The sequence below is a fragment of the Pseudomonas sp. RIT409 genome (assembly GCF_003052515.2).
GTDB lineage: Bacteria > Pseudomonadota > Gammaproteobacteria > Pseudomonadales > Pseudomonadaceae > Aquipseudomonas.
This window is the reverse complement of record NZ_QARE02000007.1, coordinates 57672-114977: the sequence shown is the minus strand read 5'-3', so window position 1 is coordinate 114977 and position 57306 is coordinate 57672. Positions and strand designations below refer to the sequence as shown.

At 60.0% G+C, this 57306-nt stretch carries 50 protein-coding genes and 1 pseudogene (2 of these 51 running past the window's edge); 30 read left to right on the top strand and 21 right to left on the bottom strand.

Going from position 1 to position 57306, the window contains the following annotated elements; translation table 11 throughout:
• The 3 genes from coaD to ggt all read left to right on the top strand — a co-directional run.
• Window positions 1-166, top strand: the 3' portion of a protein-coding gene (gene coaD, locus DBP26_RS11195; protein ID WP_108237646.1) for a pantetheine-phosphate adenylyltransferase. The gene continues 314 nt to the left of window position 1, outside the view; 166 of the gene's 480 nt are visible here — the last part of the coding sequence; its start codon lies beyond the left edge, outside the window; the stop codon is at window positions 164-166.
• Between the two features lie 99 nt (window positions 167-265).
• Window positions 266-517 (top strand): YfhL family 4Fe-4S dicluster ferredoxin, encoded by a 252-nt coding sequence (locus tag DBP26_RS11190; RefSeq protein ID WP_108237645.1) that lies wholly within the window; start codon window positions 266-268, stop codon window positions 515-517.
• Window positions 518-596: 79 nt separating this feature from the next.
• Window positions 597-2339 (top strand): gamma-glutamyltransferase, encoded by a 1743-nt coding sequence (gene ggt, locus DBP26_RS11185; protein WP_108237644.1) that lies wholly within the window; start codon window positions 597-599, stop codon window positions 2337-2339.
• Here the strand turns inward: ggt and DBP26_RS11180 are convergent.
• The 3 genes from DBP26_RS11180 to DBP26_RS11170 form a co-directional block, all read right to left on the bottom strand.
• The gene (locus DBP26_RS11180) at window positions 2321-2659 is read right to left on the bottom strand and encodes a multidrug transporter (RefSeq protein ID WP_108237643.1); all 339 of its coding nucleotides are present in this window, start codon (window positions 2657-2659) and stop codon (window positions 2321-2323) included. The genes ggt and DBP26_RS11180 overlap by 19 nt on opposite strands.
• Before the next feature lie 195 nt (window positions 2660-2854).
• On the bottom strand, window positions 2855-3667 hold the full coding sequence (gene mutM, locus DBP26_RS11175; protein WP_108237642.1) for a bifunctional DNA-formamidopyrimidine glycosylase/DNA-(apurinic or apyrimidinic site) lyase: 813 nt from the start codon (window positions 3665-3667) through the stop codon (window positions 2855-2857).
• Between the two features lie 33 nt (window positions 3668-3700).
• Window positions 3701-4567: an HDOD domain-containing protein gene (locus DBP26_RS11170; RefSeq protein ID WP_108237641.1), complete on the bottom strand. Its 867-nt coding sequence runs from the start codon at window positions 4565-4567 to the stop codon at window positions 3701-3703.
• A 168-nt stretch (window positions 4568-4735) separates the two neighbouring features.
• Between DBP26_RS11170 and DBP26_RS11165 the strand changes: the two genes are divergently transcribed.
• Window positions 4736-5932, top strand: a complete 1197-nt coding sequence (locus DBP26_RS11165; protein WP_108237640.1) for a class I SAM-dependent rRNA methyltransferase — start codon at window positions 4736-4738, stop codon at window positions 5930-5932.
• A 291-nt stretch (window positions 5933-6223) separates the two neighbouring features.
• Window positions 6224-8071: a dihydroxy-acid dehydratase gene (gene ilvD / locus DBP26_RS11160; protein WP_108237639.1), complete on the top strand. Its 1848-nt coding sequence runs from the start codon at window positions 6224-6226 to the stop codon at window positions 8069-8071.
• Window positions 8072-8171: 100 nt separating this feature from the next.
• Here the strand turns inward: ilvD and DBP26_RS11155 are convergent, their stop codons facing one another.
• Both DBP26_RS11155 and DBP26_RS11150 read right to left on the bottom strand, forming a co-directional pair.
• On the bottom strand, window positions 8172-9227 hold the full coding sequence (locus DBP26_RS11155; RefSeq protein WP_108237638.1) for a phosphorylcholine phosphatase: 1056 nt from the start codon (window positions 9225-9227) through the stop codon (window positions 8172-8174).
• Window positions 9228-9477: 250 nt separating this feature from the next.
• On the bottom strand, window positions 9478-9990 hold the full coding sequence (locus tag DBP26_RS11150; RefSeq protein ID WP_108237637.1) for a dihydrofolate reductase: 513 nt from the start codon (window positions 9988-9990) through the stop codon (window positions 9478-9480).
• A 111-nt stretch (window positions 9991-10101) separates the two neighbouring features.
• Between DBP26_RS11150 and DBP26_RS11145 the strand changes: the two genes are divergently transcribed.
• From DBP26_RS11145 to DBP26_RS11135, 3 genes are all read left to right on the top strand, one after another.
• Window positions 10102-11481 (top strand): DUF2868 domain-containing protein, encoded by a 1380-nt coding sequence (locus DBP26_RS11145; protein WP_108237636.1) that lies wholly within the window; start codon window positions 10102-10104, stop codon window positions 11479-11481.
• Complete coding sequence (locus DBP26_RS11140) at window positions 11474-12859, top strand: GTPase/DUF3482 domain-containing protein (protein WP_108237635.1); 1386 nt, start codon at window positions 11474-11476, stop codon at window positions 12857-12859. The genes DBP26_RS11145 and DBP26_RS11140 overlap by 8 nt, the downstream gene beginning before the upstream one ends.
• Window positions 12860-12951: 92 nt before the next feature.
• Window positions 12952-13407 (top strand): YkgJ family cysteine cluster protein, encoded by a 456-nt coding sequence (locus DBP26_RS11135; RefSeq protein WP_108237801.1) that lies wholly within the window; start codon window positions 12952-12954, stop codon window positions 13405-13407.
• 177 nt (window positions 13408-13584) lie between these two features.
• On the opposite strand, the gene typA is transcribed toward DBP26_RS11135, so the two are convergent.
• Both typA and thiI read right to left on the bottom strand, forming a co-directional pair.
• Window positions 13585-15405, bottom strand: a complete 1821-nt coding sequence (gene typA, locus DBP26_RS11130; protein ID WP_108237634.1) for a translational GTPase TypA — start codon at window positions 15403-15405, stop codon at window positions 13585-13587.
• 140 nt (window positions 15406-15545) lie between these two features.
• Complete coding sequence (gene thiI, locus DBP26_RS11125) at window positions 15546-17000, bottom strand: tRNA uracil 4-sulfurtransferase ThiI (protein WP_108237633.1); 1455 nt, start codon at window positions 16998-17000, stop codon at window positions 15546-15548.
• Window positions 17001-17330: 330 nt separating this feature from the next.
• Here thiI and glnA point away from each other — a divergent pair, with 330 nt between their 5' ends.
• The 6 genes from glnA to ntrC all read left to right on the top strand — a co-directional run bounded on the left by glnA (window position 17331) and on the right by ntrC (window position 23592).
• Window positions 17331-18737, top strand: coding sequence for a glutamate--ammonia ligase (gene glnA / locus DBP26_RS11115; RefSeq protein WP_108237632.1), 1407 nt, complete (start codon window positions 17331-17333; stop codon window positions 18735-18737).
• 186 nt (window positions 18738-18923) lie between these two features.
• Window positions 18924-19505 carry a chorismate mutase gene (locus tag DBP26_RS11110; protein ID WP_108237631.1) on the top strand — a complete coding sequence of 194 codons (582 nt, stop codon included), beginning with the start codon at window positions 18924-18926 and terminating at the stop codon, window positions 19503-19505.
• A gap of 127 nt (window positions 19506-19632) precedes the next feature.
• Window positions 19633-20154, top strand: a complete 522-nt coding sequence (locus DBP26_RS11105; protein WP_108237630.1) for a DUF4124 domain-containing protein — start codon at window positions 19633-19635, stop codon at window positions 20152-20154.
• Entirely contained in the window at window positions 20138-20782 is a 645-nt protein-coding gene (locus DBP26_RS11100; RefSeq protein ID WP_108237629.1) for a DUF4124 domain-containing protein, read from the top strand. Before DBP26_RS11105 ends, DBP26_RS11100 begins: the two co-directional genes overlap by 17 nt.
• Window positions 20783-21073: 291 nt before the next feature.
• Window positions 21074-22159, top strand: a complete 1086-nt coding sequence (gene glnL / locus DBP26_RS11095; protein WP_108237628.1) for a nitrogen regulation protein NR(II) — start codon at window positions 21074-21076, stop codon at window positions 22157-22159.
• Window positions 22156-23592, top strand: coding sequence for a nitrogen regulation protein NR(I) (gene ntrC, locus DBP26_RS11090; RefSeq protein ID WP_108237627.1), 1437 nt, complete (start codon window positions 22156-22158; stop codon window positions 23590-23592). Before glnL ends, ntrC begins: the two co-directional genes overlap by 4 nt.
• A gap of 124 nt (window positions 23593-23716) precedes the next feature.
• On the opposite strand, the gene mgrA is transcribed toward ntrC, so the two are convergent.
• On the bottom strand, window positions 23717-24754 hold the full coding sequence (gene mgrA, locus DBP26_RS11085) for an L-glyceraldehyde 3-phosphate reductase (protein WP_108237626.1): 1038 nt from the start codon (window positions 24752-24754) through the stop codon (window positions 23717-23719).
• Window positions 24755-24887: 133 nt separating this feature from the next.
• Between mgrA and DBP26_RS11080 the strand changes: the two genes are divergently transcribed.
• Window positions 24888-25805, top strand: coding sequence for a LysR family transcriptional regulator (locus DBP26_RS11080; RefSeq protein ID WP_108237625.1), 918 nt, complete (start codon window positions 24888-24890; stop codon window positions 25803-25805).
• 31 nt (window positions 25806-25836) lie between these two features.
• Here DBP26_RS11080 and betT read toward each other — a convergent pair whose 3' ends face one another.
• Together betT and epsC are read right to left on the bottom strand one after the other, a co-directional pair.
• Complete coding sequence (betT, locus tag DBP26_RS11075; protein WP_108237624.1) at window positions 25837-27831, bottom strand: choline transporter BetT; 1995 nt, start codon at window positions 27829-27831, stop codon at window positions 25837-25839.
• A gap of 486 nt (window positions 27832-28317) precedes the next feature.
• Window positions 28318-29262, bottom strand: coding sequence for a serine O-acetyltransferase EpsC (gene epsC / locus DBP26_RS11070; protein WP_108237800.1), 945 nt, complete (start codon window positions 29260-29262; stop codon window positions 28318-28320).
• Window positions 29263-29478: 216 nt separating this feature from the next.
• On the opposite strand from epsC, the gene DBP26_RS11065 reads away from it, so the two are divergent.
• The 12 genes from DBP26_RS11065 to DBP26_RS11010 all read left to right on the top strand — a co-directional run bounded on the left by DBP26_RS11065 (window position 29479) and on the right by DBP26_RS11010 (window position 42107).
• Window positions 29479-30480: a D-cysteine desulfhydrase gene (locus DBP26_RS11065; RefSeq protein ID WP_108237623.1), complete on the top strand. Its 1002-nt coding sequence runs from the start codon at window positions 29479-29481 to the stop codon at window positions 30478-30480.
• Window positions 30481-30714: 234 nt separating this feature from the next.
• Window positions 30715-31512, top strand: coding sequence for a cystine ABC transporter substrate-binding protein (tcyJ, locus tag DBP26_RS11060; protein WP_108237622.1), 798 nt, complete (start codon window positions 30715-30717; stop codon window positions 31510-31512).
• Window positions 31509-32177: a cystine ABC transporter permease gene (gene tcyL / locus DBP26_RS11055; protein WP_108237621.1), complete on the top strand. Its 669-nt coding sequence runs from the start codon at window positions 31509-31511 to the stop codon at window positions 32175-32177. The genes tcyJ and tcyL overlap by 4 nt, the downstream gene beginning before the upstream one ends.
• Window positions 32178-32180: 3 nt before the next feature.
• Window positions 32181-32924, top strand: a complete 744-nt coding sequence (gene tcyN / locus DBP26_RS11050) for an L-cystine ABC transporter ATP-binding protein TcyN (protein WP_108237620.1) — start codon at window positions 32181-32183, stop codon at window positions 32922-32924.
• A gap of 546 nt (window positions 32925-33470) precedes the next feature.
• Entirely contained in the window at window positions 33471-34205 is a 735-nt protein-coding gene (locus DBP26_RS11045) for a hypothetical protein (RefSeq protein ID WP_108237619.1), read from the top strand.
• Window positions 34206-34684: 479 nt separating this feature from the next.
• The gene (locus tag DBP26_RS11040) at window positions 34685-35926 is read left to right on the top strand and encodes an SfnB family sulfur acquisition oxidoreductase (RefSeq protein ID WP_108237618.1); all 1242 of its coding nucleotides are present in this window, start codon (window positions 34685-34687) and stop codon (window positions 35924-35926) included.
• A 23-nt stretch (window positions 35927-35949) separates the two neighbouring features.
• Window positions 35950-37164, top strand: coding sequence for an SfnB family sulfur acquisition oxidoreductase (locus tag DBP26_RS11035; protein WP_177411043.1), 1215 nt, complete (start codon window positions 35950-35952; stop codon window positions 37162-37164).
• Window positions 37164-38546 (top strand): LLM class flavin-dependent oxidoreductase, encoded by a 1383-nt coding sequence (locus tag DBP26_RS11030; protein ID WP_108237617.1) that lies wholly within the window; start codon window positions 37164-37166, stop codon window positions 38544-38546. Before DBP26_RS11035 ends, DBP26_RS11030 begins: the two co-directional genes overlap by 1 nt.
• Window positions 38547-38681: 135 nt before the next feature.
• Entirely contained in the window at window positions 38682-39476 is a 795-nt protein-coding gene (locus DBP26_RS11025) for a MetQ/NlpA family ABC transporter substrate-binding protein (protein WP_108237616.1), read from the top strand.
• Between the two features lie 2 nt (window positions 39477-39478).
• The gene (locus DBP26_RS11020) at window positions 39479-40606 is read left to right on the top strand and encodes an ATP-binding cassette domain-containing protein (RefSeq protein ID WP_108237615.1); all 1128 of its coding nucleotides are present in this window, start codon (window positions 39479-39481) and stop codon (window positions 40604-40606) included.
• Window positions 40596-41240 (top strand): methionine ABC transporter permease, encoded by a 645-nt coding sequence (locus DBP26_RS11015; protein WP_108237614.1) that lies wholly within the window; start codon window positions 40596-40598, stop codon window positions 41238-41240. Before DBP26_RS11020 ends, DBP26_RS11015 begins: the two co-directional genes overlap by 11 nt.
• Before the next feature lie 240 nt (window positions 41241-41480).
• The gene (locus DBP26_RS11010; RefSeq protein WP_108237613.1) at window positions 41481-42107 is read left to right on the top strand and encodes a class I SAM-dependent methyltransferase; all 627 of its coding nucleotides are present in this window, start codon (window positions 41481-41483) and stop codon (window positions 42105-42107) included.
• A 79-nt stretch (window positions 42108-42186) separates the two neighbouring features.
• Here the strand turns inward: DBP26_RS11010 and DBP26_RS11005 are convergent, their stop codons facing one another.
• From DBP26_RS11005 to DBP26_RS10995, 3 genes are read right to left on the bottom strand one after another with little or no spacing between them, the layout of a single operon-like run.
• Window positions 42187-45327, bottom strand: coding sequence for an efflux RND transporter permease subunit (locus DBP26_RS11005; RefSeq protein WP_108237612.1), 3141 nt, complete (start codon window positions 45325-45327; stop codon window positions 42187-42189).
• Window positions 45324-46394: an efflux RND transporter periplasmic adaptor subunit gene (locus DBP26_RS11000; protein WP_108237611.1), complete on the bottom strand. Its 1071-nt coding sequence runs from the start codon at window positions 46392-46394 to the stop codon at window positions 45324-45326. The genes DBP26_RS11005 and DBP26_RS11000 overlap by 4 nt, the downstream gene beginning before the upstream one ends.
• Window positions 46391-47518, bottom strand: coding sequence for an efflux RND transporter periplasmic adaptor subunit (locus DBP26_RS10995; protein WP_108237610.1), 1128 nt, complete (start codon window positions 47516-47518; stop codon window positions 46391-46393). The genes DBP26_RS11000 and DBP26_RS10995 overlap by 4 nt, the downstream gene beginning before the upstream one ends.
• Window positions 47519-47674: 156 nt before the next feature.
• Here DBP26_RS10995 and DBP26_RS10990 point away from each other — a divergent pair, with 156 nt between their 5' ends.
• A complete protein-coding gene (locus DBP26_RS10990; protein WP_108237609.1) occupies window positions 47675-48841 on the top strand; it encodes an AAA family ATPase in 1167 nt (388 codons plus the stop codon).
• Between the two features lie 77 nt (window positions 48842-48918).
• On the opposite strand, the gene DBP26_RS10985 is transcribed toward DBP26_RS10990, so the two are convergent.
• From DBP26_RS10985 to DBP26_RS10970, 4 genes are all read right to left on the bottom strand, one after another.
• Window positions 48919-49938, bottom strand: a complete 1020-nt coding sequence (locus tag DBP26_RS10985; protein ID WP_108237798.1) for an ABC transporter substrate-binding protein — start codon at window positions 49936-49938, stop codon at window positions 48919-48921.
• Between the two features lie 86 nt (window positions 49939-50024).
• On the bottom strand, window positions 50025-50891 hold the full coding sequence (locus DBP26_RS10980; RefSeq protein WP_108237608.1) for an ABC transporter permease: 867 nt from the start codon (window positions 50889-50891) through the stop codon (window positions 50025-50027).
• Window positions 50892-51021: 130 nt separating this feature from the next.
• A complete protein-coding gene (locus DBP26_RS10975; RefSeq protein WP_108237607.1) occupies window positions 51022-51903 on the bottom strand; it encodes an ABC transporter ATP-binding protein in 882 nt (293 codons plus the stop codon).
• A 27-nt stretch (window positions 51904-51930) separates the two neighbouring features.
• The gene (locus DBP26_RS10970; RefSeq protein WP_108237606.1) at window positions 51931-52827 is read right to left on the bottom strand and encodes a TauD/TfdA family dioxygenase; all 897 of its coding nucleotides are present in this window, start codon (window positions 52825-52827) and stop codon (window positions 51931-51933) included.
• A 257-nt stretch (window positions 52828-53084) separates the two neighbouring features.
• Here DBP26_RS10970 and DBP26_RS26945 point away from each other — a divergent pair, with 257 nt between their 5' ends.
• A complete protein-coding gene (locus tag DBP26_RS26945; protein ID WP_158541423.1) occupies window positions 53085-53237 on the top strand; it encodes a hypothetical protein in 153 nt (50 codons plus the stop codon).
• A 113-nt stretch (window positions 53238-53350) separates the two neighbouring features.
• Here DBP26_RS26945 and DBP26_RS10965 read toward each other — a convergent pair whose 3' ends face one another.
• The 4 genes and pseudogenes from DBP26_RS10965 to DBP26_RS10950 all read right to left on the bottom strand — a co-directional run bounded on the left by DBP26_RS10965 (window position 53351) and on the right by DBP26_RS10950 (window position 57092).
• Entirely contained in the window at window positions 53351-54139 is a 789-nt protein-coding gene (locus DBP26_RS10965) for a MetQ/NlpA family ABC transporter substrate-binding protein (RefSeq protein WP_108237605.1), read from the bottom strand.
• Window positions 54140-54462: 323 nt separating this feature from the next.
• A pseudogene (locus DBP26_RS10960) lies at window positions 54463-55278 on the bottom strand (sigma 54-interacting transcriptional regulator); the annotation flags it as partial.
• A gap of 116 nt (window positions 55279-55394) precedes the next feature.
• Entirely contained in the window at window positions 55395-55976 is a 582-nt protein-coding gene (locus tag DBP26_RS10955) for an alpha/beta hydrolase (protein WP_108237797.1), read from the bottom strand.
• A gap of 405 nt (window positions 55977-56381) precedes the next feature.
• Window positions 56382-57092 (bottom strand): Crp/Fnr family transcriptional regulator, encoded by a 711-nt coding sequence (locus DBP26_RS10950; RefSeq protein ID WP_108237603.1) that lies wholly within the window; start codon window positions 57090-57092, stop codon window positions 56382-56384.
• A 104-nt stretch (window positions 57093-57196) separates the two neighbouring features.
• Here DBP26_RS10950 and DBP26_RS10945 point away from each other — a divergent pair, with 104 nt between their 5' ends.
• On the top strand, window positions 57197-57306 hold the beginning of the coding sequence (locus DBP26_RS10945) for an Mpo1-like protein (RefSeq protein ID WP_108237602.1). Its footprint extends 427 nt past the window's final position; 110 of the gene's 537 nt are visible here — the first part of the coding sequence; the start codon lies at window positions 57197-57199; its stop codon lies off the right edge, out of view.

Genomic DNA, 57306 nt, shown 5'->3' with positions numbered 1-57306 from the left:
CAAGCAGCTCGCCCCGGACGTCGAAAGCCTTTTTCTCACGCCGTCCGAACGCTATTCATTTATTTCATCTACGCTGGTCAGAGAAATCGCGGCGTTAGGCGGAGACATCACGAAATTTGTACATCCGGCGGTCGCCCAAGCGCTCAAGGAAAGATTCAAAGCCTAGTTCCGGCGCTATGTTGAGGTGCATACCGAGCGTTAATGCGGCACAATTCGCCGCATTAGATCTTGATATGCCCCGGTGTCGACCGCGGCAGGAGTGTCCATGTCCCTGATCATCACCGACGATTGCATCAACTGCGACGTCTGCGAACCCGAGTGCCCGAACGAAGCGATTTCCCAAGGGGAAGAGATCTACGTGATCAATCCGAACCTGTGCACCGAATGCGTAGGTCACTACGATGAACCCCAGTGCCAGCAGGTCTGCCCGGTCGACTGCATCCCGTTGGATGAAAACAACGTCGAAACGAAAGACCAACTGATGGCCAAGTACCACCTTATTACCAGCAAGGCTTAAACGAAGGCATATCCTGTCGGCATCCGCGCTTTCGCCGAAGACATGGGCTGTATTGCCTGTAGAACTGAGCGAGATACGCATGACCTCAAAGCTTACGCGGATACCCTCCTCGTTTGGCGCAGTGCTTGTTCTGTGCGCCCTCTCGGCTCAAGGCAGTCCTGGCCATCCCGATCAGGCCGCCATTGCAAGCCCCCACCCCGTTGCGACAGCCGCCGGTCGGGAAATTCTGGTCGATGGCGGGAATGCGTTCGACGCCGCGGTTGCCATCAGCGCCACCCTTGCCGTAGTTGAACCTTACGGTTCCGGGCTGGGTGGCGGCGGTTTTTTCCTGTTGCGCCAGGCGGGAGAGCCGGTGCAGTACCCCTTTCTCGATGCCCGCGAGAAAGCGCCCCTTAAAGCCAAGCCGCGAATGTTCCATCGCAATGGTGTCGCGCAACCCGATTTATCTCTGAACGGCCCCCTGGCCGCAGCCATCCCCGGCCTGCCCGCCGCATTGGTCGAATTGGCCGACCGCTATGGACGCCTCCCGCTGAGCATCTCCCTGGCCCCTGCCATTCGCGTGGCTTACCGCGGGTTCAAGGTCGACGAGGTGTACCGCGAGCGTGCCAGCTGGCGACTGTTCGCTTTGCGCGCCAATAAGGAAAGCGCCCGGCTGTTCCTGCGCAATAACGATGTGCCTGACCTGGGGGCGATCATTCAACAGCCAGAGCTTGCACAAACCCTGGAGCGTCTCGCCGACAAAGGTCGCGCTGGCTTCTACAGCGGGTTGACGGCACAGTCGATGGTCAGCGGCGTACGCGCAGGAGGCGGCATCTGGAACTACCACGATCTCGAAGAATACGACGTGGTCACCCGAACGCCGTTACGCTTTCAATTGGCCGACCAGCGCGAACTCATCAGCGCGCCACCTCCTTCGGCAGGGGGAGTCGCTCTGGCGCAGAGCCTGTTCATGCTGCAGCAGTTGCCTTGGCGGGAATCGGAAAAGGCCCAGCGAGCGCACTACGTGGCAGAGGTGCTGAGACGTGCCTATCGAGACCGGATGTTTTTCGGGGATCCGGATTTCGTGCCTAATCCGATTGCGCAGGTCTTGGCGCCGGATTATTTATTGCAACTGTCGACCAGCATCGACCCTCACCGCGCCACGCCCAATAATGCGCTCCCTCCTGCGCCGCGCTGGAGGGAGGGGGACAACACCAGCCATTTCTCCGTCCTCGACGAGGATGGCAACGCCGTTGCAGCGACCCTGTCGCTCAACCTGCCATTTGGTTCGGCCTTTACCGTTCCCGGCACGGGCGTGATCCTCAACGACGAGATGGACGATTTCGCGGTCGACCCCAAAGGCAGTAATACCTACGGGTTGCCCGGCAGCCCCGCAAACGTCATCGAACCGGGCAAACGTCCGCTGTCGAGCATGAGCCCAAGTTTCATCGAAAGCCCCGACGCGTTTACGGCGTTCGGCTCATCCGGCGGCAGCCGCATTCCGAGTGTGGTGCTGCTGGCGATGTTGGCGTATCTCGATGATCAGCCTATCGCCCGCTGGACCTCTGCGTCGCGCTATCACCATCAGTACTTGCCCGATCAACTGGAATACGAGCCAGGCGCGTTTACTGAGCAAGAGTTGGCCGATTTGAGTGAGCGAGGGTATCGCCTAAAAGAAACACGACGCGACTTCGGCAATCAGCAGGTGTTGATGTGGCACAAGAACAGCGCACGGGTCGAAGCCGCGAGCGACCCTCGCGGGGTGGGCGTTTCAACGACATTCCGCCCGAATGCGCAGTTGGACCGGGTGCGAGTCTGCGCGGATCAGTCCTGCCTGCCGTAACCGCTGGTGGTGCAACCCAGGCAGCGGACAAACGCGGCCTTGCCAGGCTCGACCACCAGCGCGTTGCCGGTTGCACGCAAATTGCCACCGGCTGCCGCGAACGGAGACGCAATCACGAAAAGGCCTGCGCCGATCACCGTTGCCACGATCAGAAGCGGACGAGCCACCAGCAAGTCACCCATCATCGCGTAGGCAGGCGGGTTTTGAATCTCGTACATCGGATCGCCGCTGCCCGACGCTTCAACTTGCGCCATGGCAGGCGTCATCTGCAGGCCGAAGAACAGGGCCAGGGTGGCAGCGAGAATACGAAACGGGCTCATGGCATGATCCTTCAGGCACTGCTGGAAAAGGGGTGCTGCTCACTATAAACAGCGATGGGGGTTACGCAAGTCTCGCCCTGCATCCGGGAGAATCCGCTCAGAAGAAGCGCCCTTCGGATTCCCGTTCCATGACCACCGCCCGACCGTGACGGAGCGCAAACGCACTCGATGAGGCCCCCCCCACGCAGGCGGTCGCTACTTCTGGCATTTAGGGCAATAAACACTCGCACGCTGCCCCAGCTTGACCTCACGCATGAGCGTGCCGCAGACCTTGCAGGGTTCAGCGCCCCGACCATAGGCAAACAGCTCCTGCTGAAAGTAACCAGGCTGGCCGTCGCCGCCGATGAAATCGCGCAGCGTAGTGCCGCCCCGCTCGATGGCGGCCGCCAGCACCCGCTTGATCTCTGCGGCCAGCTTTATATAGCGCGCCTTGGAAATGGTCTTCGCCTCACGCCGAGGATCGATACCCGCAGCGAACAGCGCTTCGGTCGCATAAATGTTGCCAACACCCACCACCACGGCGTTGTCCATGATGAACGGCTTCACCGCCATCGACCGTCCACGAGACAGTTCATACAGACGCAGACCATCGAACACATCCGTCAACGGCTCAGGCCCAAGCCGGATCAGAAGCTCGTGGTTATGGGGGTCGTGGCTCCACAGCATCGCGCCAAAACGGCGAGGGTCGGTGTATCTCAAGGCCAGGCCGGACTCCAGCTCGATGTCCACATGCTCATGCTTGAGCGCCGGCAGCCCGGCCTCGACCAGCCGCAAATTGCCCGACATGCCCAAATGACTGATCAAGGTCCCGATTTCGGCCTGAATCAACAGGTATTTGGCTCGCCGCTCCACCCCCGTGATCTTCTGGCCTGAGAGCCGCACGTCCAGATCTTCCGGGATGGGCCAGCGCAGGCGGCGGTCGCGCACGATGACTCGGCTGACTCGCTGACCTTCCAGATGGGGCGCGATACCCCGACGGGTGGTTTCGACTTCAGGCAATTCAGGCATGGGGCACTCGATGGCGAGGTGAGGATAAGCGCGTCAGTGCGCGCTCAGTTCACGGATACTTTCTTTGAGGTTTTCGAAGTCGTAGTCGGACAGCCCGACGTAATCCAGCACCATGTGCCCGATGCTGTTCCACTCGTGGTCAATGGCTTGGTTGCCCAGCACGCGGTGAGAAGAACAGACGTGTTCCGCCATCTTGAGAATGGCCAAAAGATTCTTCAGCGGCGCGTTACGCCCCGATTCATCCTGGAAAATCGCCAGCGCGTTATGGTGATTGGCAATCGCATTGCTGACATGTTCCGGCAATCGCCAGGACTTGGCAGTGAAATAGCCGACAACAGCATGGTTGGTATTGAGGATGCGATTCTCGGTATCGACCACTCGGCACTCAGGCCCGGCCTTCGCATAGGCTTCTTCCAGCACGCTCATGTATTCGGGAAAGCGCTTGAGCATGAGCGGCACGCCACAATCGTGGAACAGACCCAGCGCGTAGGATTCATCTACGGTTTGCGAGCCGATGCGCTTGGCCAACGTGAGGCTGGTCATCGCCACGTCCTGCGCGGTGTCCCAGAAGCGGTTGAGCACCACGATCGTCTCATCGCTCATTTCGCCCTTGATCGACTGGGCGTTGATGAGATTGATGATCGAACGGCTGCCGAGCAGGTTCACCGCGCGCTGAATGGATGCGATTTTATTGGCCAGACCGTAATGAGCAGAGTTGACGATTTTCAGCAGCGCCCCGGACAGCCCAGGATCCTGCGCTATCAACCGCGCGATGACACCCAGATCAGGGTCGGGCATGTACTGCTCCATCTGCAAATCCACCATGATTTGCGGCTGGGGCGGAACACTGATGCCCTGCAACGCCTGCTGAATCTGCTCGGAAGTAAGCTCTTGGGACATAAGTTAACACTCAAGGTCAGGCAACGATTCTACCCCCTATCGCCCATGCTCCGACAACCGTTGAAACATCTCGAGGGTTCCGACCGGATACCACCTGGTTAATTCATGTGGGCCGCCCGCAGGCCAGTTGACGCGCTATAATCCCGCTCTTTTTTTCGGAGCGACGTCATGTCCCTGCCCAGCTTGCGCCTCAAGCCCAATGCCGACCGTCGCCTGCGCGCCGGCCATCTGTGGATCTACAGCAACGAAATCGACGTGGCTGCCACCCCACTCAACGGTTTTGTCCCTGGCGCCCAGGCAGTTCTCGAAGCGGCAGGCGGCAAGCCACTGGGCATCGTCGCAATGAGCCCCAATAACCTGATCTGCGCTCGCCTGCTGTCGCGCGATAGCAAGCTGTCGCTGGATAAATCGCTGCTGGTGCATCGGTTGAACGTTTGCTTGTCGCTGCGTGAACGCCTCTTCGATAAACCGTTCTACCGTCTGGTCTACGGCGACTCGGACCTGCTCCCGGGCCTGGTGGTCGATCGCTTCGGCGACATTCTGGTGGTGCAACTGGCGTCTGCGACCATGGAGCAGCACAGGGACGATGTGCTGGCGGCATTGATTCAGGTCCTCAAGCCCAGCGGCATCCTGCTCAAGAACGACTCGGCTGCCCGGGATGCCGAAGGGTTGAACCGCTACGTGGAAACGGCCTTCGGCGTGGTGCCGGAATGGGTCGCGCTGGAAGAGAACGGCGTGAAGTTCGAAGCACCGGTGATGGAAGGTCAGAAAACCGGATGGTTCTACGACCACCGCATGAATCGCGCGCGCCTGGCCCCCTACGTCAAGGGCAAACGCGTGCTGGACCTGTTCAGTTACATCGGCGGTTGGGGCGTGCAAGCGGGCGCGTTCGGGGCGAGCGAAGTTTTCTGCGTCGACGCTTCTGGCTTCGCCCTCGATGGCGTCGAGCGCAATGCGGCGCTGAATGGTTTTGCCGAAAAGGTGACGTGCGTCGAAGGTGATGTTTTCGAAGCCCTGAAAGAGCTGAAAGCGGCCGAAGAGCGCTTCGACGTGATCGTGGCCGACCCGCCCGCTTTCATCAAGCGCAAGAAAGACCTGAAAAACGGCGAAGGCGCCTATCGCCGCCTCAATGAACAGGCCATGCGCTTGCTCACCAAGGACGGGATTCTGGTCAGCGCCTCCTGCTCCATGCACCTTCCGGAAGACGATCTGCAGAACATCCTTCTGACCAGCGCTCGCCACCTGGACCGCAATATCCAGTTGCTCGAACGCGGTGGCCAGGGCCCGGATCACCCTGTACACCCGGCCATCCCGGAAACGCGCTACATCAAGAGCATCACCTGCCGACTGTTACCCAATAGCTAAACGCGTCGCGGGCAAGCGCGCTCCTACGGTGATCCTGTTGACCCGTAGGAGCGCGCTTGCACGCGACGCTTACTGACCTTCCACCATTCCCTCCTGCCCTCACAGGTGTAGAATCAGCGCTATTCATCGCCAATCATCCCCCGGCGGGTTTATGAGCTCCGGTCGAGCGTGCAGCGATCCTGCAATGTCACCGACCTCATCCTCCGTAACGGCAGCTACCTGACGTCGTTGCACTGGACCACGAGAAGCTCACTCCCTTACTGAACCTGATTAGCCGCCCGGAGTGCTCCAATGCCTGATTACCGCTCGAAAACGTCCACCCACGGCCGCAACATGGCCGGCGCGCGCGCCTTGTGGCGTGCAACGGGCATGAAAGACGAAGATTTCAAGAAGCCCATCATCGCTATTGCCAACTCGTTCACCCAGTTCGTGCCTGGCCACGTTCACCTCAAGGACCTGGGCCAACTGGTCGCTCGCGAGATCGAAAAAGCCGGCGGTGTCGCGAAAGAATTCAATACCATCGCCGTCGATGACGGGATCGCGATGGGCCACGATGGCATGCTGTATTCCCTGCCGAGCCGCGAAATCATCGCCGACTCCGTTGAGTACATGGTCAACGCGCACTGCGCAGACGCCATCGTCTGCATTTCGAACTGCGACAAGATCACCCCCGGCATGCTGATGGCCGCCCTGCGCCTGAATATTCCCGTGATCTTCGTCTCCGGCGGCCCGATGGAGGCCGGCAAGACGAAATTGGCGAGTCATGGCCTGGACCTGGTCGACGCCATGGTCATTGCGGCCGATTCTTCGGCGTCCGACGAAAAAGTCGCCGAATACGAGCGCAGCGCGTGTCCGACGTGCGGTTCGTGTTCCGGGATGTTCACCGCCAACTCGATGAACTGCCTCACCGAAGCCCTGGGCCTCGCGCTGCCGGGCAACGGCTCGACACTGGCGACCCACGCCGACCGCGAGCAATTGTTCCTGCGCGCCGGTCGTCGCATCGTCGAACTGTGCCAGACCTATTATCGCGACGGCGACGATTCGGTACTGCCGCGCAATATCGCCAACTTCAAAGCGTTCGAAAACGCGATGACACTGGACATCGCCATGGGCGGCTCGACCAACACCATCCTGCACTTGCTGGCGGCCGCTCAGGAGGCCGAAGTGGCCTTCGACCTGCGCGACATCGATCGCCTGTCGCGCAAAGTGCCGCAGTTGTGCAAGGTTGCGCCGAACATCCAGAAGTACCACATGGAAGACGTGCACCGCGCCGGGGGCATTTTCAGCATTCTCGGCGAACTGGCGCGCGGCGGGCTGCTGCACACCGACCTGCCAACCGTCCACGCGCGCTCGATGGAAGAGGCAATCGCCCAGTGGGACATCACCCAGACTGACGACGAAACGGTGCACACCTTCTTCAAGGCGGGCCCGGCTGGCATTCCGACCCAAGTTGCGTTCAGCCAGTCCACCCGTTGGGAAAGCCTGGATGATGACCGCGAAAATGGCTGTATCCGCAGCGTCGAGCATGCCTATTCGAAAGAAGGCGGCCTTGCCGTGCTTTACGGCAACATCGCGCTGGACGGCTGCGTAGTGAAAACCGCCGGCGTCGACGAGTCGATTCATGTCTTCGAAGGTAACGCGAAGATTTTCGAGAGCCAGGACAGCGCCGTGCGCGGCATTCTCGCCGACGAGGTCAAGGCCGGCGACATCGTGATCATTCGCTACGAAGGCCCGAAAGGCGGTCCGGGCATGCAGGAAATGCTCTACCCGACGTCGTACCTGAAATCCAAAGGCCTGGGCAAGGCCTGTGCCTTGCTGACCGACGGACGCTTCTCGGGCGGGACCTCGGGCCTGTCCATCGGCCACGCCTCGCCGGAAGCCGCCGCCGGTGGCGCAATCGGCCTGGTAAGGGATGGTGACAAAGTGCTGATTGATATCCCGAACCGCTCGATCAATCTGCTGGTCTCCGACGAGGAACTGGCTACCCGTCGTGCCGAGCAGGACAAAAAAGGCTGGCGTCCTGCCGAAACACGGCCACGCAAAGTGACCACTGCCCTCAAAGCCTACGCCCTGCTCGCGACCAGCGCCGACAAAGGCGCGGTGCGTGACAAAGCGATGCTGGATAAGTTGGTGCCATAACTGGCTTTACGCAACGAACAAAAAGCCCGGCAGCGATGCCGGGCTTTTTCATTCAGGTTCGTGCCCTGAAACACGCGGCCTCGAAAGCCGCAAGCGCGTCTTACTGAATGTCATCCGGCTTGACGATCACCCAATTCTTGTCCGCGGTCACCGGCAGCCCTTCTTTGGCCTGCGCTTCTGCGTTGGACTTCATCATGCCGTTGAGCTGGGTCATGTATTTGTCCTTGCGATTGATCCACAGATGAATGCCACCTTTGCTCACATCGACACCGTGGAACAGCATGTAGCCGTCGCTGCTCGGGGTATCGCCACCCACCAGTACCGGTTTTTTCCACTGATCGATGTAGGTCAGGATCGCTGCCTGTTTGCCTGCCATCCAGGTCGCAGGGGTCCACAGGTAAGGCGTCAGTTCGAGGCCAAGGTTGGCCTTCTCATCGTATTTGCCTGCGCTGATCTGCTTGCGCGCGGTCGTCAGCTCGCCGGTTTCCCGGTTCTTCAGCAGGGTGGTCACACCGATCACGTTCTGCGGCTTGACGTTGTAACCGTATTTGGGATCGGAGGCGACCATGCGCACCAGCTCCTCGGAGGCGGCAGTCATCACGTAGACCTCAATGCCATTTTCCATCAGCTTGTTGTAAAGCTCGGCCTGGCCAGTGAAGACCTTCGGTGGCTGGACATCAATGGTTTTGACCACATCCCCGTCGTAGTACGTACTGGGCACCGGCTTGCCGGACGCCATCAGTTCGTCGACATAACCTTTGAGCTCATTGAGGGTAAACCCTGAAAAGACCTGTGCGACCCATGGATAGCAGACCATGTCGTCGATTTCGCAAAGCCGGTAGTAATAGCTGAACAGGCTTTCCTTGTGCTCAGCGGTGTCTTTGAACGGGATCAGCTTGAGGGAGGGATCGAGCTTTTCGCGGGTGATCAGCCCTTTGTTCTCCATGAACGGCAACAGCGACTCTTCCAGATCGTAGCGATAGCTGGTGTTGTCCATGTCGAAAACGGCGAAATTCCCTTTGTTGGCGTTCGCCGCGATCATGGCATCGAGTTGCTTGGCGGCAGGTTCCGGCCAATGCTTGAGCTCGGTGGAAAATGCCTGCCCGGCAAGGCCCAGGCAGAGGGCAGCGGCCAACAGTTTTGGAGCGAATTTCATAACGGTGTCCTCCCCTTTTCAAATGCGAGGCTGGACCGTAACAAAAAGCCATGACTGTTTTAATGCGTCAGCGACCGTGCGTGTTCTGATGGCGCCACATGAAGTGCCGTTCACGACAAATGACGTAAAAACGACATATTTGTGACAGCCTGAGTCAGGGTAGAGCTCGCTGTACCGCCGTCGCGGGCAAGCGCGCTCCTACGGTTGGTTGCATCTCAATGGAGGAACGCGCTTGCCTGTGATACCAGCGTCACAGGCGCTCCCACACCTCAAAGTTGTACGCTGGCTTGTCATCCACCGCCGGGTTCTCGACGTTTGACACCTGCTTCCACTGCGCCTCATCAAAAGCAGGAAACCACGCATCCCCCGCAGGATTCAGCGCCACGCGAGTCAGGTACAGTCGGTCCGCATGTTCCAATCCTTGGGCATAAAGCTGGGCGCCGCCAATTAACATGACCTCGCTGACGCCTTGCGCTGAGGCCCAATCCTCGGCGCGCTCAACGGCGGCGTCCAGCGAGGTGAAGACTTCGGCACCTTCCAGCTTGAGGTCTGCCTGACGGGTGACCACAATGTTCAATCGCCCCGGCAGCGGGCGGCCCAATGAATCCCACGTCTTGCGACCCATGATGATCGGCTTGCCCAGCGTCGTGGCCCTGAAGTATTTGAAATCCCCCGGCAGGTGCCAGGGCATGGAGTTGTCGATGCCGATCACGCGGTTTTCCGCGAGCGCGGCGATCAGGCTGAGGGGAAGATGTTTTTTCATGGCGGCGAGGATAGCAGTACACATGCCTACACGCATGCACGCTTGCACGGAAGCTCGCGATAGCGGTCACAACGGTTATGCTCCCTCTTGAACTTACCAACGAGACACCGCGTGACTGCACTGACCCCACTCGATGAACTCTGGCTGACCGAAGCGGTGCGCCTGCGCGAGCAATACGCAGGCGCCCTGGAGGACGAAGAAGCCAGCCGCCGCGCCCGCACCACGGCCGGCGACCTGCTGACCCGCATCAAAAACCGCGCCCTGTGGCTGGCCGAGCGCGACGGTATGGTGACCGCCTTGCGGCACTGGAAGCAGGGCGCTCGCCTGTCGCTGATCCTGTTAGGGATCTTTGCCGTGGTCAGCGGGGCCGGGCTGGCTTTCGCCGCACTCGGTGACGGGCAAACACCGGTCAACGTATTCTGGGCCTTGGGCAGTTTGTTGGGGCTGAACCTGATTCTGCTGATCAGTTGGGCGCTGGGCTTTCTGTTTGCCGGCGAGAGCGCTGCCAGCCTTGGCCGATTCTGGCTGTGGCTCAGCGAAAAACTCGCCCGCGATGCTCGGGCCGCGCAACTGGCCCCGGCGCTGATTCTGCTGCTCCAGCGCAAGCGTCTGAATCGCTGGCTGCTCGGGGCGTGCGTCAACGGGCTATGGCTGTTGGCCCTGTCCAGCGCGCTGGTCTTGCTGCTCTTGCTCATGGCGACCCGGCGCTACGGGTTCGTCTGGGAAACCACCATTCTGGGCAGCGACACATTCGTCAGCCTGACCCAGACCCTCGGCAGCCTGCCTTCGCTCCTGGGCTTCAACGTGCCCAACGAGGCAATGATCCGCGCCAGCGGCGACAGCGCCCTGATCATCGAAAACGCCCGGCAAGCTTGGGCGGCATGGCTGGTCGGCGTGCTGGTGGTGTATGGCATCTTTCCGCGTTTGCTGCTGACGATCTTGTGCTACGGGCGCTGGCGCGCGGGCCGTAGACATCTCGTGCTGGATGTGAGCGAGCCGGGTTATGCCGAGCTGCGCGAGCGGTTGATGCCCAGTAGCGAGCGGCTCGGCGTCAGCGACGCTGCGCCCGCCCGGCTGCATCAGGTGCAAACCGGCCACTCTGCCGAAAACAGCCAAGGCGCCTTGCTGGTGGCCATCGAGCTGGACAATCAACGCCCTTGGCCGCCAGAGCTCCCTGATACCATTGCTGACGCTGGCATCCTCGACAGCCGTGAATCCCGCCGTACCCTGCTTGACCAATTGACCCGCTATCCGCCTGCACGTCTGGCTATCGCGTGCGACCCCCGCCGTTCGCCGGACCGGGGCAGCCTCGCGCTGATCGCCGAACTCGCCCGTTGCGCCACGGCGACACGCATCTGGCTCTTGCCCGCACCCGTCGGTGAGGCGCTGGACGCAGATCGGCTGGGAGACTGGCACGTCGCCCTGCAGCAATTGGAGTTGCAATGGGTAGACAGTGCGCCGCTCACGTGGCTGGAGACTGGACATGACTGACAAGCACGCTCATCGCCCACTGAAACTGGCTGTTGTCGGGCACACCAACGTCGGCAAGACATCGCTGCTACGCACCCTGACCCGCGATGTGGGATTCGGTGAGGTCTCCCATCGCCCCAGCACCACCCGACACGTCGAGGGTGCGCGGCTGTCGGTCGACGGAGAGGCTCTGCTGGAGCTGTACGACACGCCCGGCCTGGAAGACGCCATCGCCCTGCTCGACTACCTGGAGCGCCTTGATCGCCCCGGCGAACGCCTCGATGGCCCGGCACGGCTGGCACGGTTTCTCGACGGCAGCGAAGCCCGGCAACGTTTCGAACAGGAAGCCAAAGTCTTGCGTCAGTTGCTGGCATCGGATGCAGGGCTATACGTCATCGATGCCCGTGAACCGGTGCTTGCCAAGTACCGCGATGAGCTGGCCGTGCTCGCCAGCTGTGGCAAGCCGCTGCTGCCAGTCCTGAACTTCGTCAGCAGCGCGCACCCTCGCGAGCCGGACTGGCGCGAAGCGCTGGCACGGCTCGGCCTGCACGCACTGGTGAGATTCGACAGCGTTGCTCCACCGGAGGACGGCGAACGACGGCTGTATGAAAGCCTTGCGCTGCTGCTGGAATCGTCTCGCGATCAGTTGGAGCGGCTGATACTCGATCAGCAGGCCCAGCGCGAAGTCCGTCGTCACAGTGCAGCGCGCTTGATCGCCGAATTGCTAGTCGATTGCGCGGCCTGTCGACGCAGTGTGGCGACCGAAGCCAGCCAAGTGAATGCCGCGATTGAAGACCTGCGCAAATCGGTGCGCCAGCGCGAACAGCGTTGCGTCGAAGCCTTGCTCAAGCTGTATGCCTTTCGCCGTGAGGACGCGTCAGCCAGTGACCTGCCCCTGCTCGACGGGCGCTGGGGCGACGACCTGTTCAACCCGGAAACCCTGAAACTGTTGGGCGTACGCGTCGGCAGCGGCATTGCAGCGGGTGCAGCGGCGGGTGCGGGTGTGGACCTGCTGGTCGGCGGCATTACCCTCGGCGCTGCGGCGTTGGTCGGGGCAATTGCCGGTGGTGCGTTGCAGACCGCGCGCAGCTATGGAAGCCGCTTGCTCGGCAAACTCAAAGGCCAGCGGGAATTGACCGTCGATGATGCCGTGCTGCGATTGCTGGCCTTGCGCCAACGGCAACTGCTGCTGGCGCTGGAGGCGCGGGGCCATGCGGCGATGGACAGCATCAAGCTGGAAACACCCCAAGACAAATCCTGGCGCGAGGGCAAACTGCCCGACGCGCTGCACAAGGCCCGGGCGCATCCGCAGTGGTCGTCGCTGAACCCGCATGCGAAGCCCAATCAGGCCGAGCGCCAGGAGCAAATCGAAGCGTTGGCGACAACGATTGTTCGATGACACTGCCGACAGTCGTATCGATCATTTTGCGATAGGGGAAATGCGCGCCGCCCGGTATGATCGCGCGCCCGATACACCCTGAGTTCACCGTGATGAAACCGACCCTGATCGCCGCTGCAGAAATCGACCGTCTGGAAACCTGGCAGAAGTATTCCAGCCACATGTGCGGAGGCTGCGTATCCAGTTGCTGCACGCTGCCGGTCGAGGCAAAGATCAAGGATCTGATCCGCATCGGCGTGGTCGACGAGTTCGAAATGGGCGACAACCCGAAGAACATCGCCAAGCGCTTGCAGAAGGAAGGCATTATCGAGCGCTTCAACCAGAAGTCGGGGATTTTCACGTTGCAGCGCATGAGCAACGACGATTGCCTCTATCTGGATCGCAAGAGCCGCTTGTGCACCATCTACGACAAACGCCCCGACACCTGTCGCAACCACCCGAAAATCGGACCCCGTCCGGGGTACTGCGCCTACAAGCCCAAAGCGCCTGAGCGCCAAGACAGCGGCACATTGCGTACGAACTCTGCGCGCACGCCCCTCAAGTTTTGAAGAGGAGCTTGTAGGAGCGCGCTTGCCCGCGATTGCCGTCCGGCAGGCATCGGGTGGTTGACACACCGCAATCGCGGCCAGGCGCGCTCCTACAGCGCTGAAAAGCCCTAAACCCTGCACAAACAAAAACGCCCCCGGGCTTTCGACCGGGGGCGTTTTCATTCAGCCTGGGCTAGATCAAGCCTTGGCTTTCTTGGCAGCGCGGGTACGCTCGCCTTCGTCCAGGATCTTCTTGCGCAGACGAATTGACTTCGGCGTCACTTCGCACAGCTCGTCGTCCTGGATGAATTCCAGCGCTTGTTCCAGCGTGTGGCGAACTGGCGGAACCAGAGCGATCACCTCGTCCTTGCCCGAAGCGCGCATGTTGTCGAGCTTCTTGCCTTTGGTGGGGTTAACGCCCAGGTCATTGTCACGGCTGTTCAGACCGATGATCTGACCGTTGTAGATGTCCTGACCGTGCTCGATGAACAGCTTGCCGCGAGCCTGCAGGGTTTCCAGAGAGTAAGTCAGCGCCTTGCCGGTCTCGACCGAAACCAGAACACCGTTCTGACGGCCCGAGACGTCGCCCGACTTCATGGTGTCGTAACGATCGAAGATCGAGGTCAGGATGCCCGCACCGGAAGTCAGGGTCAGGAACTGGTTACGGAAACCGATCAGACCACGGGCTGGAATGTTGTACTCCAGACGTACACGGCCCTTGCCATCCGGCGCCATGTTGGTCAGGTCGCCTTTACGCAGACCCATTTCTTCCATGACCTTGCCCTGAGCTTCTTCAGGGATGTCGATGGTGACGTTTTCAAAGGGTTCCTGCTTCACGCCATCCTTAACGCGGATGATCACTTCCGGACGGCCAACGGCCATTTCGAAGCCTTCGCGACGCATGGTTTCGATCAGAACCGACAGGTGCAGCTCACCACGGCCAGAAACCTTGAACTTGTCAGCCGAGTCGCCTTCTTCAACGCGCAGAGCAACGTTGTACAGCAGCTCTTTGTCCAGACGCTCCTTGATGTTACGGGAGGTCACGAACTTGCCTTCTTTACCGCAGAACGGCGAGTCGTTGACCTGGAAGGTCATGGAAACGGTCGGCTCATCGACGGTCAGAGGCTTCATCGCCTCGATGGTGTTCGGGTCGCAGAGGGTGTCGGAGATGAACAGTTCTTCGAAGCCGCTGATGCAGACGATGTCGCCCGCGGTGGCTTCTTCGACGTCCACGCGGTGCAGACCGTGGTGGCCCATCAGTTTCAGGATGCGGCCGTTGCGCTTCTTGCCATCGACGTCGATAGCGACAACCGGAGTGTTTGGCTTGACGCGACCGCGAGCGATACGGCCAACACCGATGACGCCCAGGAAGCTGTTGTAGTCCAGCGCAGAGATCTGCATCTGGAAAGGACCGTCGACGTCAACGGTCGGAGCCGGGACGTTATCGACGATCGACTGGTACAGCGGGGTCATGTCTTCGGCCATGTCGGTGTGGTCCAGACCGGCGATGCCGTTCAGGGCCGAGGCGTAGACGACTTTGAAGTCCAACTGTTCGTCGGTGGCACCCAGGTTGTCGAACAGGTCGAAGATCTGGTCCAGAACCCAGTCAGGACGCGCGCCCGGACGGTCAACCTTGTTGATGACGACGATTGGCTTCAGACCGGCTTCGAATGCCTTCTTGGTCACGAAACGGGTTTGCGGCATCGGGCCGTCTTGAGCGTCGACCAGCAGCAGTACGGAGTCGACCATCGACATCACACGCTCAACTTCGCCACCGAAGTCGGCGTGGCCTGGGGTGTCGACGATGTTGATGCGGTAGTCGTTCCAGCGAATCGCGGTGTTCTTCGCCAGAATGGTAATGCCGCGCTCTTTTTCCTGGTCGTTGGAGTCCATCACGCGCTCGTCGTTGAGCTCGTTACGCTCAAGAGTGCCGGACTGACGCAGGAGCTTGTCGACGAGGGTAGTTTTACCGTGGTCAACGTGAGCAATGATGGCGATGTTACGTAGATTTTCGATCACTTGTGTATCTCGATCAGAGGATTCGGTGAGCTGACTGATTGTAGTCAGCTATGAAGACAGAAACCGGCGCAAGCCGTTACGGCTGACGACTGGTGTCGGGGGGCCGGTGACGCAGGCCACAGGCAAACAGCCCCGGGCACTTAGCTCGGTCGATAAACGCGCACATTGGCATGCCCCTCACTGAGCAGATGATGAGCATGCAGGCGACTCATGACGCCTTTGTCGCAATACAGCAGGTACTGGCGCGTAGGGTCCAGTTCCTTGAAGCGGCTGTTCACTGCGAAGAACGGCAGTGCCTGCACTTCGATGCCCGACAGTTCCAGCGGGCTGTCCTCGGCTTCGTCGGGATGACGAATGTCGATGATCACTTGCCCCGCCAGCGCCTGGCTAACTTCCTCGACCTGTACGTCCTGGCCAAGCTCTTCGATCACTCGATCGATCGGCATCAGGCGCGCATTCTCGATCGCGCGATCCAGTACGGCCATGTCGAACGCTTTTTCTTCATGCTCGACGCGATAGCGCTTGGCTGCGGTTTTCGGATTGACCGAAATCACGCCGCAGTACTCAGGCATGTGCCGGGCAAAATCCCCGGAACCGATCGCGTCGGCTTCGTCGATGATGTCCTGCTTGTGGCTGGCGATGAGCGGACGCAAGACCAGCTTTTCCGTGACGCAGTCGATGACCGAAAGGTTCGGCAGCGTCTGGCTCGACACCTGGGAAATCGCCTCGCCGGTGACCAGCGCATCGATCTCGAGGCGGTCGGCCATTCGGCTCGCTGCGCGCAACATCATACGCTTCAATACGACACCCATATGACTGTCGTCGACTTTCCCGAGAATTTCTCCCAGCACTTCCTCGAACGGCACACTGATGAACAGCACACGCTGAGAGCTGGCGTACTTTTTCCAGAGGAAATGGGCCACTTCCATCACGCCCAATTCATGCGCACGACCACCCAGGTTGAAGAAGCAGAAATGGCTCATCATCCCGCGCCGGATGATGTGGTAGGCAGCCACGGTCGAGTCGAAGCCGCCGGACATCAGCACCAACGTCTGTTCCAGCGAACCCAGCGGATAACCGCCGATGCTGTCATGTTGGCTGTGAATGACGAACAGGCGCTGATCGCGAATCTCGATCCGCACCTCGACTTCGGGCGCCTTCAGCGAAATGCCCGCTGCACCGCACTCGCGGCGCAGTTTGCTACCCACGTAGCGCTCGACATCCATCGAGCTGAAATCATGGTGGCCGCCACGCTTGCAGCGCACCGAGAAAATCTTGCCGGGCAACGCATGGCCGAAGTGCAGTTTGCACTTTTCGTAAATGTCGTCCATGTCGCCCAGCGGGTATTCGTCGATCTGCAGAAAATGTGTGATCCCCGGCATGCAGCTGAGGCGCTGGGTCATCTCGTGCAGCGCTTTCGCATCCTCGACCTTCGTTTCGACCTCCAGGTTGTCCCACACGCCATCGACCACCAGTGCCGGGTCCAGATCGCGGAGCACGGTACGGATGTTCTTGGCCAGCTGTTTGATGAAGCGCTTGCGCACAGGCCGGCTTTTGATGGTGATCTCTGGAAAAACTTTGACGATTAGTTTCATGAAAACAGCGCGCGAGGTGCCGGTCGAAAAAGGGGGGCGCGGATTATAGCGGAAATTGCTCAAGGTTTAACCAGTTATCGTACGCCCGATCATCAGTGCACCAAAAATGCACTGTATACAATTATCAAGCACCATAAAGGTGCGCCCATTTTCAGAAATGCGACGTTTTGCGCCGCAAAAACGGGTGTTTCGAGCGAGAAACCCAACACGGGGCACTGGCATGCAAATTGCTCCCTTGTGAGGCAGGTTGCCTTGGCCGACTATCGCGCCCGGCATCACCCAAATTGAAGGGCCAACAACTACCCAGCCCTATTCCACCCGGAGGACAGCATGTCGAAGTCGGTTCAACTCATCAAAGATCATGACGTTAAGTGGATTGATCTGCGCTTCACGGACACCAAAGGCAAGCAGCAGCACGTCACCATGCCAGCGCGCGATGCACTGGACGACGACTTCTTCGAAGTCGGCAAGATGTTCGACGGTTCGTCCATCTCCGGCTGGAAAGGCATCGAAGCCTCCGACATGATCCTGCTGCCGGACGACGAAACCGCCGTTCTGGACCCGTTCACCGAAGAGCCGACCCTGATTCTGGTGTGCGACATCATCGAACCTTCGACCATGCAAGGTTACGACCGCGACCCACGCGCCATCGCTCACCGCGCTGAGGAATACCTGAAGTCCACCGGGATCGGTGACACCGTATTCGTCGGCCCTGAGCCAGAATTCTTCATTTTCGATTCGGTACAGTTCAAATCCGACATCTCCGGTTCCATGTTCAAGATCTTCTCCGAACAGGGTTCGTGGATGACTGACCAGGAAGTCGAAGGCGGCAACAAAGGTCACCGTCCAGGCGTCAAAGGCGGTTACTTCCCGGTTCCACCGGTCGACCACGACCACGAAATCCGTACTGCCATGTGCAACGCACTGGAAGAAATGGGCCTGACCGTTGAAGTCCACCACCACGAAGTGGCGACTGCCGGCCAGAACGAAATCGGCGTCAAGTTCAACACCCTGGTGAAGAAAGCCGACGAAACCCAGACCCTGAAGTACGTGGTGCACAACGTCGCCGACGCCTACGGCCGTACCGCCACTTTCATGCCTAAGCCTCTGTACGGCGATAACGGTTCGGGCATGCACGTTCACATGTCCATCTCCAAGGATGGCAAGAACACCTTCGCAGGCGAAGGCTATGCCGGCCTGTCCGATACCGCTCTGTACTTCATCGGCGGCATCATCAAGCACGGTAAGGCGCTGAACGGCTTCACCAACCCGTCGACCAACTCCTACAAGCGTCTGGTCCCAGGTTTCGAAGCACCGGTGATGCTGGCCTACTCGGCGCGCAACCGTTCCGCCTCTATCCGCATTCCGTACGTCTCCAGCCCTAAAGGCCGTCGTATCGAAGCACGCTTCCCAGACCCGGCTGCCAACCCATACCTGGCTTTCTCGGCGCTGCTGATGGCTGGCCTGGACGGTATCCAGAACAAGATCCACCCAGGCGATGCCGCTGACAAGAACCTGTACGACCTGCCGCCAGAAGAAGCAGCAGAGATCCCACAAGTTTGCGGCAGCCTGAAAGAAGCCCTGGAAGAGCTGGACAAGGGCCGTGCCTTCCTGACCAAAGGCGGCGTATTCAGCGACGATTTCATCGACGCTTACATCGCTCTGAAGTCGGAAGAAGAAATCAAGGTCCGCACCTTCGTTCACCCACTGGAATACGACCTGTACTACAGCGTCTGATTCTGCGGCGGTTCGATAAGAGGCCTCCTTCGGGAGGCCTTTTTTGTGCCCGTCATTTAAGGCGCGTCTTGACGGCGGGTATAGCATGAGCGTGTCGAACTCATAGGTGAGTGGTACATGTTTATCGTTTTTTCCGACCGTCTTTCGTGAATACTGTCCCACCTTCTTTCCTGCCTGGATGCCGTTATGACTGGCCCACTCTCAAGAATGCCAGCCTCCCCCTGGCTGATGCTTTTCGCCGCAGCCCTGACCACCGGTTGCGCCACCCCATCGGCGGCCTCCGCCCCTCCCGCACTTCGCCCGCTGATCGAGGCGATGAATCAGCGCCTCGACATCGCGACCGATGTCGCGCGAAGCAAGTTCTACAGCGGCAAGCCGGTGCAGGACACCGAGCGCGAGCAACAGGTGATCGCCAATGCGCAGGGGCAGGCGACCCGTTATGGGCTGGAAAAAGATGACGTGCGTCGTTTCATGACGGCCCAGATCGACGCCAACAAGATGGTCCAATACGCACGGCTGGAACACTGGCATGCCACTCAACCCCCCGAGACTCCAGGTGAAAGCCTGACCGCGGGCATTCGCACGCGGCTCGACGCGCTGCAGCCGGTCATGATGCAGAAATACGCAGCGTTCCAGACGTTCCGCCATGACAAGGCATGCCGAGACTGGGTGCAGGTCGAGATCCAGCGCCAGACGACCGATCCGATCGCGGTCACCGCGCTGCAGCGGGCGTCCGACAGCCTATGCTTGCCGGCGGATGACCGCTGATCCCGAGAACTGCCCGAGCACACCAACCGTGATGTTGGTTTTGCTCTATGCTGGCCCCAATGTCTGACGCTATGGAAATAGCGCAGGTCTTGCTGGACGTTTTTCCGATCGTGGTCATGGAGTGTTCATGCGTCAAAGCCTCGCCTTAGTGCTGCTGTTGCTTGCGCTTCCCGCTGTCGCGCAGATTTACAAATACACCGACGCCAACGGCAACACCGCCTATAGCAATCAACCACCCGATGGCACCAAGGCTGAAGCGGTCAACCTGCCACCGCTCAACAGCGTCGATACCGTTGCGCCACCACCTCCCCCACCAGGTCCAGCACCTGCTCAGAACCAGCAAGCGGCCGCGACATACCAAGTGCTTGAATTGACAGACCTGCCTGACGGAGAAGCCTTGCGCGCCAACAACGGCTCATTCACCGTTGGCGTCGCCATACAGCCGCGCCTACAGCCCGGTCACATGTTGCAATTGATGATTGACGGCAGACCTTATGGGCCGCCCAGCAATATCCCGCGCTTCCAGGTTCTGGAGCAGGACCGGGGCGAGCATAGTCTTTCGGTGCAGGTGTTACAGGGCTCCGAGATCGTCCAGCAGAGCCAGACCGTCAACCTGACCGTGCAGCGCGTTCATGTCGGCAAGCCTTGAAGTGAGCTGGGCACGCGTCGCACTGCTGTGTCTGTTGATAACCCTGACTCAAACGGCCGTTGCCGACGTCTACACCTACATCGATGCCGAAGGAAACCGGGTATTCACCGATCAGCCGCACAAGAACGCGAAGAAGGTGCCGATCGCCCCAAGTAACGAAATCCGGTCGACGCCGAAGAAGCCGTCGCAGACGTCCAGCACCCGACCAAAGCCTGGTCCGCTCTTCCATTACCAGTTGGTCCGTATCCTCGCGCCGGAGCCGGACAGTACCCTTCGGGATATGCAGGGCAATCTGATCGTGACCGTCACCAACGACCCGGCGCTGCAACCCGGCCATACCTACCGCCTACTGCTGGATAACAAGGTCTATGCAGAAGGTGGTCGCAGTCCGGTGTTTCCAATGACCAACATCGACCGGGGGACCCATCAACTGTCGATTGAAATCGTCGACGAATTCGGTCGTGTCGCCGAGCGCACCCCCAACCAACCCTTTCACCTGATGCGTATCTCCCTGGCGCAAAAGCGCCTCGCCCAACCCTGCAAAGTCGACGATTACGGCGTACGTCCCGAATGCCCCCTCAAAGACAAACCTCCTGAAGAAAGCAGCATCCTGCCTTTCTTCAGATAATCGGCGCCATTTCAACTAAGCTCCAAAACAGTGCACAACCTGAACGAGCCGAGCGTTCGAAAGCCCATTTTGGTTCACGGCCAAGGACGCGCTGCGCCCTTATTGCGCTGACGGTGCAAAAAAAGTCCGAAATGCGTCATCGGGCGCTTCTTTTCGGAGCCTTGGTTTGGTTTTTGCAATCTCATGAGCCAAGCACCGTATCAGCGGCTATCCACGCTGGCGAAGACCAAACAGAGCCTGCACGTTTGGGCCCCTTCCCGTGCAATGTGCCAAAAGAGGTCAACGAAATTCATGACGATCAGCGATACGTTGCACCGATTGCTACTCGACAACCTGACCACTGCCACGATTCTGCTCAACGCGGACCTTCGCCTGGAATACATGAATCCAGCGGCTGAGATGCTGCTGGCAATCAGCGGTCAGCGCAGCCATGGACAATTCATCAGTGAATTGTTCACCGAATCCGCCGAAGCCCTCAGCTCGCTTCGTCAGGCGGTCGAACAGGCGCATCCGTTCACCAAGCGTGAGGCGATGCTGACCGCGTTGACCGGCCAGACGTTGACGGTCGATTATGCCGTCACGCCTATCCTGGCACCGGGGCAGACCATGCTGCTGCTGGAAGTCCACCCGCGTGACCGTCTGCTGCGCATCACCAAGGAAGAGGCCCAACTCTCCAAGCAGGAAACCACCAAAATGCTGGTGCGTGGCCTGGCGCACGAAATAAAGAACCCGCTGGGCGGCATTCGTGGCGCCGCGCAGTTGCTTGCCAGAGAGTTGCCGGAAGAAAGCCTCAAGGATTACACCAACGTCATCATTGAAGAGGCCGACCGCCTGCGCAATCTGGTGGACCGCATGCTCGGCTCCAACAAGCTGCCGTCGCTGGCGATGACCAACGTTCACGAAGTGCTGGAGCGCGTCTGCAGTCTGGTAGAGGCGGAAAGCCAGGGCTGCATCACCTTGGTGCGCGACTACGACCCGAGTATCCCGGACGTATTGATCGACCGCGACCAGATGGTCCAGGCAGTACTTAACATTGTGCGCAACGCCATGCAGGCGATCAGCGGCCAAAATGAACTGCGCCTAGGGCGCATCAGTCTGCGTACCCGTGCCATGCGCCAATTCACGATTGGTCATGTGCGCCACCGATTGGTGAGCAAGATCGAAATCATCGACAACGGTCCCGGCATACCGCCGGAGCTTCAGGAAACCATTTTTTACCCCATGGTCAGCGGCCGCCCGGATGGCACCGGGCTGGGCCTTGCCATCACCCAGAACATCATCAGTCAGCACCAGGGGCTGATCGAGTGTGAAAGCCATCCCGGCCACACCACCTTCTCGATCTTCCTGCCGCTGGAACAAGGAGCAGCTTCGACATGAGCCGTAGTGAAACTGTCTGGATCGTCGACGACGACCGTTCCATCCGCTGGGTATTGGAAAAGGCCTTGCAACAAGAAGGCATGACCACTCAGAGCTTCGACAGCGCTGACGGTGTGATGAGCCGCTTGGCGCGTCAGCAGCCAGACGTGATCATTTCCGATATTCGCATGCCCGGTGCCAGCGGCCTGGACCTGTTGGCGCGAATCCGCGAGCTGCATCCGCGGCTGCCGGTCATCATCATGACGGCCCATTCCGATCTGGACAGTGCCGTGGCGTCCTATCAAGGCGGTGCCTTCGAGTACCTGCCCAAGCCATTCGACGTCGATGAAGCGGTTTCGCTGGTCAAACGAGCCAATCAACATGCTCAGGAACAGCAGGGGATGGACGTTGCGCCAGCCCTGACCCGCACGCCCGAGATCATCGGTGAAGCGCCAGCGATGCAGGAAGTGTTTCGCGCCATCGGGCGTTTGAGTCACTCCAACATCACCGTGTTGATCAACGGCGAGTCAGGTACTGGTAAAGAACTGGTGGCCCACGCCCTGCATCGCCACAGCCCGCGCTCGGCCTCGCCGTTCATTGCGCTGAACATGGCGGCAATCCCCAAGGACTTGATGGAGTCCGAGCTGTTCGGTCATGAAAAAGGGGCGTTCACGGGCGCCGCCAACTTGCGCCGAGGCCGTTTCGAACAGGCTGACGGCGGAACGCTGTTCCTTGACGAAATCGGCGACATGCCGGCCGATACGCAGACACGCCTGCTGCGCGTGCTGGCCGATGGCGAATTTTATCGCGTGGGCGGCCATGTGCCGGTCAAGGTGGACGTTCGAATCATCGCCGCCACCCACCAGAATCTGGAAACCCTGGTCCAGGCGGGCAAGTTTCGTGAAGACTTGTTCCATCGCCTGAACGTCATCCGTATCCACATTCCACGCCTGTCGGACCGCCGCGAAGACATCCCGACCCTGGCCAAGCATTTCCTCAGTCGCGCCGCGCAGGAACTGGCGGTCGAGCCGAAATTGCTCAAAGCCGAGACTGAGGAATACCTCAAACACTTGCCGTGGCCGGGCAACGTACGTCAGTTGGAAAACACCTGCCGCTGGATCACCGTCATGGCGTCCGGTCGCGAAGTGCACATCAGCGACCTCCCGCCAGAGTTGCTGAGCCTGCCGCAGGACGCTGCACCGGTGACCAATTGGGAGCAGGCACTGCGTCAGTGGGCCGACCAGGCACTGGCCCGTGGTCAGTCCAGCCTGCTCGACAGCGCTGTGCCGACGTTCGAACGCATCATGATCGAAACCGCCCTGAAGCACACCGCAGGCCGCCGTCGCGACGCCGCCGTGCTGCTGGGGTGGGGCCGCAACACCTTGACCCGCAAGATCAAGGAGTTGGGCATGAAGATCGATGGTGGGGAAGATGACGAGGGGGATGAGGGTTAATCCCCCTGGCAGGCGCGTCGCCCTGTAGGAGCGCGCTTGCCCGCGACCGAGGTGTGTCAGACACCTACATACTGCCTGATACACCGCAGTCGCGGGCAAGCGCGCTCCTACTAAAGCAATCGCATCACTCAGCCGACGACGGCTTTTCCCACAGGTTAATCCCGCCTTCCACCGCAAACCGGTCGATCTCGACCAGCTCCTCCTGGCTGAACGCAAGATTGTCCAGCGCAGCGACGTTTTCGATAATCTGTTCAGGACGGCTGGCCCCGATCAGCGCCGACGTCACCCGCGGATCTCGCAGCGTCCAGGCCAAGGCCATTTGCGCCAGGCTCTGACCGCGACGTTTGGCTATCTCGTTCAACGCCCTGACGTGCTCGATGTTCTTTTCTGAAAGGTGCGAGGCTTGCAGCGAGCCACCTCCAGGGCGATTGACCCGCGCGTCTTTCGGAATGCCGTTGAGGTATTTGTCGGAAAGCAGGCCCTGAGCAAGCGCCGTGAAGGCAATCACGCCCGCGCCCAACTCATCGGTGGTCTCCAGCAGATCCTTCTCCACCCAACGGTTGAGCAGGTTGTACGCGGGCTGATGAATCAGCAGTGGCACTTTCCATTCTTTGAGCAAGCCGGCGATCTCTCGGGTCTTGGCACCGGAATAGGACGAAATGCCGATGTACAGCGCCTTGCCCTGCTGCACCGCAGTGGCGAGCGCACCTGCCGTTTCTTCCAGAGGCGTGTCCGGGTCGAAGCGATGGGAATAGAAGATGTCGACGTAATCCAGTCCCATTCGCTGCAGACTCTGATCGAGACTGGCCAGCACATATTTGCGTGAACCGCCGCCTTGACCATAAGGACCGGGCCACATGTCCCAGCCGGCCTTTGTGGAAATGATCAGTTCGTCGCGATATTGCCTGAAGTCCTCTCGCAGCAGGCGGCCGAAGTTGACCTCGGCACTGCCGTAAGGCGGCCCATAGTTATTGGCGAGGTCGAAGTGGTTGATCCCCAGGTCGAACGCGGTTCGGAGCATCGCACGCTGGGTGTCCATCGGGGTGCTGTCACCGAAGTTGTGCCACAGCCCCATCGACAGCGCAGGCAGCACCAGGCCGCTGCGGCCTACCCGGCGATAAGGAACGCGTTCGTAGCGATTTTCGGCAGCGATGTAGGTCATTCAATCCTCTCTTCTTTCGGAAGTGGCAGGTGAGCGATAAGGCGAGCCAATGGATAAGCGATAAAACGAGTATATTCAGCCCTTACAACCGCCGAAAAATGCTTTATTCCTCTCGCTGGTATCGGGTTCTGATATGGATATGCGTCAGCTCAATGCGTTCATCGCCGTGTTCGAGGAACGCAACATCACCTCCGCCGCACAGCGCCTGTACACCAGCCAGCCAACCCTGTCGGTAACGATCCGCCAGTTGGAGGAGGCACTCGGCACGACGCTGTTCGAGCGCTTGCCCCGAGGCGTTGAGGTCACGGACGATGCCCGGACACTTTATCCACAAGCGCGCCGATTGCTGGCGGAAGCTCAGGCATTGACGCATCAGTTCCGTCAACGCAATGACCGATTGGCGCTGGAAATTGGCGTGGAAAACGAAATCGCTGCCCGTCATCTGGAAGCCTTTCTCGTCATGGCCTACAGAGCGGTTCCGAATCTGCTGTTGACGCTGCAGGAGGGTTGCAGCGGCGATGCGCGTCTGTCAGTGGAGGAAGACTGCTGCGAAGACGAACTGTTTTTGCCATTGTGGGAAGAGCCATTCGTACTGGCGCTTCCAGTGACTCATCCGCTGGCCGATCACCCTCATCTGGACGAGGCGCAATTGAGCAACGTGCCGTGGATCACCTGCCCATCGCACCCCTCTCATCAACGCTTGATGGAGGTGTACAACCGCAACTCGGGCTCGGTGGCGGCCACCGCTGGGTCCCTGACGCTGGCATTGCGGTTGGTCGCCGCCGGTGCAGGGTTGGCAATGCTGCCAGAGTCGATGGTCAGCCACCAACCCGGCGTGATCACACGAACGGCCCGCGCGCCCAGCCTCATACGCCGGGTGGGTTTGTGCTACGCGGCACAGGCGCTCGATACGCCTGCGCTGCGGCTGCTGCACACCCATCTGCAAGCACCCCACGCCTTGGATGCGCCAGCGCTGCAAGAACAGCAGGCCGCGTTCGCCAAAGCAAGCTCAATCACAAAGGCTGACGCCCAGGCGCAGACGTTGCGCTGACTGCCTGATCCATTTCGTGAGAGCCGGCCGGTCAACGCACCAGATGCAAGAACTGCATGTGCCGCTCGTATTGGTCGAGGATGTCGTTGATCACTTGCTCCTTGGTGTAGCCCACCAGGTCGTAATCCTGGCTGCCCTCGCTCAAATGCACCTCTGCTCGGTAATACCGGCGATTGTTGAGTTGCTTGGAGCCCATTCCGGCACGCGCGAACGACGGCGTGAAGTAACCGCGCATCGCGACCTGATAGATGAACGGCCGCTCTTCACCGTGGCCGATTTCCAACCCTACCGTGTGGCTCGCCGGATCAGGCTGGGTAACGACGCTCAGGCCCTTCTCCTGAAAGACCGCCGTGACGTCTTCGATGGCTGGTCGCACCGTCTGATCGAGAAAACGATAGACCTCGTCACGGGAGGGGAAATGCACCGCCTGGCTGAGGCGTTGACGCCAGCCTCCACGCCGGGCACCGGAGACTGGCGCCAGGGAATAAAGCTGAGCGATTTGCCGCTGCGACTCCATGTAAAACGCTTTGTGCAGCCCCCACATCATCGTCAGCAAAATCAGCGAGAACGGCAGCGAAGTGAGTACGACCGCTGACTTCAAGGCATCGATACTGCCCGAAAACAGCAAGCCGCTGGTAATGAGTGCCGTCATCACACCCCAGAACACACGCAGCCACTTGGGCCCATCTTCATCAGCGCTACCGCCTTTGGCTGAGAGGGTTGAAAGTACGACGGTGCCCGAGTCTGCCGAGGTGACAAAGAAAACGAAGCTGATGAACACCGTGACGGCAATGACGGTTTTGCTCCACGGGTAATTCTGCAGCATCAGGTAGAGGGTCGTGGAAGGGTCCTCGATGGCAGACACCCCAAGTGCCGCCATGCCATGGTTGAGCACCAGATCAAGCGCGCTGTTACCGAAAATCGACATCCAGGCCAAGGTGAAGCCCAGCGGGATCAGCAAGACACCGAAAACGAACTCGCGGATGGTTCGGCCACGGGAAATGCGGGCGATGAACAGCCCGACGAACGGCGACCACGCGATCCACCAGGCCCAATAAAACACGGTCCACCCACCCAGCCAGTCACTTGGGCCGTTGTAGGCGTACACGTCAAAGCTCTTGACCGGCAATGCGCCGAGGTAATCGCCGACGTTCTGCACCAAGGTATTGAGCAGGTATTGAGTCGGCCCTGCAAACAAGACGAACAGCAGCAGCGCGCAAGCGAGCAGCATGTTGATGTCCGACATGACCCGCACGCCCTTATCGACCCCAGCCACCGCAACGATGATCGCGGCGCCCATCATCAGCGTGATCAGCCCGACCTGAACCCAATGGGTGTGGGCCACGCCGAACAGGTAATCCAAGCCGGAATTGAGGTGCAGTACGCCGAACCCCATGTCGGCACCCAGGCCGAAAACGGTGGCGATGATGCCGAATCCGTCAACGGCATAGCCGATGGGCCCGTTGATCCGCTTGCCGATCAGCGGGTAGAGGGCCGAACGCAGCGCCAGCGGAAGGTTGTGACGATAAGCGAAATAGGCCAGCGCCATGCCAACGAAGGCGAAAACGCCCCAGCCGTGCAGGCCCCAGTGGAGAAACAGCAGCTGCATCGCTTGCCGCGCCGACTCGGTCGTGCCTCCTTCGCCCTGCGGAGGTTGCAGCATGTGGGTCAGGGGTTCGGAGACGCAGAAGAAGAACAGCGTGATGCTGATACCCGCCGCGAACAGCATCCCGGCCCAGGACAGGTAACTGAACTCGGGTTGGTCGTGATCGGCACCGAGCTTGATCTTCCCGTAGCCGGACAGCGCGGTGACCACCACGAACAGCAAGTAAACCGTCATCGCCAGCATGTAGTACCAGCCAACGGTGTTGGCGGCCCAGTTCTGCGCGGCAAGGAGCCACTGGCCTGCTGCGTCCGGATAACGGATGACGATCAGTCCGAACAGCAGGATGAAACTGGCAGCGAAGTAGAAAACAGGCCCATTCATGCGGACCGACGCGCTGGTTTGCGCGCTCGACGCACTCATGAATCTGTCCTCAGCGTAACGAGTGAAACGTTCATGCAGAGCAAATACGGCAAGGGTAGGCCTCCTGGTCTGAAGGGCAGCGAACCACCGGTTTAACTTGATTGAACGTTCAATTAAAACATGAAAAGGGAGCTGAGGACCAATTTGGGAGACCGAACGGGCCCACACCGAAGGCTGGACTGTAGGAGCGCGCTTGCCCGCGACAGCGTTGTGTCAGGCAACAGATTTATCGTAGATACACCTCAATCGCGGGCAAGCGCGCTCCTACGGGGTGCAATGGCGGGGTTATTTTTGCGCCGTCACCCTGTTGCAGATGGGCTTGGTTCACAAGGGAGCTGAGGACCCATTGGGGAGGCCGAACGGGCCCACACCGAAGGCTGGACTGTAGGAGCGCGCTTGCCCGCGACAGCGTTGTGTCAGGCAACAGATACCGCAGATACACCGCAATCGCGGGCAAGCGCGCTCCTACAGCGGGTAATGGTGGTGTTACTTTTGCGCGCCGTCATCATGTTGCAGATTGGCCTGGTTCACATTGCTGCCCGGCGGTACGCCGCGCGTCAACCAGACGTTGCCGCCGATGGTCGAGCCTTTGCCGATGGTGATGCGCCCCAGAATGGTCGCTCCGGCATAAATCACCACGTCGTCCTCGACAATCGGATGGCGCGCGTGTCCTTTCTGCAACTGGCCGTCTTCGTCTGCGGGAAAGCGCTTCGCTCCGAGGGTCACCGCTTGGTAAATCCTCACCCGTTCGCCGATGATCGCCGTCTCGCCGATCACCACACCTGTCCCGTGATCGATGAAGAAACTGGGTCCGATCTGCGCGCCGGGGTGAATGTCGATCCCGGTGGCCGAATGCGCCAGCTCCGAACTGATACGGGCCAATAGTGGCAGACCGTTGTTATAGAGATGGTGCGCCAGGCGGTGATGGATCACTGCCAGGATTCCGGGGTAGCACAGCAGCACCTCATCGACAGTTCGCGCGGCCGGATCGCCGTGATAGGCCGCCAGCACGTCGGTGTCGAGCATGCGACGGATAGCGGGCAGTGCGCTGGCGAAGTCCTGAATCAGCCGTTCGGCATGAACATCCGCGCAACTGGCGTCTTCACCCCGCTGGCGCGCCACATAGCGCAACTCGAGGCGGGCCTGACCCAACAAAGAATTGAGCGCCACGTCCAGGGTGTGCCCGACATAGAAGTCCTCACTTTCTTCACGCAGGTCCACCGGACCCAGGCGCATGGGGAACAATGCGCCACACAATGCTTCAAGAATGTCCCGGAGCGCTTCACGCGAAGGCAGCTCGCGGCCGCCCTTCTCCCCGCTGACACGACCGTTACGAGTGCGCCACTCATCGCGCGCCGCACGCAACTCACCGACAATCCGCTGCAACTGCCAGTGGCCGGTCACGCCTTCGGCACAGGTTTCTGGAGACAGCTCAGGACTAGTGCTCACGCAGATTTCTCCTCAGTTCAACGGCTCGTCAGGCTGGACATCGCCGAGATCGAATCACTCTACGGCAAACAAAACGGGCAAAAAAATAACAATTTTCGTGCGGCTATAGCTTGAGCGGCCTTAGGAACAGGCCGGTTGCCCTGTGTGAAGCGTCTGCCTATAGTCCAGCGACTCACTCGACGACGCATCAATAAGCACATGATCAGACAACAGCTCGACCGTTTTGACCGCCTGGAACTGCTGACCGCTCCTACACCACTGGAAAAGCTCGAGCGTCTTTCGGCCTGGGCGGGCCGCGATGTTTATGTGAAGCGCGACGACCTCACGCCTTTGGCACTGGGCGGCAACAAACTGCGCAAGCTCGAATACCTGGCAGCCGATGCACTGGCCCAGGGCGCGGACACGCTGATTACCGCCGGCGCGATCCAGTCCAACCATGTTCGGCAGACCGCTGCACTGGCCGCGAAACTGGGTTTGGGTTGCGTCGCGCTGCTCGAAAACCCGCTCGCTACAGACGACAGCAATTACCTCGAAAACGGCAACCGTCTCCTGCTGGACCTGTTCGACGCGCGCGTCGAATTGGTCGAAAGCCTCGATAACGCCGACGAACTGCTCAACGCGCTGGCGGCCCGTTTGAGCGCCAGCGGGAAGAAGCCCTACCTCGTTCCTATCGGTGGGTCCAGCCCAGTGGGGGCATTGGGCTATGTGCGTGCTGGCTTCGAGCTGGCCGAGCAAATTCGCCAGTCGGGTCGAGACTTCGCGGCGCTTGTGCTGGCCTCGGGAAGTGCCGGGACTCACAGTGGCATGGGGCTGGCGCTCGCGGAGGCGTTGCCGCAATTGCCCGTGATTGGCGTCACCGTTTCGCGCGCGACAGACGCTCAGGCCCCGAAAGTTCAAGAATTGGCAGCGCGCACCGCGCAACTGTTGGGAGAGCCGGTGCCGAACGCGTTCACTGTGCGTCTGTGGGACGAATATTACGGTCCGCGGTATGGCGAACCGAACGCGGGAACACTGGCTGCAGTGAAGCTGGTCGCGAGTCAGGAAGGGCTGCTGCTGGACCCGGTCTACACCGGCAAGGCCATGGCCGGTCTTTTGGACGGCATGGGTCGCCAACGCTTCGAGGACGGGCCGATCATTTTCCTGCACACCGGCGGCGCCCCCGCATTGTTTGCTTACCCGAAGGTTTTTTCAGAGCGGTGACGCCCGGTTGTCCAAGAGACGCGTGCAATTCCCCCGTATCGACGTTATGCAAAAATTAGCTAAAGGCAACTTTTTTAATTCTTTTTAAACGCGTGCCTCTGCTTTTATGATCGCCGCCAGCCGCTTCGGCGACATCGGGCAGGCCACTGAAAAAGCTGGCTAAAGCCGCGAGGGCACAGTAGCTTCGTCAGGTCTGAGGCGCACCTGACATTCCAATTAAAACAGGGGACTTACATGAATATGTCTGCAATACGCCGCACCTTTCTGCTGTCGGCCTTCAGCCTGGTGCTCGGCACCGGCCTGGTGAGCCACGCTGTCGCTGGCGAGCAACTGGATGCCATCAAGAAGAATGGCACGCTCAAAGTGGGCCTGGAAGGCACGTATCCGCCATTCAGCTTCGTCGGGGAAGATGGCAAGCTCACCGGTTTCGAAGTCGAGTTTTCCGAAGCGCTGGCCAAGGAACTGGGCGTCAAGGCCACGCTTACTGCAACCCCATGGGCAGGCATTCTTGCGGCACTGGAGTCCAAGCGTCTGGACGTAGTGATCAATCAGGTGACCATTTCTGACGAGCGCAAGAAGAAGTACGACTTCTCCGAGCCGTACACCATTTCCGGCATTCAGGCGCTGGTGCAATCCAAGGACGCAGGCAAGTTCAAGACCGCCAACGACCTGACCGGCGCAAAAGTCGGTGTGGGCCTGGGCACCAACTATGAGGAATGGCTCAAAGCTAACGTGCCTGGTGCCATCGTCAAAACCTACGACGACGACCCGACCAAGTACCAGGACCTGCGTGTAGGCCGCATCGACGCCATTCTGGTCGACCGTCTGGCCGCGCTGGAGCTGATTGCCAAGACCAAAGACAAGCTGGTTTTGTCCGGTGAACCCTTCTCCCGTCAGGAAGCAGGTATTGCACTGCGCAAAGGCGACCCCGAACTGCTGAGCGCGATCAACAAGGCGATCGACAAGCTGCGTGCCGACGGCATCCTCGCCAAGCTGTCCGAGAAGTACTTCAAGGCTGACGTGACCAAATGATTCCAGAGAGCCTTCAGCTCGCGCTGGACTCCGCGCCTTTTCTGCTCAGGGGCGCGTATTACACCGTGGGCCTGAGCCTGGGTTCGATGTTTTTCGGGTTGGTGCTGGGCTTCGGCCTGGCACTGATGCGTCTGTCGAAAGTCTGGGTGATCAGTGCCATCGCCCGGGTTTACGTTTCGTTCTTTCGCGGCACGCCCCTACTGGTTCAGCTGTTCATGATTTATTACGGCCTGCCGGATCTGGGCATCGAGCTGGATGCCATCACGGCAGCGCTGATCGGCCTGTCCTTGAACATGGCCGCTTACGCTTGTGAAATCCTGCGGGCCGCCATTGGCGCGGTGGACAAGGGTCAGTGGGAGGCGGCGGCCAGTATTGGCATGACGCGGGCCCAGACCATGCGTCGGGCAATCCTGCCCCAAGCGGCGCGGACGGCGTTGCCTCCACTGGGCAACAGCTTCATTTCACTGGTCAAGGACACCGCCATGGCCGCCACCATTCAGGTGCCGGAAGTGTTCCGACAGGCCCAACTGATCTCGTCACGCACGCTGGAAGTCTTCACGATGTACTTCACTGTCGCGGTGATCTACTGGGTGCTCTGCACGGTGCTCGCGCATTTCCAGAACCGACTGGAAGCTCGGGCCAACCGCCATGACGTGGAGTCTTGAGGCATGATTACCGTTGAAAAGCTGACCAAGGAATTCAAAGGCAATCAGGTCCTCAAGGGGATCGATTTGAAGGTCGAGCCCGGTGAGGTCGTCGCGATCATCGGCCCCAGCGGGTCGGGGAAAACCACCTTTCTGCGCTGTCTGAATTTCCTCGAGGAGCCCACCAGCGGCACTGTGGTCGTAGGCGACATCAAAATCGACGGCAACCGCCCACTGGCCCAGCAAGCGGGGCTGATTCGCCAGTTGCGCCAGCACGTGGGCTTCGTATTCCAGAACTTCAATCTGTTTCCCCACCGGACGGCGCTCGAGAACGTCATCGAAGGCCCGACCGTCGTTAAAAAGCTCCCCCGTGAGCAGGCAGTGGCGCTGGGGCGTGAGCTGCTCGCGAAAGTGGGCCTGTCAGGCAAGGAGGACGCCTACCCTCGTCGTCTGTCCGGGGGTCAGCAACAGCGGGTTGCGATTGCCCGGGCGTTGGCCATGGAGCCTGAAGTCATTCTGTTCGACGAACCGACCTCTGCCCTCGATCCCGAACTCGTCGGTGAAGTATTGAGCACCATTCGAGCGCTGGCCGAAGAGCAGCGCACAATGATCATCGTGACCCACGAAATGAAGTTCGCCCGGGACGTTGCCAATCGCGTGGTGTTCATCGACAAGGGAGTGATTGTGGAACAAGGCAACGCCAAAGATCTGTTCGCGAATCCCAGGGAAGAACGTACAAGACAGTTTCTCGAACGAAGCCGGAATTAGTCCTACAACATGTGTTTTAACTACGGCGCTTTCAAGCGCCGTTTTCTTTTCCTCCAACATTTGGAAACGGTGTAAACCTTCGGGTATTTAACCGGCTCGCGCCGGCTTTTTTAGACTTCTTATCGACTCTTTCAATAAACCGCTCACTGAAGGGCGAGGAGTCATTCGCAATCTTCATCGCCCGACTTTTAAACCCGCGTCGCCGTGTCTTTTCAGGTTTGATTCAATAACCCCTCGGTTTAGTCATCACATCAAGTAGGGCAAGCCCCGTATTTCCAGCGTTTCACCCTACTGCGCCGTAGGAATTGTCTATTTATTTCAATAACGATTTTTTACATCTGCGCCTTTATTGACAGATGTGTGGCAACACAATTAGCTGAATATCCAACAGCGTCCTTTATATCTCGACTTAAGCAAGCCCGAAATTGGAACCATTTGTATGGTTTGCCAACGATGCTCATCGGACGTGTACTAACAACATCTATCCAAAGCGCTCGCGGCCAACTGCACGCCGAGCATGGTCGATTATTCAGTGAGGGTAAGCAGATGATCAAAACTCCTGTCACTCAGACACCATTACAGCTTTTCGCCCCTTATTTGCCGCAATCGAACAGGCAAGGCATCGGGGCGTTGGCGGCTAATCGCCTGCTAGTGAACATAGACCCATACCCGGAAATGGAAAGCGGAGACCTGATCGAACTTTTCTGGGGTGATTGCTATGTTGCGTCGACTCTTCTGTCAGAGTCCGACATTGGCAATACAACTGTCCTACATGTTCCGCAAAGCTTTCTACAAAGCGGTAAGGTCAAGACTTACTACCGCGTCACGAAAATAGGCAGCGAGCCTGTGCAATCCCCCGGCCGAAAAATCTGGGTCAAGCTGGAAACGCCCGGCGGCCATCTGGTCAGCAGTGATGGAGAAGAAAATCAGGGGCTGGCCCCGGTGGTGTTTCCTGGAAACCTGCAAGAGACAGGGCTGACCTCTCGGCACTTGAGAGAGGGCATCGACATCGTCATCGAGCGCTATCCGCATATGGCGGTCTACGATGAGATCACGCTGCGCTGGGGAGACCGACGCATGGACTTCCCCGCACTGACTGAACATCAGGTCGGCACCGCCATCACGCTTCACGTACCGGGCGCGCTGATTCGGGAAGCCGGTGAAGACGATCAGCAGGAGGTGACTTACTGCATCATCGACCGCGTGGGAAACAACTCCCTTTGGGCGCCGCCGCGCGCCATCAGGGTCTGCATGTCTGACAAGGCAGGGATTGAACGCTGAATCAGGCTGACCGGCGATGCACTGTCGCGGCCATGCGTTTTTCGCCGCGACGCCCATTCTGGCACTGAAGACGTGACGCACGCCGCAGATCCGCTCTGCCAAAGAAGGATCCCACAAATCCCATCATGCCCTTCCTACGGCTACTCACACGTTCATCCATCGGCCGCTGCTAGCCTCAGCAAAAGGGTTAACGGGGGACTCGTCATGCACTGCCGGCATATCGTCAAGTACATGGTTTTGCTGATGCTGTTTGGTTCCTGCCTCACCTGGGCGGGGCATCTGGCGGGCTGTCCATGCCTGTGCAGCCCTTCTATGCTTATTCCCAAATGTGAGTTTATTTAGTTTTTATACACGCTTAAGGTATATGAACCGGACCACCGGACCATCATCAACTTTCTTGTCGCTCAGGCGACGTTGATTCGAGGTTCAGATGGTCACGCACAACCACCCCAGTGCTTCCGCTCGCGAAGGTCACCACCATGACTGAGCTGAGCACCCTTGCCGTCCAGCACCCCCTGGACGTAGCCCCTGCCCTACACCCTGCGAAAGTCCTGCGCGACGACGCCGAGGCGCTCGCGGCCGCACGGGACCTTGCCGCACAGGTTCGCCAGACGGCAGCCGCTCGCGATCGCGAACGCCAATTGCCGTGGGCAGAAATCGAAGCATTCACTCGCAGCGGGCTGGGAGGCATTGCGATACCTCGCGCTTTCGGCGGGGCCCAGGTCTCGTTCGAAACGATCGCCAAGGTATTTGCGATTCTTTCTGCCGCTGACCCGGCGGTGGGGCAGATCCCGCAGAATCAGTTCGGCATTCTGTATTCCCTGACTGGCAGCGCCAGCGAGGCGCAAAAGAAAGTCCTGTTCGACAGCGTGCTCAATGGCGCGCGAATCGGCAATGGCGGCCCCGAACGAGGCACGAAGAATACGCTCGACGTGAGAACGCGCCTGACCGCCGAGGGCGATCATTACCGGCTCAACGGCCGCAAGTTCTACTCGACCGGCGCCCTGTTCGCCCATTGGGTCGCGGTCAAGGCCATCAACGATGACGGCAGGCAAGTGCTGGTCTTCGTGCCTCGGGGTACGCCGGGGCTGCACATCATCGATGACTGGTCCGGTTTCGGACAGCGCACCACGGCCAGCGGCAGCGTGTTGCTGGAGAACGTACGCGTCAGCGGCGAATGGGTCATCGATAACTGGAAACTTGCACTTTCGCCGAACATACAGGGGGCGGTGTCCCAACTGATCCAGGCGGCCATCGACGCAGGGATCGCCCGAGAGGCCATCGACGAGAGCATCCATTTCGTTCGCGAGCGCTCCAGACCGTGGATTGACGCAAACGTCGAACGGGCCAGCGACGATCCGTATGTCATCGCCGACATCGGCAAATTGAAGCTGGACCTGCATGCGGCAGAAGCGCTGCTGTACAAGGCAGGGCGCGTGCTTGACGACATTGCAGCCAAACCGATCGACGAGCAATCCGCGGCCCGCGCTTCCATCGTCGTGGCGCAAGCCAAGGTCCTGACGACCGAGATTGCCCTGCTCGCCAGCGAGAAGCTGTTCGAACTGTCTGGCAGCCGCGCCACGCTGGCGGAGTTCAACCTCGACCGCCACTGGCGCAACGCCCGCGTCCACACCCTCCATGACCCGGTGCGCTGGAAAGTCCACGCGGTCGGCGCCTGGCATCTCAACGGCACCCTGCCCGCCCGTCACTCCTGGATCTGAACCAGACAACTGGAAGCACACGTATGAGCCTTCAACCTTTGCCGCTTGATCCGCAGGCGGCCACTTCGATCATCGAAGACGACACCCAGGCCCTGCAAACCGCCCACGCGTTGGCCCAGGCCTTCAAACAGCAGAGCGCTCTGCGCGACCGCGAACGGCGCCTGCCGCATGAGGAACTGGAGCAGTTTTCACGCTCCGGCCTGTGGGGCATCAGCGTACCGAAAGCGTTCGGCGGCGCGGGCGTCTCAAGCGTGACGCTGGCCGAAGTGATCCGCATCATCTCCGCCGCGGACGGCTCGCTGGGCCAGATTCCGCAAAACCATTTCTACACGCTCGAAGTCCTGCGGGTGAACGGCAGCCCCGAGCAGCAGAAGCGGCTGTATGCCGAGGTCCTCGCTGGCCAGCGGTTCGGCAATGCCCTGGCCGAACTGGGAACCAAAACCGCCCATGACCGCACCACGCGCTTGACCCGGGACGGCCAAGGCTGGCGCATCAACGGCCGCAAGTTTTACGCCACGGGCGCTCTCTACGCGCAGCGCATTCCAACGTCGGTGATCGACGAGAAGGGCATCCAGCAGCTTGCGTTCGTTGCGGCCGACGCCCAAGGTCTGACGGTGGTCGATGACTGGAGCGGCTTCGGCCAACGCACCACAGGCAGCGGCTCGGTGGTGTTCGACAATGTCTACGTCAACGACACAGACGTGATGCCGTTCCAAAGTGCGTTCGAGCGGCCGACCACGGTGGGCCCACTGGCGCAGATTCTTCATGCCGCCATCGACACCGGCATCGCCCGCGCCGCGTTCGAGGACGCGCTGCATTTTGTGCGTACGCGCACCCGGCCCTGGATCGATTCGGGTATCGAAAAGGCCGTCGACGATCCACTGACCCTGCACAGTTTCGGCAAACTCGGCATTCGCCTGCATGCCGCAGAAGCCTTACTTGAGCGGGCCGGGCAATACCTGGATCACGCACAAGCCCAGAGCACGGCCGAGAACGTGGCCGAAGCTTCGATTGCGGTCGCAGAGGCCCGCGCCATCAGCACCGAAATTTCCCTGGCGGCTGGTAGCACCTTGTTCGAACTGGCCGGTTCGCAATCGACGCTGGCCGAACATGGCCTGGACCGTCACTGGCGCAATGCGCGGGTGCACACGCTGCACGACCCTGTGCGGTGGAAGTACCACGCCATCGGCAACTTCTATTTGAACGACGTGAATCCGCCACGCCGGGGGACGATCTGATGGGCAAGAAAAAAATCCTGCTCAACGCGTTCAACATGAACTGCATCGGCCACATCAACCACGGTTTCTGGACCCATCCGCGAGACACGTCGACCCAGTACAAGACACTCGACTATTGGACAAAGCTTGCACAACTGCTGGAGCGCGGGCTGTTCGACGGACTGTTCATCGCGGACATCGTCGGTGTGTACGACGTCTATCAGAACTCCATCGACGTGACACTGAAAGAGTCGATCCAGTTGCCGGTCAACGATCCATTGCTGATGGTGTCGGCCATGGCCGCCGTCACCAAGCACCTGGGGTTCGGCCTGACTGCCAACCTGACCTATGAAGCGCCTTATCTGTTCGCCCGGCGCATGTCGACCCTCGATCACCTGACCCAGGGTCGCGTGGGTTGGAACATTGTCACGGGGTATCTGGACAGCGCTGCGAAGGCCATGGGGCTGACGCAGCAGATTGAACACGATCGCCGTTACGACCAGGCCGATGAGTACTTGGAAGTGCTCTACAAACTCTGGGAAGGCAGTTGGGCAGATGATGCGGTCATCGAAAACCGACAATCGCGCGTCTACGCCCAGGCCGCAAAGGTGCATAAGGTCAGGCATCGCGGCGAGTTCTACCAGGTCGAAGGCTATCACCTCTGCGAACCCTCCCCGCAACGCACGCCGGTTCTGTTTCAAGCGGGCAGTTCGGACCGCGGCTTGCAGTTCGCTGGGAATAACGCCGAGTGCGTATTCATCAGTGGGCAAAACAAGACAGCGACGCGGGAACAGGTCGACAGAGTGCGGGCCAGCGCGGTGGCCGCCGGACGTGATCCGGACGACATCAAGGTGTTCATGGGTCTGAACGTGATCGTCGGCGCAACCGAAGACGCCGCGCACGCACGGCATGCCGAATACCTGGCATACGCCAGCGCGGAAGCGGGGCTGGCGCACTTCGCGGCGTCGACCGGAATCGACTTCGCCAACTACGAACTCGGCGAGCCTATCCAGCACGTTAAAGGCAACGCCATTCAATCGGCGACGAAGATTCTCAGGAACAACGACTGGACCCGGCAAAAGTTGCTGGATCAGCACGCACTGGGCGGGCGCTACATCACGCTGGTGGGATCGCCCGAGCAGGTGGCCGACGAACTGGAATCGTGGATTGCCGAAACAGGCCTCGATGGCTTCAACCTGACCCGCATCGTGACCCCGGAAACCTATGAAGACTTCATCGACCTGGTGATCCCGGAGCTGCAGCGGCGCGGATCCTACAAGACCGCTTACGAGCACGGCACCTTACGCGAAAAGTTGTTTTCCGGGGCCTCGGCGAGGCTGCCTGAGCGGCATGCGGGAGCGCGGTATCGGTCCCGCGATTCAACAGACGCACTGGCCCCGTAGAAGCGCACGTGCCCGCGATCGCGATCTGCCGTGACAACGCTGGCGGCTGACACAACGACATCGCGGGCACGCGCGCCTACAGCCCCCGCGACAGCTCGACAGATTTCACTCTGAACATTAAATCGGAAAAGAAACATGACAAAGACGCTGCTCACCCTGGCCCTATCGCTCGGGCTTTTCACCGGCACCCTCCAGGCCGCCGATCAACCGCTGAAAGTCGGCACCACCGCGGCGTTCGCCATTCCGCTGGAAACGGCAGTGGCCGAGGCGGACAAGCAGGGCCTGAAGGTCGAGTTGGTGGAATTCACCGACTGGATCGCTCCTAACGTCAGCCTCAACGCCGGCGACATTGACGTGAACTACTTCCAGCACATCCCGTTCCTGGAGAACGCCAAGGCAGCGTCGGGTTTCGATCTGGTGCCTTACGCGCCGGGGATCATCAACAACGTGGGCCTGTATTCGAAAAAATATAAAAGCTTCGATGAGCTGCCGACCGGTGCGACGGTGGCCATCGCCAACGACCCGATCAACAGCGGCCGTGGGCTGCAACTGCTGGCCAAGGCCGGCTTGATCACACTCAAACCAGGCGTGGGCTACAAGGCCACCGAAGAAGACATTACCGCCAACCCCAAGAAGCTCAAACTGATACAGGTCGAAGCCGTGCAATTGGTGCGCGCCTACGACGACGCCGACCTGGTGCAGGGCTATCCCGCCTACATCCGCCTGGCGAAAACCTTCGATCCTGCGTCGGCGATCCTCTTCGACGGGCTGGACCACCCCGAATACGTCATTCAGTTCGTGATCAAGCCCGACCACAAGGACGACCCGCGCCTGGCCAAATTCATCGACATTTATCAACACTCCCCTGTCGTGCGCGCCTCGCTGGATAAAGTGAATGGCTCGCTGTATCAGGTCGGCTGGAAGAACTGACCATGACCGCCACCGTGCAACGTTCCCTGCCCTTGGAAGCGCCCACACCGCATTCCGCCGAACACGTGCGTCTGCACCCCGAGAAGGCGCAAGCTCACGTGCGCTTCAGCCAACTGGGCAAAATCTATGAAGGCCAGCAAGGGCCGGTCGCGGCCTTGCAAGGCATCGATCTGGACATCCAGCGCGGCGAAATCTTCGGCATCATCGGCCGCAGCGGGGCGGGCAAGTCTTCGCTGATTCGCACGATTAATCGTCTGGAGCAGCCCACCAGCGGGCGGGTGCTGATCGACCAGGTCGACATCGCTGCGTTCAACGAAGACAAGCTGGTGGAGCTGCGTCGGCGCATCGGCATGATCTTCCAGCACTTCAATCTGATGTCGGCGAAAACGGTGTGGAAGAACGTCGAGTTGCCGCTCAAGGTGGCCGGCGTACCCAAGGATCAGCGTCAGCGCAAAGTCGCGGAATTGCTGGAACTGGTTGGCCTGAACGACAAGCACAACGCCTACCCGGCGCAATTGTCCGGCGGGCAGAAACAGCGTGTCGGCATCGCGCGGGCGCTGGTGCATGACCCGGAAATTTTGCTGTGCGACGAAGCCACCTCGGCGCTTGATCCCGAAACCACGCAATCAATTCTGGGCCTGCTGCGCGAGATCAATGAGCGACTGGGCCTGACCATTATCCTGATTACCCACGAGATGGCCGTGATCCGGGAAATCTGCGACCGCGTCGTGGTGCTTGAGCGAGGCCAGATCGCCGAGCAGGGCCCCGTATGGCAGGTGTTCGGCAATCCGCAGCATGAGGTGAGCAAGACCTTGCTGGCACCGCTGCAGCATGCGCTGCCGGAAGACGTGCAGACTCGTTTGCAACGCCATCCATCAACCACGCACAGCAGCATCGTGCTGGACCTGCAATTCACCGGCAGCAACGGCCAGGAGCCGGATTTATCGGCGTTGTTCGGCGCGTTTGGCGGGCGCGTCAATCTGCTGCAGGGTGGGGTGGAACGCATTCAGGGACGCGCGCTGGGCCATTTGGTGCTCGCCGTCAGCGGCTCACCGCTGTCCGCAGAAGAACTGCTCGATCGCGCCTGCAGCCAGGCGCAACATGCAAAGGTGCTGGGTTATGTGGCTTGATCGTTTGTGGCAAGGCGTCATCGACACCTTTTTGATGGTTGGGGTCTCGTCGCTGCTCGCGCTGATTCTCGGGATTCCGCTGGCGGTGATTCTGGTCACCAGTGGCAAGGGCGGCATTTTCGAAGCACCCAACCTCAACCGCGTGCTCGGCGCCTTCGTGAACATCTTTCGCTCGGTGCCGTTTCTGATCCTGATGGTCGCGCTGATCCCCTTCACCCGCCTGATCGTCGGGACCACCTATGGCGTGTGGGCAGCGGTGGTGCCGTTGACCATCGCCGCCACGCCCTTCTTTGCGCGGATCGCCGAAGTCAGCCTGCGGGAAGTCGACCACGGCCTGATCGAAGCCGCCCAAGCCATGGGCTGCCGCCGGTGGCACATCGTCTGGCACGTACTGCTGCCCGAAGCGCTGCCAGGAATCGTCGGTGGTTTCACGATCACTCTGGTCACCATGATCAACTCCTCGGCCATGGCTGGCGCCATCGGTGCAGGCGGCTTGGGCGACATCGCCTACCGCTATGGTTATCAGCGTTTCGACACGCAAGTGATGTTGACCGTGATCGTATTGCTGGTGGTGTTGGTGGCGGTGATTCAACTGGGTGGAGATCGATTGGCATTGCGGTTGAACAAGCGCTGATCCGCCTGCGATTCTGCCCGTAGGAGAGCGCTTGCCCGCGATTCTGGCCGTAGGAGCGCGCTTGCCCGCGACCTGCTGCGCAGCGGCAGTAAACCCTAAGCACTCGATGTCTCTGAAACAGCGCAGTCCGATTTTGCTGTCGCTACGCGGCAGATCACGGACAAGCGCGCTCCTACAGGTTTTAACAGGGCAACGACGAGGAGGTATATTGGCTGCTTCCTCTGCTCAGAATCCGCCGACATGAAACTTGATCCGCAAGCCCTCGCCCAGATCACCGCCACCACGCTCGCCAACTACGACGAGGTGGCCGAGGGTTTCCGTGAAGGCACTCGGGATCATGACGTCAGCCAGAACATCGATGCGCTGTTGCGGAATATCCAGGGCCCTGCACCGTTTGAGATTCTCGACTTCGGCTGCGGACCAGGGCGGGATTTGCGTACTTTCACCGCGCTAGGTCATATCGCGACCGGGCTCGACGGTTCGCAACGTTTCGCCGACATGGCACGCGCCGACAGCGGATGCGAGGTGCTGCACCAAAACTTTCTGGAGCTGCAGCTGCCCAGCGAACGCTTTGATGGTGTCTTTGCCAACGCTTCGCTGTTTCATGTCCCGCGTCAGGAATTGCCCCGCGTCTTACTCCAATTGCACTCAGCGCTCAAACCCGGTGGAGTGCTCTTCAGCTCGAACCCTCGTGGAAACAATCAGGAAGGCTGGAAAGGCGAGCGCTATGGCTCATTCCATGACCTGGCGGGCTGGAGCGCCTTGTTGGTGGAGGCCGGTTTTGACGAGGTCGAGCACTATTACCGCCCCGAAGGCTTGCCGCGCGCGCAGCAGCCCTGGCTGGCGAGTGTGTGGCGCAAGGTTTGAAAAGCCTTGCGCAGCGCACGCTGTAGCAGCCCCAACGAGCCGCGCTGCTACAGCGGGATCACCCCCCCTGGTAGGACGTCTACGCCTTCGGCCGATGGGGGGCGTCTTCGGTCGTGTCCACGTCGTCTTCATCATCACGGTCGCGCTTTTGCGCCTCGGCTCGCTCCCTCTGCGCTTTCGTCGGTTCCTTGATCTTGTACCAGGCCACGTACAGCGCAGGCAGGAACAGCAGCGTCAGCAAGGTCGCGCTGATGATGCCACCGATCATCGCGTAGGCCATCGGACCCCAAAACACTTCTCGGGCGATAGGGATCATGCCCAGGCTCGCCGCCGCAGCGGTCAGCAGAATGGGACGCCGCCTGTGCTCTGTCGCCTCAGCGACCGCATCCCACGGCAGATAGCCCGCCTCTTCGTACTCGTGAATCTGCGTCACCAGAATCACCGAGTTGCGGATGATGATGCCGATCAGCGCGAGGATGCCCAGAATGGCCACGAACCCCATCGGCGTGCCCGTCGGAACCAGCGCCAATACCACGCCGATCAACCCCAATGGCGCAACACTGGCGACGAGGAACATTTTCTGCACGCTGTGCAGCTGGATCATCAGGAACGTCGCCATGAGAAACAACATCAGCGGCACCACTTTGGCGATCGGCCCCTGAGCCTTACCGCTTTCTTCCACCGTACCGCCGGTGGCGATCTTGTAGCCCGCGGGCAGATCGGCCGCGAATTTGTCGATCTCCGGCTTGAGTTGCTTCACCAGATCCGTCGGCTGGATTTCGTCGCGCACCGCAGCCTTCAAGGTGATGGTAGGTTTGCGATCTCGGCGCCAGACCAATGGCTGTTCCAGTTCATAACGCACGTTGGCGAACGCCAGCAACGGAATCGACGTACCGCCCTGGGTGACGATTTGCAGGTTTTGTAACGTTTCCGGTGAGCCACGCTCAGCATCAACTGCGCGCCCGACCACGTTGATCAGGTAGATGTCATCGCGCACTTGGGTAACGTTGGCGCCAACGACAATGCTGTTCATCAACTGCGCCACGTCCTCGGAAGACAACCCCAGTTGCCGCGCCTTGTCCTGATTGATGTCGATGCGCAGGACTTTGCCCGGCTCGTTCCAGTCGTAGATCATTTCACCGATGTGCTGATTCTTGTCCAGCAGGGTGGCCAAATCGATCGCGTGCTGACGCACCTTGTCGATGTTGTCGCCGCTGATACGGTATTGAATCGGGCGCCCCACGGGTGGGCCCATTTCCAGCGGCTGAACGTAAGTACCGATGCCGACGAAATCCTCGCGCAGGCGCTTGTTGAGCCGATCCATCAACCCCGCACGTTCTTCCAGCCCCTTGCTTACGATGACCAGCTGCGCGTAATACGGGTTCTCCAGCTGTTGATCCAGGGGCAGATAGAACCGCACGGCGCCTTGGCCAATGTAGGTGCTCCAGCGCACGATGTCCGGATCGTCCTTGAGCGTCGCCTCCAGCCGGTCCACTGCTTTGCGCGTTTCATTGATCGATGCGTTTTGAGGCAAGTTGAGGTCGAGCAGAATTTCCGGCCGGTCGGAAGACGGGAAGAACTGGTTCTGCACAAAACGCATGCAAAACAGCGCCGTGGCGAACAAGGCGATGGTGATGAAGATCGCCAGCCAGCGGTTGCGCATCGCCCAGAACATCGACCCTGTGAAGGCCCGCGCAATGCGTCCCGGCGGCTTGTCATCGTGCTTCTTGATCTTGTCGCTGAGGATGTGCACCCCAATCACCGGCGCGAACAGCACAGCCACCACCCACGACACCAGCATGGCGACAGCGATGACCGCGAACAGCGTAAAGGTGTATTCCCCCGCCGAACTGGCGTTCAAGCCGATAGGCACGAACCCCGCCACTGTCACGAGCGTGCCGGTGAGCATCGGAAAGGCCGTTGACGTATAGGCGTAGGTCGCCGCCTGCTCTTTGCTGTCGCCCATTTCCAGACGCGTGACCATCATCTCGACGGTGATCATCGCGTCATCCACCAGTAGGCCCAGTGCGATGATCAACGCCCCCAACGAGATCCGCTGCATGGTGATGCCGCTGTACTCCATGAACACGAACACCATCGCCAGGACCAGCGGGATCGAGCACGCCACCACCAGCCCGGCCCGCACGCCAAGGCTGATGAAGCTGACGACCAGAACGATCACTACCGCCTCGAACAGTGCGCTGGTGAAGCCGCCGACGGCTTTCTCCACCACCTGCGCCTGATCGGAAACGTTGTGCACCCCAACGCCCACCGGCAGGTCGGCGGTAGCCTGCTCCATACGGGCGTGCAGTTCCTTGCCGAACGCCTGCACGTTTCCGCCCTTCTGCATGGCGATCGCCAAGCCGATCGCCGGTTTACCGTCGAAGCGGAACATCGGCTTGGGCGGATCCACGTAGCCTCGACTGATTTCGGCGATGTCGCTCAGCCGGTAAAAGCGGTCGTTGAGCCGCAGGTTCACGGTCTCCAGATCCTTCTCAGACTCGAATTGGCCGGACGTACGCACCGAGATCCGCTCGGGCCCTGCTTCGATGACGCCCGCCGGGGTCACGGCATTTTGTGATTGGAGACTCTGCACGACCTGCCGCTGATCGAGGCCCAGTGCGGCCAGTTTGCGGGTCGAGAAATTCAGGTAAATCACTTCGTCCTGCTGGCCGATCATCTCGACCTTGCCCAACCCCGGCACATCACGGATCTGCACCCGCACCTGTTCGACGTAATCGCGGAGCTGGCGGAAGGTCAGGCCGTCGGCGGTGAAGGCGTAGATCGAGCCGTACACATCCCCGAATTCATCGTTGAAGGCTGGGCCTTGCAGACCCTGTGGAAACGTCCCGCGAATGTCGTCGATTTTTTTCCGGACCTGGTACCAGATTTCTGGAATGTCCTTGGCGCTGGTGGTATCTCGCAGGTAGACAAAAACCGTCGATTCGCCAGGGCGGGTGTAGCTTTTCACGTAGTCCAGAGAATCGAGGTCTTCGAGTTTTTTCTCGATGCGGTCGGTGACCTGTTCCAGCGTTTCGTCCACGGTTGCGCCGGGCCAGCGGGTCTGGATCACCATGGTCTTGATGGTGAAGGACGGGTCTTCTTCGCGGCCCAAGTTCATGTACGAAAACACGCCCATGAGCAGGCCGACGAACATCAGGTACCAGACGAAGGACTGATGTTTGAGCGCCCAGTCGGAGAGGTTGAAGTTCCCTTTCATCGCGGGCTGTCCTTATCGACTTTGACTTTCTGCCCCGGCTCGAGGCTGTTTACACCGGCGGTGACCACGCGATCACCGCCGCTCACACCACCGGCGATGACGACCGAATCGCTGTCGCGGCTTACCACCGTAACCGGGCGCGGTGAAACGGTCTGGTTCTGCATGTCGATGACCCAGATCTGGGTTTTGCCGTCGACGTCCTGTAACACGTTGAGGGGCAATTCAATGCGCGGCGCAATGGCTGAGCTCAGGGTCACGCTGATCGCCGTGCCCAGTCGAAAGGCGGCAGGGGTCTGAGCGAGAGTCAGGCGCGCGCGTCGGGTGCGCGTCGCGCTTTCAGCCTGGGGCTCCAACTCGCGCAGCGTCGCGGTGGTGTTGATCTCGGGCTCCAACTGGCTGGCCACTTTGAACACCACATCCTTCGGCAGTTGTTCTGCCAGCGGCGCGGGAAGGTCGATCACCGCCTCCTTGATGTCGGGCCGCGCCAGCGTCACCACTTGCTCACCGGCACTGACCACCTGCCCCGCTTCGGCTTTCCATTGCGTCACCACCGCTGGGTGATCGGTGCGCAACTCGCTATAGCTCAACTGATCCTGCGCCTGTTGTACGGACGCCTTGGCTTGGTTGAACGAGGATTGAGAGGTCTTCAGGTCGGTCACCGCCACATCCAGCGCTGCTTGTGCGCCCACGCCCCGGTCGAACAACTCCTGCTGACGCCGCGCATTGGCCTGGGCATTGATGTACTGCGCCTCGACCCGAGCCAGATCGCCCTGAGAAGCGCGCAACTGGTTCTGCAGATCGGTAGGGTCCAGCGTCGCCAGCAACTGGCCCTTTTCGACTTCTGCGCCGACGTCGACGCTGCGCGAAGCGATGCGTCCCGACACTCGGAAACCCAGCGTGCTCTCGTACCGTGCGGCGATGTTTCCGGCGAAACGGCCCAGGTTTTCCTCGGCCTGTGGTTTGACTTCCATGAACAGCACGGGACGCACAGGTTCAGGCGGCGCCTCCTCCTTTCCACAACCGCTCAGCAACAAGGCGCTCAGCAACAGGCCAGACAGGCGCTTCATTGAGCTCCTCCTGCTGACGCACTGGAAACGCCTGCGAGCTCAACCTGCATGTCAGGGTGCAGCAGCTGATTTCCGGCGACCACCACTTTCTCCCCGTTTTTCAGGCCTTCGGTAATGATCACTTTCCCAGTCAAGTACCGCCCTACGGTGACGGGACGCAGGCTGGCTTTATTCTGTTCGTCGACGATCCACACAGCCGGTTGGCCCAGATGCTCACCCAAGCCCTTGGTCAGCGCCGACCAGGGAAGTTCGACACTTTGCCGGGCGGGCACGCTGAGCGCCGCGCTCACTACAGAGCCCAGGTCCATCCCTTCGGGTAGCGTGTCGAGGGCAATTTTTACCTGCAACGTTCCGGTTTGTGCGGAAACGGCTGGGGTGATTTCGCGCACCTTTCCGCTGACCTTGATGTTCGGGTTATCCAGCAAGGTGACTTCCACCGGTTCATCACCCGGCGGCTGGACGAACAGGGATTCGTAGACGTTGAAGACTGCGTCCCGCTCACCGTCGCGCGCCAGGCTGAAGATCGGCATGGTTGCCTGCACCACCTGACCAACCTCAGCCTGACGTGCCGTAATGACGCCCGGCGCATCGGCGATCAGCGAGGTGTAACCCAGTTGCTCACGGGCGTTGGCCAGTTGCGCCTGGGCAGCTTTCAAGGCGCTCTGGCTACTGCGCAGTTGCGCCTGTGCGGCATCATATTCGCTTTTGCTGGTGTAACCCTTGGGCAGCAACTTTTCCTGGCGCACGAAGGCGGCTGAGGTCTGCTTGACCCGCGCTTGCTCGGCAGCTTCGGCAGCGATGGCCGAGTCGACGTTGGTCTGCAGGTCTTTGGGGTCCAGTTTGGCCAGCACCTGCTTGGCGGTGATACGGTCTCCGACATCGACCATACGCTGGATGATTTTGCCGCCCACGCGGAACGACAGTTGTGTCTGCACGCGCGCTTGGATATCGCCCGTCAGTGCCACCGTTGCGGCGAATTCAGTGGTTTTCACCGCTTGCACCTGCACACGAGGGTGTACGGGATCCGCCGGCTTTTCCTTGCCGCACCCTGACAGCGCGATGAGGCATACGCCCAGCGCCACCGCCTTGAGGCCGTTTCGAAGCAATGAGGGATGAGCAGGCATGCAGGCTCCTTGTGGCAATGCCGTGGCGTGCATCACACAGCCCAACGCCGTCGTGATGTGATCATGCGACTGTGAGCGTAGATTAGGGTTCCTTCCCCCGCTAAACTCGGCCAACCGGACTCGCCAGTCACGCCTGCTCACTGCATGGAATGCTCGATGCTCACCACCCTCGCCATCGCCAATTACCGCTCGATCAACACACTGATCGTGCCGCTGGCGCGTTTGAATCTGGTCACTGGACCTAACGGCAGCGGTAAATCCAACCTTTACCGAGCGCTGCGGCTGCTGGCCGAGACGGCGCAGGGTGGGGTCATCAATGCGCTGGCAAGGGAAGGTGGCTTGAGTTCTACCGTCTGGGCCGGACCGGAAAGCATCAGCCGGCGCATGCGCAACGGTGAGGTCGAGATTCAAGGAGGGCCGCGCAGTGATGTGGTCCGCCTGCGTCTGGGGTTTGCGGCGCAGGACTTCAGTTACGCCATCTCACTGGGCCTGCCACCGCCGCCGCTCGATCAAAGTGCCTTCGGCCTCGACCCCGAGATCAAACGCGAATGCATCTGGGCTGGCCCTCTCTACCGCCCCGCCAGCCTGTTGGTGGATCGTGCCGGCCCTATGATCCGCGCTCGCGAGGGCCGCAGTTGGGACGTCCTCGCGCAACACACTCCGACGTTCGATAGCCTGTTCGATCAGGTGGGCAACATGCGGTCCTCTCCAGAAGTGATCGAGCTTCGCGAGCGCATTCGAGGTTGGCGATTTTATGATCACTTTCGAAGTGACACCGAAGCCCCCGCGCGCCAACCGCAACTGGGCACTCGCACGCCCGTCCTTCATCACGATGGCAGGGACTTGGCCGCAGCGCTGCAGACCATCCGTGAAATCGGCGAGCCTGACGTGCTGGATGAGGCGATCAGCGACGCATTCCCCGGCGCACGCATTGCGATTGACGTACAGGCAGGGGGGCTGTTCGCGCTGGCGTTCTACCAACATGGGTTGCTCCGGCCATTGTCGGCCTCGGAGTTGTCCGACGGTACGCTTCGCTATCTGCTGCTGATCGCTGCGCTGCTCACGCCTCGCCCGCCCACGATGATGGTGCTCAATGAGCCGGAAACCAGCCTGCACCCGGACCTGTTGCCTGCGCTGGCCAGGCTGATCATTCGGGCCTCGAAAAACTGCCAGATCTGGGTGGTGTCACACGCCAGCCGTTTGATTGCAGCGTTGGAACGAGACCCCCACTGCAACAGCATTGTGTTGGAGAAGGAATTGGGACAGACCGGAATCGTCGGTCAGGGGATGCTCGATCAACCGGCATGGCGTTGGCCCGATTGAGCGGCGCTCCCCTCTGCGGCAGCGTGGCTTACTCGGCGATCTGCCGTCACGCCTAGCTGCCGAAGCACGGGATCGCTTCAGCTACCCGCTCCCTCGTGGGCTTCTTCGAAGAAGAAATCTTTCCAGCTGTCCGCCTTGTTCTTCAGCACGCCGATTTCATGCAGTTTCTCGGCGTAGATGTAGGTGCGTTGCGGCACGACGGTGAAATCGATTTCCGGATCGTTGACGATCTTTTCCACCAGCGGCAATGGCAGCTTGGATTTTTCGACTTCGATGTAGGTCTTGGCCGCTGCCGTTTTGTCGGCCTTGATGATCTTCTCGGCTTCAGCCAGCGCGTCGTAGAAAGCCTTGTACGTCTTCGGGTTTTCGTCGTGGAATTTCTGCGTCGTATAGAGCACGTTGAAGGTCGCCTGACCGCCCAATACGTCGTACGAGCTCAGCACTTTGTGCACGTTGGGGTTTTCCAGCTCCTGGTACTGGAACGGCGGGCTGGAGAAGTGCGCGCTGATTTCCGAACCACCAGCGATCAACGCTGAGGTGGCGTCCGGATGCGGCAGGCTGACGGAGATGGTGTCGAATTTCTTGTAGTTGTCGTTACCGAACAGTTTGGCAGTCTCGATCTGCAAGGTGCGCGACTGGAAGCCCACACCGGCGGCCGGAACGGCGATGCGGTCTTTGTCCGTGAAGTCTTTGATGCTCTTCACGTTCGCATTGTTGCTCAACAGGTAGTTGGGCATCGATCCCAACGAGGCGATGGCTTTGACGTTCTGTTTGCCCTTGGTGCGGTCCCATATGGTGAGCATCGGTGGCACGCCCGCCGACACCACGTCTAGCGCGCCGGCCAGCAGCGCTTCATTCATCGCGGTGGCGCCGGAAATGCTGTTCCAGTCGACCTTGATATCGATGCCCTGCTCCTTGCCGTGCTTCTCGATCAGCTTTTGCTGCTGAACCACATCGAGAATCAGGTAGCCGATCCCGAATTGCTGAGCGATGCTGATTTTGCCTTCGGCGTTCGCGCCGCTGCTCAGTAGCGCGCCAAACAGACCCAGCGTGGTTGCCAGCACGGTCAATGCCGGACGTTTGAATGAAGTCCCCATGAATTCCTCACATGAAAGCGAATAAGTGTTGTGTGGCTTCATGTCCGGCGGTCCGGTCCATGCAGCGCCGTGTTTTTAGGCGTGACTCAACGCTGCATGCCCCAGCGCTTGACGGTCAGGCGCTCGACATTGCTGAACAGCAGGTTTTCCACCAGCAAACCGATGATGATCACGGCCGCCAGGCCGGCGAACACCTTGTCGGTGTACAGCTCATTGCGGTTCTGAAAGATGTACCAGCCCAGACCGCCTTTGCCCGAAGACGCGCCGAAGACCAGCTCGGCGGCGATCAGCGTGCGCCAGGCAAACGCCCAGCCGATTTTCAACCCGGCCAGAATCGACGGCAGCGCCGCCGGGATGAGAATGTGCCAGACGAACCGGATCCCCTTCAGGCCGTAATTGCGCCCGGCCATGCGCTGGGTCTCGGACACCCCGAGAAAGCCAGCGTAGGTATTGAGCGCCAGGGCCCAAAGCACCGAGTGCACGAGGACGAAAATCAGGCTGTTCTCGCCCAGACCAAACCACAGCAGCGACAGAGGCAGCAATGCGATGGCGGGCAGCGGGTTGAGCATCGAGGTCAACGTGGCCAACAAGTCACGGCCCAGTTGCGTTGACACCGCCAGGGTGGTCATGCCGAACGCCAGCACAATGCCGATCAGATAGCCCTTGACCAGCACCGTCAGGGAAATCCAGACCTTGGCAAGCAACTCGCCAGTGACGACGCCATCGACGAACGCCTTGGCTGTGTCAATGAAACTCGGCAACAGCAAATCGTTGCCCTGCACGCGCGCAGCGATTTCCCAGATCACCGCCAGGGCGATCAGAATCACGCTCTTGCGCACCCAGCCTTGCTGCCAGATGCGTCGGGCGAGGGGAATATCGCGGGCCAGGTCTTCTTGGGTGAAAGGCTCCAGCGCAATTTCATATTCCTCGCGAATCGGGGGGGAAAGGCTCATGGCGTTGTCTCTCTTGGGTCACCGTTCCGGAGGAGCGAGCTGGCCCGCGATTGCGGTGTGTCATCGACAACAATGTAATGAGTCGATTGCAATCGCGGGCAAGCGCGGTCCTACAGGGACGAGGCGCGCATTAATAGGCGATCCGAATGTCTTGAAACCGCAGATCCTGCTCCACCGCAGGCGTTTCGCCCTCGTCGAACAGCAAGCGATGGATGCGCTGGGCCGAGGCCTGAAAATCCACGCCACCCAGACTCTTGAGGTCGTATTGATGGCTATTGATCTCGGCACGAACGCGCCCAGGGTGCGGCGACAGCAGCAGAATCCGGTTGCCGACCACCAACGCTTCCTCGATGGAGTGAGTCACGAACAACAGCGTGAAGCGCACCTCTTCCCACAGTTCCAGCAATTCTTCTTGCATCTTGCGACGGGTCAGCGCGTCAAGCGCCGCGAAAGGCTCGTCCATCAGCAGGATTTTCGGCTGCATCGCCAACGCCCGCGCAATGGCCACACGGGCTTTCATGCCCCCGGACAGGGTATGCGGGTACGCCTCGGCAAAGGCGCTCAGGCCCACCTTTTCCAGGTAATGCCGCGCACGCTCCTCGGCCTCTCGGCGTTTGAGGGTGCGTGACGCGAGCAACGGGAACATGACGTTCTCAATGACGGTTTTCCAGGGCGGTAGTTGATCGAACTCCTGAAAGACGACGATGCGATCCGGCCCGGGTTCTCTGACCTGCTCGCCCGCCAGACGAATCTGCCCTTCACTCGGCGTGATGAAACCGGCCACAGCCTTCAAAAGCGTGGACTTGCCGCAGCCCGATGGGCCAAGCAGGACAAAGCGGTCGGCCGGGTCGACCTCGAAACTGACCTGATGGGTGGCCCGCACAACACGCTGCGGAGTGCGGTACTCAAGGCTGACGCCCTGGACTTGCAACAGCGCTTCAGCGGTAGGCTGATCGGCCTGTTGCGCATTCAAGCGATCGCTAGCCGTGTGGCTTTGCAGAACAGCATTCATTGAGCGAGCTCTCAATCAAAAAGTGGATCAGAACGGCGCATCGCCCTGAATGGTCGTGCGGTGCAGGCGCCGGCGCAGATGGTCGGGAGTGCCACCGGCCAGGTGAATCAGGGAACGGTTGTCCCAGAACACCATGTCGTTCTCCTGCCACTTATGGCGATAAACGTTCTCCGGGCGCACGCTGTGAGCATAAAGCTCATCCAGAATTGCCCGGCTTTCGTCTTCAGGCAGGCCGACAATATGAGTGGTGAAGCCCTCGCTGACGAACAGCGCCTTGCGGCCATTTTCCGGGTGAGTCCGCACGATCGGATGGCTGACGACCGCCACTTGTGCCAGTTGCTCGGCGCTGAGGGTCGGGCGCCAGTTCTCAGCGTTGCGGCCGTCACGGTAGCGGGAGGTATAGCTGTGCACCGCGTTGCGACCTTCGACGGCCTTGCGCAGGTGGTCAGGCAACGTATCCCACGCCAGGTGCATATCGGCGAACAATGTATCGCCTCCCTCACTGGGCAGTTCCTGGGCATAAAGCATTGATCCCAGGCTTGGCAGTTCCTTGTAGGAGAGATCCGAGTGCCAGTACTTGCCCGCGTCGCCCAGCCCGACCGGCTGACCGTTCTCGACGATATTGGAGACGATCAGGATTTCAGGGTGGCCGGGCAGCAGAAATTGCTTGAGCACATGGATCTGCAGCACGCCAAAACGGCGGCTGAAGTCGATCTGCTGCTGCGGGGTGATGTGCTGGTCGCGAAACACCACGACGTGGTGATCCAGATGGGCGCGGTGCACGCGCGCAAAGTCTGCGTCGTTCAGCGGCTGGGACAGGTCAAGCCCAACGATCTCCGCGCCCACCTTTTCGGTGAATGGACGCACGTCGAACTGCTGGCCCGGCGCTTGCGCCGACAAGGAAGCGGGGGAGACTGCTGGCATGAGAACTCCGACTCAAAGGGCTGACTGATGAGGCGGAACTTTATAGATATAAGAAAGGAAATTTAAATACTGTTGCGGAATATGGATAGCGCCGAAAGAACTAGCCAAGGCTCAATGCCACCATCCGACGCACGCCGCGGTGAAAATTCCGACTGGCCCCAGAACCACGTCCTCCACTACCTGTCTATCTTCCGTCTTGCAGCGAGGCTTGATACGGAACGAACCGACTATCGGGCACGGGAATGAGAGGAACAGCGATGCCGCTACGCGAAAACGATGCAGATCATGGCCAGGGCAAAGCCTCTGAAGACAATGTGAAGCTGCTCATCGCGCTGCGCCGCGCATTGGGCATCCATGCGAAAACGCCGACGCAGATACGTGCCGTCGGCGTGAAAAACGCAGGGCAGTGATGTCACCGCCCTTGGAAGGCTTGGGTGTGCTAGCGATGCGTCAAGTCGAACACAGCAGTAAGACGCATCGCTATCGCGAGTAAGCTCGCACCTTCAACAACATCATCTGCTCATCAGAACGCTGGCAATACCGCACCGTCGTACTTCTTGTTGATGAAGTCTTTGACTTGCTGGCTGGTCAGCGCCTTGGAAAGCTTTTCGATGGCGTCGGTGTGGGCGTTGTCCGTACGGGTCACCAGGTAATTCACGTAAGGCGAGTCGGAGCCTTCCAGGATCAGCGCATCTTTCTTCGGATTCAGCTTGGCTTCCAGCGCGTAGTTGGTGTTGATCAGGTCCAGGTCGACCTGGTCCAGCGCGCGCGGCAGCAGGGCCGATTCCAGCTCGCGGAATTTCAGTTTTTTCGGGTTGGTGGCGATGTCTTTGGGTGTCGCCAGCGCGTTGGTCGGATCTTTCAGGGTGATCAGGCCGTTCTTCTGCAGCAACAGCAGGGCGCGACCGGCGTTGCTGCCTTCGTTTGGAATGGCCACGGTAGCGCCTTCGGGCAACTGGTCGATGGACTTCCACTTCTTCGAATAGCCGCCGAACGGTTCGACGTGTACGCCCACACCGGTGACCAGCGTCGCGCCTTTACCTTTGTTGAAGCCGTCCAGGTAGGGCTTGGTCTGGAAATAGTTGGCGTCCAGACGTTTTTCGTTCAGTTGCACGTTCGGCTGCACGTAATCGGTGAATACCTTGATCTGCAGGTCCACGCCCTCTTTGGCCAGCTCAGGCTTGATCAGCTCCAGAATCTCGGCGTGGGGAACGGCGGTCGCACCCACGACCAGTTTTTCCGCAGCCTGTGCCGCGTTGATGCCGAAGGAGAGGGCAGCCGCCAATGCGGTGAACAGCAACGTCTTTTTCATGCGATGTCCTTAGTAGAATCCGGTCGCCTTGTGGGCAACTCTGTTTCATGGATGCCGCGGGTACGACCCGGGAGGGTGGCGGCTGACGCGGACATTACCGACATTTTTTATGCCGAGACAATACTTTTTAAGCGAATGTATATGCCTTTCGGTTCTCACAAGGCTTTTAGCCACCATCCGACCGTCTAACTCGCAGGTTGCGCATGAAGAACTGCCTGGTAGGAGCGCGTTTACCCGCGATTGCATTGTGTCAGCCACCCTTAATGCCTGATGTCCCGACGTCATGGCGGGCAAGCGCGCTCCTGCACAGGCAATCAGCGCAAGGGCAGGTTGAGGTGTTCCGGCAGAATTTCCGAGCCGCTGCTCACCAGCAGGGCGAAATGGATGACATTCTCCAGCTCTCGGGTATTGCCCGGCCAAAAATGCGCTTCCAGCAGGTGCTGAGCCGCCTCGCTGATCAGAGGCATTTCAAAATCCAGGCGCTGGCTGTAGATCCCCAGAAAGTATTCGGCCAACGGCAGGATATTCCCCGGCTGCTCCCTCAGCGACGGTAAATCCAGGCGCCCTTCGCTGAGGTAACGATAAAGGCGCTCATGGAATTTTCCGGCTTTGACGGCCAGGCTCAGGTCAATACTCGTCGCGGCCACCAGCCGAACATCGACCTGCGTGGGCTGCGAGGCGCCGACACGGGTCACTTCGTGATTCTCCAGCGCCGCCAGCAACTTGATCTGGATCGCCAATGGCAAGTCGGCAATCTCGTCCAGGTACAGCGTCCCGCCAGTGGCCGAACCGAACCACCCTGCCCGGCTGCTGGCCGAGCCACTGTGCGTACCTGGTGCGTAGCCAAACAATTCGGCTTCTGCGTAAGTGGGACTGATTGCGCCGCAATTCACCGAGACGAACAGCCCGGCGCGATCACTGCCGCGATGAATATGCCGCGCGAGCAATTCTTTACCCGTTCCTGGCTCGCCGCGGATGAGCACCGGCAGGTCCAGAGGCGCCAACTGCTCCATCTCCTCCCGTAATCGACGCGACCGCGGGTCGAAAAACACCAGCGCCTTGGCACGGATGCTCAGGGGGCTTTTTTCGGCGTCAGGGAAAGTGAGAAGCGGCTGTTGCGGTAGATCTGAATGGCTCATGGCAGGCTCCCGCCCAAGCCATCGATGCCTGGACGTTTAAAAAAAAACCGCAGGGCCTGTCGGATCACTGCGGCGAAAAAGACCGATGTGGGCGCGCGTGACTACGCCGCGACGTGTCACGCGCGACGGCGCGTGAGTTGCTCGATACGGCCTTGCAGGCGATACAGGTAAGCGAACCCCTGCTCCCAGCGTTGGTGGCCGGACTTCACATTGATATGGCCAGCACCGCTGAGAATGCCGATCTCGGCTCCCCAATTGCGGGCCATTTCCATTGCACGTAGCGCGCTGACGGCGGAGTCATTATCCGAACTGACCACTTGCGTCGGAAACGGCAGTAAATGCTCGGGAATAGGGGCGAAGTTGCGGATGGCCGGCGGGCAATTGGGACGCTCCACGTCAGCCGGCGCGACCAGCAAGGCCCCCCGGACTTGGCGCAGCGTCTCCAAAGGCGCCCATTGAGCCCAATGGGCGACCGTGATGCAGCCCAAGCTGTGGCCGATCAGAATCACCGGCGTGGTATCGGCGGCAATCGTTCTCTGGAGTTCACCCACCCAATCCTCGCGGCCTGGCTTGAGCCAGTCTGCCTGCTCCACACGCACGCTATTGGGCAAGCTGTGCTGCCAGTGGGTTTGCCAGTGGTCGTCGGCAGATCCTTGCCAGCCGGGCACGATCAGGTAGCGGATCGATTCGTTATGCATGGCCTTCGCCTCCTGCATTTTCTGCGTTCATGGCGGCGAGTATAGAGACGCGACATATATTCGAAAAAGAATAAGAAGATATTTATTAATACCCATCTCTTATATGTCGCAGCGCGAGGGTTGGCGCCGCAAAGGCAGCAAAAAAGAGGGCCACCCCCTGCCTTAAGGAGCGGCCCTGATAATCACGCTGTCTGCCCCCAGCTCGCCGGGGATATACAGAGAATACGGATGGGTTGTTACAGAATTTTGTTGGCGATGGTTCTAGCCTCGGGCATTCGGCTTGAGCGCTGGGCTCATTCCTGCGCGACGTCCTGTTACCCAGGCTCCTCTTGGCCGGCTCGCTCATGAGCGAAACGATGGGCCGCCATGCCTACCGAACCGTAATACCGTGCTGCGCTCAGCGCGTCATGCTCCGGCAAACGTCAGACGATGCTGCGCGACCGTGCGCAAGCGCCCAATGTCCAGTTCGCTGATGAAATCATGTTCCCGGCGCAGGAGTCCGCGTTCGGCGAATTGCTCGAGCACGCGATCGACCACATCGGGCGCCAGCCCCAGACAGCGCGTTGAATGCAGGTCGGCAATGGAAATGATGCGCACCGAGCGGTCCATGTCTCCGTACCCCTGGGCGAGCATCAGCAGCCGAAAGGCCACCCGCTCATCGGTAGGCAATGACGTCATCTGCTCGGGCGACGGCACCCCCAGGTTCAGCTTGCGACTCAGCAGGTCGGCGAAATAGCGCCAGTACCTGGGCTGGTCGTTCAACAGTTGCTCTAGCGGCGCCTGGGGCATGTGCAGCAGGATGAGTTGGTCTGCGGCATAGACGTCCCGCAGCCGCGGTCGATCATCGAACAGGGAAACTTCGCCGAACCAGTAAGGCCGTGCGGTCACCGGGCAAGGGAGCCACTGACTTTGCTGCTTGAGGTCGTTGAAGCGCAGGGATCCATCGAGCAACGCGTAAAGCCCGCAAGGCGGTGCGCCCCGTTCGAAGATCAGCTTGCCCGGCGTGAAGCGTCGCTGCCGCATGCCCATGAGCAGACTATCCTGCAGTGAGGCAGGCAAATCGTTGAACCAGTGATCGTTCAGCAACCACGAGCGCCATTGGGTTCCATTCGTCATGTGAATCTCCTTTTTCTCGCTGGCGTTTTGTTGCAGGCTGAGCCCATCAACGGGCCCGGCCAAAAATCAGGGCGCATGATCCATGCTTTACGGGAGGAATAACAATGAAAAACCTCGTCGATCACCTCAGTCAGTACGCGGCCTACCACCGCGACACACGTAATATCGCCACGCATTTCATTGGCGTACCGCTGATCGTGCTGGCGGTGGCGGT

What these genes read in the sequence shown, in the direction of transcription:
- DBP26_RS11190 (WP_108237645.1), top strand. Translation starts at nt 266, where the DNA reads ATGTCCCTGATCATCACCGACGATTGCATCAACTGCGACGTCTGCGAA.
- ggt (WP_108237644.1), top strand. Translation starts at nt 597, where the DNA reads ATGACCTCAAAGCTTACGCGGATACCCTCCTCGTTTGGCGCAGTGCTT.
- DBP26_RS11180 (WP_108237643.1), bottom strand. Translation starts at nt 2,659, where the DNA reads ATGAGCCCGTTTCGTATTCTCGCTGCCACCCTGGCCCTGTTCTTCGGC.
- mutM (WP_108237642.1), bottom strand. Translation starts at nt 3,667, where the DNA reads ATGCCTGAATTGCCTGAAGTCGAAACCACCCGTCGGGGTATCGCGCCC.
- DBP26_RS11170 (WP_108237641.1), bottom strand. Translation starts at nt 4,567, where the DNA reads ATGTCCCAAGAGCTTACTTCCGAGCAGATTCAGCAGGCGTTGCAGGGC.
- DBP26_RS11165 (WP_108237640.1), top strand. Translation starts at nt 4,736, where the DNA reads ATGTCCCTGCCCAGCTTGCGCCTCAAGCCCAATGCCGACCGTCGCCTG.
- ilvD (WP_108237639.1), top strand. Translation starts at nt 6,224, where the DNA reads ATGCCTGATTACCGCTCGAAAACGTCCACCCACGGCCGCAACATGGCC.
- DBP26_RS11155 (WP_108237638.1), bottom strand. Translation starts at nt 9,227, where the DNA reads ATGAAATTCGCTCCAAAACTGTTGGCCGCTGCCCTCTGCCTGGGCCTT.
- DBP26_RS11150 (WP_108237637.1), bottom strand. Translation starts at nt 9,990, where the DNA reads ATGAAAAAACATCTTCCCCTCAGCCTGATCGCCGCGCTCGCGGAAAAC.
- DBP26_RS11140 (WP_108237635.1), top strand. Translation starts at nt 11,474, where the DNA reads ATGACTGACAAGCACGCTCATCGCCCACTGAAACTGGCTGTTGTCGGG.
- DBP26_RS11135 (WP_108237801.1), top strand. Translation starts at nt 12,952, where the DNA reads ATGAAACCGACCCTGATCGCCGCTGCAGAAATCGACCGTCTGGAAACC.
- thiI (WP_108237633.1), bottom strand. Translation starts at nt 17,000, where the DNA reads ATGAAACTAATCGTCAAAGTTTTTCCAGAGATCACCATCAAAAGCCGG.
- glnA (WP_108237632.1), top strand. Translation starts at nt 17,331, where the DNA reads ATGTCGAAGTCGGTTCAACTCATCAAAGATCATGACGTTAAGTGGATT.
- DBP26_RS11110 (WP_108237631.1), top strand. Translation starts at nt 18,924, where the DNA reads ATGACTGGCCCACTCTCAAGAATGCCAGCCTCCCCCTGGCTGATGCTT.
- DBP26_RS11105 (WP_108237630.1), top strand. Translation starts at nt 19,633, where the DNA reads ATGCGTCAAAGCCTCGCCTTAGTGCTGCTGTTGCTTGCGCTTCCCGCT.
- DBP26_RS11100 (WP_108237629.1), top strand. Translation starts at nt 20,138, where the DNA reads ATGTCGGCAAGCCTTGAAGTGAGCTGGGCACGCGTCGCACTGCTGTGT.
- glnL (WP_108237628.1), top strand. Translation starts at nt 21,074, where the DNA reads ATGACGATCAGCGATACGTTGCACCGATTGCTACTCGACAACCTGACC.
- ntrC (WP_108237627.1), top strand. Translation starts at nt 22,156, where the DNA reads ATGAGCCGTAGTGAAACTGTCTGGATCGTCGACGACGACCGTTCCATC.
- mgrA (WP_108237626.1), bottom strand. Translation starts at nt 24,754, where the DNA reads ATGACCTACATCGCTGCCGAAAATCGCTACGAACGCGTTCCTTATCGC.
- DBP26_RS11080 (WP_108237625.1), top strand. Translation starts at nt 24,888, where the DNA reads ATGGATATGCGTCAGCTCAATGCGTTCATCGCCGTGTTCGAGGAACGC.
- betT (WP_108237624.1), bottom strand. Translation starts at nt 27,831, where the DNA reads ATGAGTGCGTCGAGCGCGCAAACCAGCGCGTCGGTCCGCATGAATGGG.
- DBP26_RS11065 (WP_108237623.1), top strand. Translation starts at nt 29,479, where the DNA reads ATGATCAGACAACAGCTCGACCGTTTTGACCGCCTGGAACTGCTGACC.
- tcyJ (WP_108237622.1), top strand. Translation starts at nt 30,715, where the DNA reads ATGAATATGTCTGCAATACGCCGCACCTTTCTGCTGTCGGCCTTCAGC.
- tcyL (WP_108237621.1), top strand. Translation starts at nt 31,509, where the DNA reads ATGATTCCAGAGAGCCTTCAGCTCGCGCTGGACTCCGCGCCTTTTCTG.
- tcyN (WP_108237620.1), top strand. Translation starts at nt 32,181, where the DNA reads ATGATTACCGTTGAAAAGCTGACCAAGGAATTCAAAGGCAATCAGGTC.
- DBP26_RS11045 (WP_108237619.1), top strand. Translation starts at nt 33,471, where the DNA reads ATGATCAAAACTCCTGTCACTCAGACACCATTACAGCTTTTCGCCCCT.
- DBP26_RS11040 (WP_108237618.1), top strand. Translation starts at nt 34,685, where the DNA reads ATGACTGAGCTGAGCACCCTTGCCGTCCAGCACCCCCTGGACGTAGCC.
- DBP26_RS11035 (WP_177411043.1), top strand. Translation starts at nt 35,950, where the DNA reads ATGAGCCTTCAACCTTTGCCGCTTGATCCGCAGGCGGCCACTTCGATC.
- DBP26_RS11030 (WP_108237617.1), top strand. Translation starts at nt 37,164, where the DNA reads ATGGGCAAGAAAAAAATCCTGCTCAACGCGTTCAACATGAACTGCATC.
- DBP26_RS11025 (WP_108237616.1), top strand. Translation starts at nt 38,682, where the DNA reads ATGACAAAGACGCTGCTCACCCTGGCCCTATCGCTCGGGCTTTTCACC.
- DBP26_RS11020 (WP_108237615.1), top strand. Translation starts at nt 39,479, where the DNA reads ATGACCGCCACCGTGCAACGTTCCCTGCCCTTGGAAGCGCCCACACCG.
- DBP26_RS11015 (WP_108237614.1), top strand. Translation starts at nt 40,596, where the DNA reads ATGTGGCTTGATCGTTTGTGGCAAGGCGTCATCGACACCTTTTTGATG.
- DBP26_RS11010 (WP_108237613.1), top strand. Translation starts at nt 41,481, where the DNA reads ATGAAACTTGATCCGCAAGCCCTCGCCCAGATCACCGCCACCACGCTC.
- DBP26_RS11005 (WP_108237612.1), bottom strand. Translation starts at nt 45,327, where the DNA reads ATGAAAGGGAACTTCAACCTCTCCGACTGGGCGCTCAAACATCAGTCC.
- DBP26_RS11000 (WP_108237611.1), bottom strand. Translation starts at nt 46,394, where the DNA reads ATGAAGCGCCTGTCTGGCCTGTTGCTGAGCGCCTTGTTGCTGAGCGGT.
- DBP26_RS10995 (WP_108237610.1), bottom strand. Translation starts at nt 47,518, where the DNA reads ATGCCTGCTCATCCCTCATTGCTTCGAAACGGCCTCAAGGCGGTGGCG.
- DBP26_RS10990 (WP_108237609.1), top strand. Translation starts at nt 47,675, where the DNA reads ATGCTCACCACCCTCGCCATCGCCAATTACCGCTCGATCAACACACTG.
- DBP26_RS10985 (WP_108237798.1), bottom strand. Translation starts at nt 49,938, where the DNA reads ATGGGGACTTCATTCAAACGTCCGGCATTGACCGTGCTGGCAACCACG.
- DBP26_RS10980 (WP_108237608.1), bottom strand. Translation starts at nt 50,891, where the DNA reads ATGAGCCTTTCCCCCCCGATTCGCGAGGAATATGAAATTGCGCTGGAG.
- DBP26_RS10975 (WP_108237607.1), bottom strand. Translation starts at nt 51,903, where the DNA reads ATGAATGCTGTTCTGCAAAGCCACACGGCTAGCGATCGCTTGAATGCG.
- DBP26_RS10970 (WP_108237606.1), bottom strand. Translation starts at nt 52,827, where the DNA reads ATGCCAGCAGTCTCCCCCGCTTCCTTGTCGGCGCAAGCGCCGGGCCAG.
- DBP26_RS26945 (WP_158541423.1), top strand. Translation starts at nt 53,085, where the DNA reads ATGCCGCTACGCGAAAACGATGCAGATCATGGCCAGGGCAAAGCCTCT.
- DBP26_RS10965 (WP_108237605.1), bottom strand. Translation starts at nt 54,139, where the DNA reads ATGAAAAAGACGTTGCTGTTCACCGCATTGGCGGCTGCCCTCTCCTTC.
- DBP26_RS10955 (WP_108237797.1), bottom strand. Translation starts at nt 55,976, where the DNA reads ATGCATAACGAATCGATCCGCTACCTGATCGTGCCCGGCTGGCAAGGA.
- DBP26_RS10950 (WP_108237603.1), bottom strand. Translation starts at nt 57,092, where the DNA reads ATGACGAATGGAACCCAATGGCGCTCGTGGTTGCTGAACGATCACTGG.